Source organism: Ureibacillus endophyticus (assembly GCF_024159215.1).
Classification (GTDB): domain Bacteria; phylum Bacillota; class Bacilli; order Bacillales_A; family Planococcaceae; genus Ureibacillus; species Ureibacillus endophyticus.
The window spans coordinates 75,001-130,000 of the sequence record NZ_JAMYWW010000001.1; the positions used below are offsets into that span (position 1 = coordinate 75,001).

At 36.2% G+C, this 55,000-nt stretch carries 55 protein-coding genes and 2 rRNA genes (1 of these 57 cut by a window edge); 53 read left to right on the top strand and 4 right to left on the bottom strand.

All coding sequences use genetic code 11. The features are described from left to right. Nucleotides 1-210 precede the first annotated feature (210 nt). From NKR20_RS00350 to rsmI, 14 genes are all read left to right on the top strand, one after another. A 23S ribosomal RNA gene (locus NKR20_RS00350) occupies nt 211-3,128 on the top strand. Between the two features lie 132 nt (nt 3,129-3,260). After that, nucleotides 3,261-3,376: ribosomal RNA gene (gene rrf, locus NKR20_RS00355) — 5S ribosomal RNA — on the top strand. A 233-nt stretch (nt 3,377-3,609) separates the two neighbouring features. Next, nucleotides 3,610-4,818 carry an ISL3 family transposase gene (locus tag NKR20_RS00360; protein ID WP_253422723.1) on the top strand — a complete coding sequence of 403 codons (1,209 nt, stop codon included), beginning with the start codon at nt 3,610-3,612 and terminating at the stop codon, nt 4,816-4,818. 103 nt (nt 4,819-4,921) lie between these two features. Further along, on the top strand, nt 4,922-5,629 hold the full coding sequence (locus NKR20_RS00365) for an HAD-IA family hydrolase (protein WP_301285870.1): 708 nt from the start codon (nt 4,922-4,924) through the stop codon (nt 5,627-5,629). A 108-nt stretch (nt 5,630-5,737) separates the two neighbouring features. Further along, complete coding sequence (locus NKR20_RS00370; protein WP_121215676.1) at nt 5,738-7,165, top strand: aminotransferase class I/II-fold pyridoxal phosphate-dependent enzyme; 1,428 nt, start codon at nt 5,738-5,740, stop codon at nt 7,163-7,165. Between the two features lie 14 nt (nt 7,166-7,179). Further along, nucleotides 7,180-7,815 carry a dTMP kinase gene (gene tmk / locus NKR20_RS00375; protein ID WP_121215677.1) on the top strand — a complete coding sequence of 212 codons (636 nt, stop codon included), beginning with the start codon at nt 7,180-7,182 and terminating at the stop codon, nt 7,813-7,815. 125 nt (nt 7,816-7,940) lie between these two features. Then, nucleotides 7,941-8,270 carry a cyclic-di-AMP receptor gene (locus tag NKR20_RS00380; protein ID WP_121215678.1) on the top strand — a complete coding sequence of 110 codons (330 nt, stop codon included), beginning with the start codon at nt 7,941-7,943 and terminating at the stop codon, nt 8,268-8,270. A 16-nt stretch (nt 8,271-8,286) separates the two neighbouring features. After that, on the top strand, nt 8,287-8,727 hold the full coding sequence (locus tag NKR20_RS00385) for a YaaR family protein (protein ID WP_121215679.1): 441 nt from the start codon (nt 8,287-8,289) through the stop codon (nt 8,725-8,727). An 88-nt stretch (nt 8,728-8,815) separates the two neighbouring features. Further along, nucleotides 8,816-9,820 (top strand): DNA polymerase III subunit delta', encoded by a 1,005-nt coding sequence (holB, locus tag NKR20_RS00390; RefSeq protein WP_253422725.1) that lies wholly within the window; start codon nt 8,816-8,818, stop codon nt 9,818-9,820. Further along, the gene (locus NKR20_RS00395; protein WP_121215681.1) at nt 9,813-10,628 is read left to right on the top strand and encodes a PSP1 domain-containing protein; all 816 of its coding nucleotides are present in this window, start codon (nt 9,813-9,815) and stop codon (nt 10,626-10,628) included. Before holB ends, NKR20_RS00395 begins: the two co-directional genes overlap by 8 nt. A gap of 28 nt (nt 10,629-10,656) precedes the next feature. Continuing rightward, a complete protein-coding gene (gene yabA, locus NKR20_RS00400; protein ID WP_121215682.1) occupies nt 10,657-11,022 on the top strand; it encodes a DNA replication initiation control protein YabA in 366 nt (121 codons plus the stop codon). A gap of 59 nt (nt 11,023-11,081) precedes the next feature. Further along, nucleotides 11,082-11,831 carry a tRNA1(Val) (adenine(37)-N6)-methyltransferase gene (locus tag NKR20_RS00405; RefSeq protein WP_253422727.1) on the top strand — a complete coding sequence of 250 codons (750 nt, stop codon included), beginning with the start codon at nt 11,082-11,084 and terminating at the stop codon, nt 11,829-11,831. Then, a complete protein-coding gene (locus NKR20_RS00410; protein WP_253422729.1) occupies nt 11,815-12,090 on the top strand; it encodes a GIY-YIG nuclease family protein in 276 nt (91 codons plus the stop codon). Before NKR20_RS00405 ends, NKR20_RS00410 begins: the two co-directional genes overlap by 17 nt. Next, complete coding sequence (gene rsmI / locus NKR20_RS00415; protein ID WP_253422732.1) at nt 12,071-12,946, top strand: 16S rRNA (cytidine(1402)-2'-O)-methyltransferase; 876 nt, start codon at nt 12,071-12,073, stop codon at nt 12,944-12,946. The genes NKR20_RS00410 and rsmI overlap by 20 nt, the downstream gene beginning before the upstream one ends. Nucleotides 12,947-13,018: 72 nt before the next feature. Here the strand turns inward: rsmI and NKR20_RS00420 are convergent, their stop codons facing one another. Then, nucleotides 13,019-13,297, bottom strand: a complete 279-nt coding sequence (locus tag NKR20_RS00420; protein ID WP_121215686.1) for an AbrB/MazE/SpoVT family DNA-binding domain-containing protein — start codon at nt 13,295-13,297, stop codon at nt 13,019-13,021. Between the two features lie 367 nt (nt 13,298-13,664). Between NKR20_RS00420 and metG the strand changes: the two genes are divergently transcribed. From metG to spoVT, 18 genes are all read left to right on the top strand, one after another. Then, nucleotides 13,665-15,629, top strand: a complete 1,965-nt coding sequence (metG, locus tag NKR20_RS00425) for a methionine--tRNA ligase (protein WP_253422735.1) — start codon at nt 13,665-13,667, stop codon at nt 15,627-15,629. 245 nt (nt 15,630-15,874) lie between these two features. After that, nucleotides 15,875-16,645 (top strand): TatD family hydrolase, encoded by a 771-nt coding sequence (locus NKR20_RS00430; protein ID WP_253422739.1) that lies wholly within the window; start codon nt 15,875-15,877, stop codon nt 16,643-16,645. A gap of 134 nt (nt 16,646-16,779) precedes the next feature. Then, nucleotides 16,780-17,985, top strand: coding sequence for a G5 and 3D domain-containing protein (locus tag NKR20_RS00435; protein ID WP_121215689.1), 1,206 nt, complete (start codon nt 16,780-16,782; stop codon nt 17,983-17,985). Nucleotides 17,986-18,670: 685 nt separating this feature from the next. Further along, nucleotides 18,671-19,237 (top strand): ribonuclease M5, encoded by a 567-nt coding sequence (gene rnmV / locus NKR20_RS00440; RefSeq protein WP_121215690.1) that lies wholly within the window; start codon nt 18,671-18,673, stop codon nt 19,235-19,237. Then, complete coding sequence (gene rsmA / locus NKR20_RS00445) at nt 19,230-20,117, top strand: 16S rRNA (adenine(1518)-N(6)/adenine(1519)-N(6))-dimethyltransferase RsmA (RefSeq protein ID WP_121215691.1); 888 nt, start codon at nt 19,230-19,232, stop codon at nt 20,115-20,117. The genes rnmV and rsmA overlap by 8 nt, the downstream gene beginning before the upstream one ends. A gap of 149 nt (nt 20,118-20,266) precedes the next feature. After that, the gene (gene veg, locus NKR20_RS00450; RefSeq protein WP_097075271.1) at nt 20,267-20,527 is read left to right on the top strand and encodes a biofilm formation stimulator Veg; all 261 of its coding nucleotides are present in this window, start codon (nt 20,267-20,269) and stop codon (nt 20,525-20,527) included. Nucleotides 20,528-20,638: 111 nt separating this feature from the next. Further along, nucleotides 20,639-20,833 (top strand): small, acid-soluble spore protein, alpha/beta type, encoded by a 195-nt coding sequence (locus NKR20_RS00455; RefSeq protein ID WP_097075272.1) that lies wholly within the window; start codon nt 20,639-20,641, stop codon nt 20,831-20,833. A gap of 180 nt (nt 20,834-21,013) precedes the next feature. Next, the gene (gene ispE, locus NKR20_RS00460; RefSeq protein WP_253422741.1) at nt 21,014-21,880 is read left to right on the top strand and encodes a 4-(cytidine 5'-diphospho)-2-C-methyl-D-erythritol kinase; all 867 of its coding nucleotides are present in this window, start codon (nt 21,014-21,016) and stop codon (nt 21,878-21,880) included. A gap of 90 nt (nt 21,881-21,970) precedes the next feature. After that, nucleotides 21,971-22,798, top strand: coding sequence for a pur operon repressor (gene purR, locus NKR20_RS00465; protein WP_121215693.1), 828 nt, complete (start codon nt 21,971-21,973; stop codon nt 22,796-22,798). Then, nucleotides 22,799-23,173, top strand: a complete 375-nt coding sequence (locus NKR20_RS00470; protein WP_253422743.1) for a RidA family protein — start codon at nt 22,799-22,801, stop codon at nt 23,171-23,173. A 346-nt stretch (nt 23,174-23,519) separates the two neighbouring features. Next, a complete protein-coding gene (gene spoVG, locus NKR20_RS00475) occupies nt 23,520-23,810 on the top strand; it encodes a septation regulator SpoVG (protein ID WP_121216018.1) in 291 nt (96 codons plus the stop codon). Between the two features lie 201 nt (nt 23,811-24,011). Continuing rightward, nucleotides 24,012-25,376 (top strand): bifunctional UDP-N-acetylglucosamine diphosphorylase/glucosamine-1-phosphate N-acetyltransferase GlmU, encoded by a 1,365-nt coding sequence (glmU, locus tag NKR20_RS00480; protein WP_121216019.1) that lies wholly within the window; start codon nt 24,012-24,014, stop codon nt 25,374-25,376. Between the two features lie 32 nt (nt 25,377-25,408). Then, nucleotides 25,409-26,365 carry a ribose-phosphate diphosphokinase gene (locus NKR20_RS00485; RefSeq protein WP_121216020.1) on the top strand — a complete coding sequence of 319 codons (957 nt, stop codon included), beginning with the start codon at nt 25,409-25,411 and terminating at the stop codon, nt 26,363-26,365. Nucleotides 26,366-26,535: 170 nt separating this feature from the next. Beyond that, nucleotides 26,536-27,165 carry a 50S ribosomal protein L25/general stress protein Ctc gene (locus tag NKR20_RS00490; RefSeq protein ID WP_121215344.1) on the top strand — a complete coding sequence of 210 codons (630 nt, stop codon included), beginning with the start codon at nt 26,536-26,538 and terminating at the stop codon, nt 27,163-27,165. Between the two features lie 188 nt (nt 27,166-27,353). Continuing rightward, nucleotides 27,354-27,917, top strand: a complete 564-nt coding sequence (pth, locus tag NKR20_RS00495) for an aminoacyl-tRNA hydrolase (RefSeq protein ID WP_253422745.1) — start codon at nt 27,354-27,356, stop codon at nt 27,915-27,917. 92 nt (nt 27,918-28,009) lie between these two features. Then, nucleotides 28,010-28,237 carry an anti-sigma-F factor Fin gene (locus NKR20_RS00500; RefSeq protein WP_121215342.1) on the top strand — a complete coding sequence of 76 codons (228 nt, stop codon included), beginning with the start codon at nt 28,010-28,012 and terminating at the stop codon, nt 28,235-28,237. A gap of 208 nt (nt 28,238-28,445) precedes the next feature. Then, complete coding sequence (gene mfd / locus NKR20_RS00505; RefSeq protein WP_253422747.1) at nt 28,446-31,967, top strand: transcription-repair coupling factor; 3,522 nt, start codon at nt 28,446-28,448, stop codon at nt 31,965-31,967. Between the two features lie 161 nt (nt 31,968-32,128). Continuing rightward, nucleotides 32,129-32,665, top strand: a complete 537-nt coding sequence (gene spoVT / locus NKR20_RS00510) for a stage V sporulation protein T (RefSeq protein ID WP_121215340.1) — start codon at nt 32,129-32,131, stop codon at nt 32,663-32,665. Between the two features lie 98 nt (nt 32,666-32,763). Here the strand turns inward: spoVT and NKR20_RS00515 are convergent, their stop codons facing one another. Continuing rightward, on the bottom strand, nt 32,764-33,399 hold the full coding sequence (locus tag NKR20_RS00515; RefSeq protein ID WP_253422749.1) for a LysE family translocator: 636 nt from the start codon (nt 33,397-33,399) through the stop codon (nt 32,764-32,766). 158 nt (nt 33,400-33,557) lie between these two features. Between NKR20_RS00515 and NKR20_RS00520 the strand changes: the two genes are divergently transcribed. From NKR20_RS00520 to NKR20_RS00545, 7 genes are all read left to right on the top strand, one after another. Next, a complete protein-coding gene (locus NKR20_RS00520; protein WP_253422752.1) occupies nt 33,558-35,159 on the top strand; it encodes a putative polysaccharide biosynthesis protein in 1,602 nt (533 codons plus the stop codon). 9 nt (nt 35,160-35,168) lie between these two features. Beyond that, nucleotides 35,169-36,635: a bifunctional methyltransferase/pyrophosphohydrolase YabN gene (gene yabN / locus NKR20_RS00525; protein WP_253422755.1), complete on the top strand. Its 1,467-nt coding sequence runs from the start codon at nt 35,169-35,171 to the stop codon at nt 36,633-36,635. A 3-nt stretch (nt 36,636-36,638) separates the two neighbouring features. Beyond that, entirely contained in the window at nt 36,639-36,929 is a 291-nt protein-coding gene (locus tag NKR20_RS00530) for an RNA-binding S4 domain-containing protein (RefSeq protein WP_121215336.1), read from the top strand. A gap of 179 nt (nt 36,930-37,108) precedes the next feature. After that, nucleotides 37,109-37,408, top strand: a complete 300-nt coding sequence (gene yabP / locus NKR20_RS00535) for a sporulation protein YabP (protein ID WP_097075289.1) — start codon at nt 37,109-37,111, stop codon at nt 37,406-37,408. Further along, complete coding sequence (gene yabQ / locus NKR20_RS19505) at nt 37,405-37,902, top strand: spore cortex biosynthesis protein YabQ (protein ID WP_121215335.1); 498 nt, start codon at nt 37,405-37,407, stop codon at nt 37,900-37,902. Before yabP ends, yabQ begins: the two co-directional genes overlap by 4 nt. A gap of 49 nt (nt 37,903-37,951) precedes the next feature. Further along, on the top strand, nt 37,952-38,362 hold the full coding sequence (locus tag NKR20_RS00540; RefSeq protein WP_253422758.1) for an FtsB family cell division protein: 411 nt from the start codon (nt 37,952-37,954) through the stop codon (nt 38,360-38,362). 179 nt (nt 38,363-38,541) lie between these two features. Beyond that, the gene (locus NKR20_RS00545) at nt 38,542-38,970 is read left to right on the top strand and encodes a S1 domain-containing RNA-binding protein (protein ID WP_121215333.1); all 429 of its coding nucleotides are present in this window, start codon (nt 38,542-38,544) and stop codon (nt 38,968-38,970) included. A gap of 146 nt (nt 38,971-39,116) precedes the next feature. Here the strand turns inward: NKR20_RS00545 and NKR20_RS00550 are convergent, their stop codons facing one another. Beyond that, nucleotides 39,117-39,299, bottom strand: a complete 183-nt coding sequence (locus NKR20_RS00550) for a hypothetical protein (protein ID WP_121215332.1) — start codon at nt 39,297-39,299, stop codon at nt 39,117-39,119. Nucleotides 39,300-39,635: 336 nt separating this feature from the next. Between NKR20_RS00550 and NKR20_RS00555 the strand changes: the two genes are divergently transcribed. The 13 genes from NKR20_RS00555 (at nt 39,636) to dusB (ending at nt 54,220) form a co-directional block, all read left to right on the top strand. Continuing rightward, nucleotides 39,636-42,032: a SpoIIE family protein phosphatase gene (locus tag NKR20_RS00555; RefSeq protein WP_253422762.1), complete on the top strand. Its 2,397-nt coding sequence runs from the start codon at nt 39,636-39,638 to the stop codon at nt 42,030-42,032. Between the two features lie 28 nt (nt 42,033-42,060). Next, nucleotides 42,061-43,470, top strand: a complete 1,410-nt coding sequence (gene tilS, locus NKR20_RS00560; RefSeq protein WP_253422765.1) for a tRNA lysidine(34) synthetase TilS — start codon at nt 42,061-42,063, stop codon at nt 43,468-43,470. 141 nt (nt 43,471-43,611) lie between these two features. Beyond that, nucleotides 43,612-44,154: a hypoxanthine phosphoribosyltransferase gene (gene hpt, locus NKR20_RS00565; RefSeq protein WP_121215329.1), complete on the top strand. Its 543-nt coding sequence runs from the start codon at nt 43,612-43,614 to the stop codon at nt 44,152-44,154. A gap of 128 nt (nt 44,155-44,282) precedes the next feature. Then, a complete protein-coding gene (gene ftsH / locus NKR20_RS00570) occupies nt 44,283-46,340 on the top strand; it encodes an ATP-dependent zinc metalloprotease FtsH (RefSeq protein ID WP_253422768.1) in 2,058 nt (685 codons plus the stop codon). Between the two features lie 405 nt (nt 46,341-46,745). After that, entirely contained in the window at nt 46,746-47,513 is a 768-nt protein-coding gene (locus tag NKR20_RS00575; RefSeq protein ID WP_121215327.1) for a type III pantothenate kinase, read from the top strand. Between the two features lie 19 nt (nt 47,514-47,532). After that, the gene (hslO, locus tag NKR20_RS00580) at nt 47,533-48,414 is read left to right on the top strand and encodes an Hsp33 family molecular chaperone HslO (RefSeq protein WP_121215326.1); all 882 of its coding nucleotides are present in this window, start codon (nt 47,533-47,535) and stop codon (nt 48,412-48,414) included. Further along, nucleotides 48,398-49,348 carry a peptidyl-prolyl cis-trans isomerase gene (locus NKR20_RS00585; protein ID WP_121215325.1) on the top strand — a complete coding sequence of 317 codons (951 nt, stop codon included), beginning with the start codon at nt 48,398-48,400 and terminating at the stop codon, nt 49,346-49,348. The genes hslO and NKR20_RS00585 overlap by 17 nt, the downstream gene beginning before the upstream one ends. A gap of 126 nt (nt 49,349-49,474) precedes the next feature. Next, nucleotides 49,475-50,410, top strand: a complete 936-nt coding sequence (gene cysK / locus NKR20_RS00590) for a cysteine synthase A (protein ID WP_121215324.1) — start codon at nt 49,475-49,477, stop codon at nt 50,408-50,410. 149 nt (nt 50,411-50,559) lie between these two features. After that, nucleotides 50,560-51,408 carry an aminotransferase class IV gene (locus NKR20_RS00595; protein ID WP_253422771.1) on the top strand — a complete coding sequence of 283 codons (849 nt, stop codon included), beginning with the start codon at nt 50,560-50,562 and terminating at the stop codon, nt 51,406-51,408. Nucleotides 51,409-51,411: 3 nt separating this feature from the next. Continuing rightward, the gene (gene folP, locus NKR20_RS00600; protein WP_253422774.1) at nt 51,412-52,275 is read left to right on the top strand and encodes a dihydropteroate synthase; all 864 of its coding nucleotides are present in this window, start codon (nt 51,412-51,414) and stop codon (nt 52,273-52,275) included. Between the two features lie 12 nt (nt 52,276-52,287). Further along, the gene (gene folB, locus NKR20_RS00605) at nt 52,288-52,659 is read left to right on the top strand and encodes a dihydroneopterin aldolase (RefSeq protein WP_121215321.1); all 372 of its coding nucleotides are present in this window, start codon (nt 52,288-52,290) and stop codon (nt 52,657-52,659) included. Further along, complete coding sequence (folK, locus tag NKR20_RS00610; RefSeq protein ID WP_253422777.1) at nt 52,652-53,167, top strand: 2-amino-4-hydroxy-6-hydroxymethyldihydropteridine diphosphokinase; 516 nt, start codon at nt 52,652-52,654, stop codon at nt 53,165-53,167. The genes folB and folK overlap by 8 nt, the downstream gene beginning before the upstream one ends. 42 nt (nt 53,168-53,209) lie before the next feature. Next, nucleotides 53,210-54,220 carry a tRNA dihydrouridine synthase DusB gene (dusB, locus tag NKR20_RS00615; protein ID WP_253422780.1) on the top strand — a complete coding sequence of 337 codons (1,011 nt, stop codon included), beginning with the start codon at nt 53,210-53,212 and terminating at the stop codon, nt 54,218-54,220. Nucleotides 54,221-54,267: 47 nt separating this feature from the next. Here the strand turns inward: dusB and NKR20_RS00620 are convergent, their stop codons facing one another. Further along, nucleotides 54,268-54,744: a DinB family protein gene (locus tag NKR20_RS00620; protein ID WP_253422783.1), complete on the bottom strand. Its 477-nt coding sequence runs from the start codon at nt 54,742-54,744 to the stop codon at nt 54,268-54,270. A gap of 213 nt (nt 54,745-54,957) precedes the next feature. Here NKR20_RS00620 and lysS point away from each other — a divergent pair, with 213 nt between their 5' ends. After that, nucleotides 54,958-55,000 carry the 5' portion of a lysine--tRNA ligase gene (gene lysS / locus NKR20_RS00625; protein ID WP_341942662.1) on the top strand. 1,457 nt of this gene lie beyond the right edge of the window, so the window shows 43 of its 1,500 coding nt (coding positions 1-43); the start codon lies at nt 54,958-54,960; the stop codon falls past the right edge of the window.

Sequence of the window (55,000 nt, forward strand, 5' to 3'; positions counted from 1 at the left end):
CTGGAAGTCTTGAGTAGAAATGCTTGCATTTCGCACGAAAGACTGAAGTAGACGTGTCAGCTGGTGTTTGGAGCTAGACATTAATAGAACTTTCTTTATATTGTTCTTTGAAAACTGGATAAAACGACATTGATAGCAACAAACAAAATTCAAGTAATTTATTGTAAGTTCTTAAAATCTTCTCTGTTTGAGAAGTGTAACTAACTTTTAGGTTAAGTTATTAAGGGCGCACGGTGAATGCCTTGGCACTAGGAGCCGATGAAGGACGGTACTAACACCGATATGCTTCGGGGAGCTGTAAGTAAGCTTTGATCCGGAGATTTCCGAATGGGGGAACCCACTGCTCGTAATGGAGCAGTATCTTGACGTGAATTCATAGCGTCATGATGGCACACCCAGGGAACTGAAACATCTAAGTACCTGGAGGAAGAGAAAGAAAATATTCGATTCCCTGAGTAGCGGCGAGCGAAACGGGAATAGCCCAAACCAAGAGGCTTGCCTCTTGGGGTTGTAGGACACTCTATATGGAGTTACAAAAGAATGGATTAGGCGAAGCGATTTGGAAAGATCCGCCATAGAAGGTAAAAGCCCTGTAATCGAAAGTCCATTCTCTCTTGAGTGTATCCTGAGTACGGCGGAACACGTGAAATTCCGTCGGAATCCGGGAGGACCATCTCCCAAGGCTAAATACTCCCTAGTGACCGATAGTGAACCAGTACCGTGAGGGAAAGGTGAAAAGCACCCCGGGAGGGGAGTGAAATAGAACCTGAAACCGTGTGCCTACAAGTAGTTAGAGCCCGTTAATGGGTGATAGCGTGCCTTTTGTAGAATGAACCGGCGAGTTACGATTACGTGCAAGGTTAAGTTGAGAAGACGGAGCCGCAGCGAAAGCGAGTCTGAATAGGGCGAAAGAGTACGTGGTCGTAGACCCGAAACCAGGTGATCTACCCATGTCCAGGGTGAAGGTGAGGTAACACTCACTGGAGGCCCGAACCCACGCACGTTGAAAAGTGCGGGGATGAGGTGTGGGTAGCGGAGAAATTCCAATCGAACTTGGAGATAGCTGGTTCTCTCCGAAATAGCTTTAGGGCTAGCCTCGTGATGAGAATACTGGAGGTAGAGCACTGTTTGGACTAGGGGGGCATCTCGCTTTACCGAATTCAGACAAACTCCGAATGCCAGATATTTATACACGGGAGTCAGACTGCGAGTGATAAGATCCGTAGTCAAAAGGGAAACAGCCCAGACCACCAGCTAAGGTCCCAAAGTAATCGTTAAGTGGAAAAGGATGTGGCGTTGCTTAGACAACCAGGATGTTGGCTTAGAAGCAGCCATCATTTAAAGAGTGCGTAATAGCTCACTGGTCGAGTGACGCTGCGCCGAAAATGTATCGGGGCTAAACGATTCACCGAAGCTGTGGATGTGCATCTAAGATGCACGTGGTAGGAGAGCGTTCTAAGGGCGTTGAAGTCAGACCGGAAGGACTGGTGGAGCGCTTAGAAGTGAGAATGCCGGTATGAGTAGCGAAAGATGGGTGAGAATCCCATCCACCGTATGACTAAGGTTTCCTGAGGAAGGCTCGTCCGCTCAGGGTTAGTCGGGACCTAAGTCGAGGCCGACAGGCGTAGACGATGGACAACAGGTTGATATTCCTGTACCACCTCCCCGCCGTTTGAGTAATGGGGGGACGCAGTAGGATAGGGTAAGCGTGCGATTGGTTGTGCACGCCCAAGCAGTAAGGCGTGGAAGTAGGCAAATCCGCTTCCTGTAACGTTGAGCTGTAATGGGGAGCTCTTTAAGAGCGAAGTACCTGATTTCACACTGCCAAGAAAAGCCTCTAGCGAGGCGGGAGGTGCCCGTACCGCAAACCGACACAGGTAGTCGAGGAGAGAATCCTAAGGTGTGCGAGAGAACTCTCGTTAAGGAACTCGGCAAAATGACCCCGTAACTTCGGGAGAAGGGGTGCTCTCGAAAGAGAGCCGCAGTGAATAGGCCCAGGCGACTGTTTAGCAAAAACACAGGTCTCTGCAAAACCGTAAGGTGACGTATAGGGGCTGACGCCTGCCCGGTGCTGGAAGGTTAAGAGGAGGGGTTAGCGTAAGCGAAGCTCTGAATTGAAGCCCCAGTAAACGGCGGCCGTAACTATAACGGTCCTAAGGTAGCGAAATTCCTTGTCGGGTAAGTTCCGACCCGCACGAAAGGCGTAACGATCTGGGCACTGTCTCAACGAGAGACTCGGTGAAATTATAGTACCTGTGAAGATGCAGGTTACCCGCGACAGGACGGAAAGACCCCGTGGAGCTTTACTGTAGCCTGATATTGAATTTTGGCACAACTTGTACAGGATAGGTAGGAGCCAGAGAACTCGGAGCGCCAGCTTCGAGGGAGGCGTCGGTGGGATACTACCCTGGTTGTGTTGAAATTCTAACCCGTACCCCTTATCGGGGTAGGAGACAGTGTCAGGTGGACAGTTTGACTGGGGCGGTCGCCTCCTAAAAGGTAACGGAGGCGCCCAAAGGTTCCCTCAGAATGGTTGGAAATCATTCGTAGAGTGTAAAGGCACAAGGGAGCTTGACTGCGAGACCTACAAGTCGAGCAGGGTCGAAAGACGGGCTTAGTGATCCGGTGGTTCCGCATGGAAGGGCCATCGCTCAACGGATAAAAGCTACCCCGGGGATAACAGGCTTATCTCCCCCAAGAGTCCACATCGACGGGGAGGTTTGGCACCTCGATGTCGGCTCATCGCATCCTGGGGCTGTAGTCGGTCCCAAGGGTTGGGCTGTTCGCCCATTAAAGCGGTACGCGAGCTGGGTTCAGAACGTCGTGAGACAGTTCGGTCCCTATCCGTCGTGGGCGTAGGAAATTTGAGAGGAGCTGTCCTTAGTACGAGAGGACCGGGATGGACATACCGCTGGTGTACCAGTTGTCTTGCCAAAGGCATCGCTGGGTAGCTATGTATGGACGGGATAAGTGCTGAAAGCATCTAAGCATGAAGCCCCCCTCAAGATGAGATTTCCCATTACGTAAGTAAGTAAGATCCCTCAAAGACGATGAGGTAGATAGGTTCGAGGTGGAAGTGTGGCGACACATGGAGCTGACGAATACTAATCGATCGAGGACTTAACCACTAACTTGAATGGTCGTTAGTCAATGTCTTTATCCAGTTTTGAGAGAACAAGCTCTCTACAATGAAATAGGAACTTCGCCTAAGAGCGCAACATCCATGTTGCAACGGCGAAGCCAGTACATCCTTGTACAAGTCTAGTGATGATGGCAAAGAGGTCACACCCGTTCCCATACCGAACACGGAAGTTAAGCTCTTTAGCGCCGATGGTAGTTGGGGGCTTCCCCCTGTGAGAGTAGGACGTTGCTAGGCAAATAAAAACCACCACTATTATTTAGTGGTGGTTTTTTGTATTTGGAAAAAGTTAATCAATTTTTATAGAATACTAGTAAGTTTTCTATAGTGAAATTTATAGTTTGAAAAATTGGTTCTATAATATTTGTTGGGGTTTTACTACAATTTTTGACAATAAAAAAGCACGTAACCACCGATTTCGATATACTTGAATTGACGAGAAACAAGTTATGAAAGGTGATACGTGCAATATGAATTTTAACATGAATATACCAGGATTAAAAGATGTAACAATTCATAAGATGGAGGAGATTGGAGACCGTGTGGCTTTATACGTGTCGCTTCCGAAGAAAGAACATCAATGTCCAGTTTGTAAGAGAATGACCTCTAAAATTCATGATTATCGAGTTCAAAAAATTAAGCATTTAAAATGGTTTGAAAGATTAACTATCCTTTTTTATAAACGCCGTCGTTATGTATGCGAATGTGGAAAACGCTTCTCAGAAAAATCCCCTTTCGTGGATAAATATCAACGTTACTCAAAAGAATGGAACCAAGTTGTTGGAATTCGTTCAGTAAAAGCAAAGACATTTAAGGAAACTGCAGAAGTCCTTGGAACATCTAGTTCAACTGTAATTCGTCGCTTTAAAAATGTTGTAAAAGAACAGTTAAAAGAGGGAGTACATTTACCGAAATGTATTGCAATCGATGAATATAAGGGAGATACCGATGCAGGGACCTATCAACTAATTATTGCGAACGCTGAAACACACGAACCGATTGATATTTTACCAAATCGACGCAAAGAAACGATTAAGGATTATTTAATGAAATATGGAGCAGCTGTAGAAGTAGTGGTAATGGATATGAATCCAAGTTTTAAGGCAGCTGTTAGAAAAGCATTAAATCGCCCCATTATCGTAGCAGATCGATTCCATTTTTCTCGTTATATTTATTGGGCACTAGATGAAGTACGTCGTAAAGTGCAGAAAGAATGGCATCCTTATGATCGTAAAAAGTGTAAGAAAATGCGCCATGTCTTATATAAACGGTTTGATAAGTTAACAGAGAAGAATCGCTGGTATTTAAGACGCTATACAGGGATGTCTAGTGAATTGAGAAAAGCCTATGAACTTAAGGAAGCCTATTGTAAATGGTTTGATTGGGCAAAAACAACTGATGATATAACAGAAGTTAAAAAGAGATTAGAAGCTTTTTACCGTAAGGTAGAAGAAGCAAAGATTCCAGCATTCATAAAAGCGATTCAAACTTTTAAGAATTGGCAAGTAGAGATCTTGAATAGCTTTAGTTTTAGGTATTCAAATGGATTTCTAGAAGGCATTAATAATAAATCGAAGGTAATGAAACGAAATGCTTATGGTTTTAGAAGTTTTAAGCATTTTAAAGCAAAGATTTTATTAAATGATTTATATAAAGAAATCGGGGTTCATTTAGGTTAACAAGGGTGACGTGCAAGAACACATCACCCCAACATTTGACTAAGAACCGAAAAATTAATATATATTAGAACCTAATGCTGTTTTTCAGCGTTATGAATAGTATATGTATGAAGGATTCCATAACATTATCAAAGCATTAAAAAAGCTGGGGAATAAAGAGGGGAAATTATTTAATGGGGAGAGGGAATTTGTGAAGTATGTGATATTTGATTTTGATGGAACACTTGTTGACTCAAAGTTAGCAATATTAGAGGCCTGGAATACGATTGCAGAAAAGTATCGGTTTAAAAAGGTGGACGAAAGTGAAATTGATGAGATAAAAAAGCTTACGATGAATGAACGAAGTAAACGTTTTGACTTTCCTTTATACAAATTACCGATTGTAATGCCACTGTTTTACCAAACATATAAAAAGTCTCTAGAAGAAGTAGAACTTTTTAAGGGAATAAAAGATTTATTTGAACAATTGAACGTTAATGGATATAACATTGCCATAATTTCTTCAAATGCAAAGGAAAATATTGAAGCGTTATTAAAAAGACAGCAGATAAATAATGTTTCTGAAATTCTTTGTTCTAGTCGAGTTTTTGGAAAGGATAAAATTATTCAGCGATTTTTAAAAAATCATCAATTAAAATCTACTGATGTCATTTATGTAGGTGATGAAGATCGAGATATTGTTGCATGTAAGAAAGTTGGAATAAAGATAATTTGGGTTGAATGGGGATACGATGCTTTTGAAGTAGTCAAAAATAGCAAACCAGATTATACAGTATCCGAACCGAAAGAGATTTTAAATATAATTAAATAAAATACGAAGGGGTATCGAAATTTCGATATGCCTTTTTTTATACCATTGGATTAGCATGTCACACAAAGCTATAATAGTAATTATGAAAACAAAAAATGGAGTGAGTCGATGAAAAGGGAGCAACCTTTAGTTGAAGCTCTACAAAGGTTTGTAGAAAAGAAACCCCAATCTATGCATGTACCGGGGCATAAGAACGGACTATTATCAACATTACCTGAGGAATTGAAAGCAGCACTGACATACGATTTAACAGAGCTTACTGGATTAGATGATTTTCATCATCCTGAGGAAGCAATCTTATTGGCAGAACAATTGCTTGCAAAAACTTATGATTCCGACAGAAGTTTCTTTTTAGTAAATGGTTCTACAGTAGGGAACTTAGCAATGATTTATGCGACATGTAAACGTAATGACAGAATCATCGTACAAAGAAATGCCCATAAATCAATTTTCCATGCATTAGAGTTAGTAGGAGCAAAAGCAATATTTATTGCCCCTGAATGGGATGAAAATACCAAAACTGCAGGGGGGGTGCCTACCGAAACATTAAAAGAAGCGTTACATCTTTACCCTGATGTCAAAGCTGTAGTATTAACATACCCAACATACTATGGAGTTACTTCAAAAGAACTTCAAATGCAAATCAATATATGTCATGAAAAAGGGGTGCCAGTATTGATTGATGAAGCCCATGGAGCACATTTAATTGGAAGCGAATTATTTCCTCCTTCTGCTTTAAGTTTAGGTGCAGACATTGTTGTACAATCTGCTCACAAAACGTTACCAGCTATGACAATGGCTTCATTCATGCATGTTAAATCAAATCTTATAGATGTACAAAAAGTAAATCGATATTTAAGAATGCTACAATCAAGTAGTCCATCTTATTTATTACTGGCTTCTTTAGACGATGCTCGGGAATACATAGGTAGTTATTTAGAACACGATGCGGTTTATTTAATGGATAAAAGAAATCAATGGATTGACGCTTTACGATCACTTCATCCATTAGAAGTAGTGGAAGTAGATGATCCGTTAAAACTACTTTTACGCATGCCTGGATATACTGGTTTTGAATTGAAAAACGCCTTGGAAACTCAAGGATTATATGTGGAACTTGCTGATGTTTATCAAGTGTTAGTCATTTTACCATTATTAAAACAAGGACAAGTCTTTCCTTTCGCAGAGGCACGTATTCGGATAAAAGAAGCGTTGGCAGAATTGAAGAAAGAAGAAGGATTAGGTCATACATTAACAGATATTCCAACAACAGATTGGTTAACTGTAACAGTACCTGAATATTCCTATGATGAAGTGGAACAACTTGAAAAAGAATGGATTCCATATATGAGAGCGTTTGGACGAATTGCAGCTAGCATGTTAATACCTTATCCACCTGGTGTACCGTTACTAGTACCGGGAGAAAAAATAACCGTTGCAAAATTAAGTCAGCTAGAGGAGTTACTTGCGGTAGGTGCAGATTTCCAAGGTGAACACCGACTAAAAGAAAAACTCATATATGTAATAAAGTCATAGTCGGAGGAATAAAAATGAAAAACAATTTATTTATCACATTTGAGGGTCCAGAAGGTGCGGGAAAAACCACTGTTATTAATAAAATCATAGCACGATTACAACAGCAAAATATTGATGTGTTAGGAACGAGAGAACCTGGTGGTATTGAAATTGCTGAAAAAATACGAGAAATTATTTTAAATCCAGCTCATACAGCTATCGATGAACGAACAGAAGCCTTATTATATGCTGCAGCTAGAAGTCAGCATTTTTTTGAAAAGGTCGAGCCTGCATTAAAGGAAGGAAAACATGTTTTATGTGATCGCTTTATCGATTCATCATTAGCCTATCAAGGGTATGCCCGTGGAATTGGTATCGATGAAGTATTATCCATTAATGAATTTGCTATTGGAAAGCGGATGCCCGATTTAACTTTTTATTTTGATATAAATCCTGCGGTTGGACTAGCTCGAATTCATGCACATAATGAACGTGAAGTGAATAGACTTGATAACGAAAGCTTATTATTTCATGAAAAAGTAAGAAAAGGTTATTATGAAGTAATAAAAAGGTATCCAAATAGAATTAAAGTAGTAAATGCAGAACAACCAGTAGAGAAAGTGATAGATGAAGTATGGGAGATTTTATATGAGTTGGTAGTTCGAAAGTAAATGAAGTAGGCTATAAATGTATGTTATAATAGAAACACCAATTCAACAGTTAGTAAACGTAAGTTTATTTAGTAGGATAAAATTTATATGCTACTAAATTAATTAAATATAGGGAGTGAGTGCAGATGAAGTTAGTTGTTGCAGTCGTTCAGGATCAGGATAGTAATCGTTTGTCTAACGCTTTAACGAAAAATAATTTCCGTGCAACTAAGTTAGCAAGTACTGGTGGTTTCCTTCGTTCAGGGAATACAACGTTTATCGTAGGAACTGAGGATTCTAAAATACCTCAATTACTTGATATTATTAAGGATAACTGCCGTTCCCGTGAACAAATGGTTTCACCTGTATCACCACTAGGAGGTAATGCTGACTCTTACATCCCATACCCTATAGAAGTTGAAGTTGGAGGAGCTACCGTTTTTGTATTACCAATTGAACAGTTCCACCATTTTTAGTGGAGGCGAAAGGTAATTGAAGATAAATCAAGATCTACGAGTTGGATTAAAAACGAACCACAAGGAGTTAAAACAACCAAACCAATCACAAAATCGATTTGGCGAAATACTTGTTAAACAGGGTTCGAAATTACAAACAGAGCAATTAACAAGGTTGCTTGGTGATATTTCTGCAGCAGGAGACCGAGTTGCAAGGTCCAGAAATTTAAGAGAACTTGCTCGTTTTAAAATGCTCATTAAACGATTTTTGCAAGAAGCTGTCGAATATGGATTGGATATGAAACAATCTCATACTTGGAATCGCTTCGGTGAAGGGCGTCGCTTGAAAATTGTTGAAACAATTGATGAGCATTTAGTAGAACTTGCACAAGAGATCTTAAACGAGGAAAAAGATACAATTGAATTATTAGATCGAATTGGTGAAATTAAAGGATTACTCATTAACTTATATATGTAAACCCGTGTCTATAAAAAGCATAAGACACGGGGTTTTTTCTAAAAGCGGTTCGCTTTTTTTAAATTTGTTTAAGAAAAAGGTGAAGTAAGTGGAAGGAAATATAGATGAGCTTAAGGTTTTACAGCCTGTAGTGATGAAACAACTTCAAACAATTTATGAAAAAAATCGAACTGCCCATGCTTATATTTTCGATGGAGCAAAAGGAACTGGAAAACAACAAATTGCAACATTCTTCATAAAACTTCTTTTGTGTCTTAACCCGTCGAAAAATGTTCCATGTGAAACATGTCGAAATTGTAAAAGAATTGTTTCGGGAAATCATCCGAATGTGAAACAGCTAGAACCAGATGGGCAATTCATTAAAATTGACCAAATTCGTGACCTTATTTCTGCTATGACTAAAACGAGTATAGAAGAAGGACGAAAAATTTACGTGATTCATCATGCTAATCGCCTAAACACTTCTTCTGCAAATACGTTACTAAAATTTTTAGAAGAACCTGAGGGGGACGTAACGGCAATTTTACTGACGGAAAACTATCAGGCCATCTTACCTACCATTCAGTCCCGTTGCCAGCATGTGAAATTTTATAATATCCCACGAGGAATTTTGTTGAAGCAATTGCAAGAACAAGGTATAACATTATCGATGGCATCTACTGTTAGTATGCTAACAAATAATCTTGAAACAGCAATTTCTTTAGCAAATGACGAGCAGTTTGCACATGCTCGAAAAACAGTGTTAAAATTAGTAGAGATAGTCAGAAAAAATGTTCATGAAGCATTATTGGTAATCTATGAAGAATGGCTATCTTCATTCAAGGAAAAGAATGAAATCGAGCAAGCGTTAGATTTACTACTGTTTGCTTATCGTGATATTGTAGCTATAAAAGCTAATCCGGAAGCCAGTTGTACATATCCAGACATGTTACAAAGTTGGAGAGAGCATGCACTAAATACGACATATGAACGATTATCGCATCAAATGCAATCCGTATTAGAAGCAAGGCAAAATCTACAACGTAACATGAATCGCACGCTTATGATGGAGCAGTTGATGCTTAATCTGCAGGAGGGGTATACATTTGTATAATGTAGTCGGAGTCCGTTTTAAAAAAGCGGGTAAAATATATTATTTCGATCCTGGTCAATTTCTACTTGAGAAGGGACAATATGTCATAGTAGAAACAGCAAGAGGGGTCGAATATGGAAAGATTGTCGTTCCGATGAAACAAGTAGGAGAAAATGATGTTGTTTTACCTTTAAAACAAGTATTACGCCCTGCTGATGAACGTGATCGAATCCAAGTTGAGGAAAACTCACAGGAATCACAACGAGCTTATGAATTAGCGAATGCAAAAATTAGTGAGCACAACTTAGATATGAAGCTTGTGGATGTTGAATATACATTCGACCGAAATAAAATCATTTTTTATTTCACTGCTGAAGGTCGTGTCGATTTTCGTGAGCTAGTAAAAGATTTAGCTTCGATTTTCCGTACCCGAATTGAATTACGTCAAATTGGTGTTCGTGATGAAGCAAAGCTGCTAGGGGGAATTGGTCCTTGTGGTCGAATGCTGTGCTGTTCAACTTTTCTAGGGGACTTTGATCCAGTTTCAATCAAAATGGCAAAGGATCAAAACTTATCATTAAATCCTACGAAAATTTCCGGACTTTGTGGTCGATTAATGTGTTGTTTAAAATACGAAAATGACGATTATGAAACGGCAAAAGAAGGAATGCCAGATATCGGGGATGGTACAATGACACCAGACGGAATTGGTAAAGTTGTAGGCATTAATGTATTGGAACGACTAATCCAAGTCTATTTACAAGAACAAGAACGCACGGTTGAATATACATTAGATGAAATCCTTGAATACGAGAAAAATTTGATATAGAGAAAACGCAAGTGGGGTGGGATCTTTCGTGAAGGACCGAAATTTCTTAGATACTGTTATGGAATTCGAACAACAGCTCGAATTGCTACAGCAACAATATAACGATTTAAAAAAGTATGTTGCACATATGGTTGAAGAACATCAGGCAATTCAGACGGAAAACCTTCACCTACGTCGACGTTTAGAGGAACTAATGGGGGAAGAAGAGAATCCTACCCAAGATGAGACTACTAACACAGGGAAGGTTAGTTTATTAGATATTGGAGAAGGCTACGATAACCTTGCACGTCTTTACCAAGAAGGTTTCCATGTGTGTCATGTACACTTTGGAAGTTCACGTAAAGGGGAAGATTGCTTGTTTTGCCTTTCTTTTTTAAATAAACAAAATGGTTAACATTAAGACTGATGCCACAAAGGTGGTTTTCAGTCTTTTGTTTTGAGGGAGGATTATGGATGGAACAATGGTTAAAAGATGATGAGAGGCTTGATTACTTATTAGCAGAAGATTTGCGAATCATTCAAAGTCCCTCCGTTTTTTCATTTTCATTAGATGCAGTACTGTTATCAAGATTTGTTAGTGTACCAAAAAATAAAGGGAAAATTGTTGATTTATGTTCTGGTAACGGAGTAATTCCGCTATTTCTTAGTGCGCGTACAAAAGGGGAGATAATAGGAGTTGAATTGCAAGAGCGACTTTATGATATGGCTGTCAGAAGTGTACGATACAATGGACTAGAAGAACAAATCACAATGATTCAAGGAGACGTAAAGGAAATTCCAGCCACACTCGGAATTGAAAAATATGATGTTGTCACGTGTAACCCTCCCTACTTTTTAGCCCATGAAATGAGTGATAAAAACTTAAGTGAGCATTATGCAATTGCACGCCATGAGTTACACTTAACATTAGATCAGGCCATCGAGTCTGCAAGTAGACTATTAAAACAAGGTGGTAAAGCTGCCTTTGTTCATCGTCCAGGGAGATTATTAGATATTGTCACATCTATGCGAAAACATCGACTAGAGCCAAAACGACTTCGCTTGGTTTACCCGAAACTAGGGAAAGAAGCGAATACTTTATTAATAGAAGGAATCAAAGATGGAAAACCAGATTTAAAGGTGTTGCCTCCATTATTTGTATATGATGACAACAATGAATATACAAAAGAAGTGAGTGAAATATTGTATGGAGAGCAACAATAAACATATATTTTATGTTCTTGAATGTAAAGATAACACTCTATATGCTGGCTACACAAATAATTTAGATAAACGGGTCGCTACTCATAATGCAGGAAAAGGGGCTAAATATACTAAAGCCCGTAGACCAGTTAAATGTATTTATTATGAAACTTATGAAACAAAGCAAGAAGCAATGAGAGCTGAATATGCATTTAAACAACTAAAGCGAAGTGAAAAATTAAAATATATCGGAGGAAATAATGAAATCACAAAAAAGTAGTCAACATGAATTAACTAGCTGCCTTTACTTAGTTGCCACACCAATTGGTAACCTAGAAGATATGACGGTTCGTGCTCTTCGAATCTTAAAAGAAGTGGATGTTATTGCAGCAGAAGATACACGTAATACAAAGAAGCTATGTAATTACTTTGAAATAGATACGCCCCTTGTTAGTTATCATGAGCATAACTTAGAGCATGGTGGGGAGAAAATTCTTAGTTTTCTTCGACAAGGAAAATCAGTTGCATTAGTTAGTGATGCAGGACTACCTTGTATATCAGATCCAGGAGCTGATATTGTCGTAAAAGCAATAGAAGAAGATTTTGCAGTCGTTCCAGTCCCTGGTGCAAATGCAGCTTTAACAGCACTTATTGCATCTGGCATTACACCACAACCTTTTTACTTTTTTGGCTTCTTGAATCGTAATAAAAAGGAAAGAAGACAACAACTAGAGAAATTAGCAAGAAGAGAAGAAACAATAATCTTCTATGAAGCGCCACACCGACTAAAGGAAACATTAAAAGATTTGGAACTTGTTTTAGGAAATCGAAAAATTACATTAGCTCGTGAATTAACAAAAAAGTTTGAGGAATTTTTGCGCGGTACAATTGAAGAAGCCAATGTATGGGCTAACGAAAATGAAATACGCGGGGAATTTTGCATTATTATAGAAGGAAACCCAAATGGGGAAGCTGAGAATGAAGAAGAAGCATATTGGACAAATCTCTCAGTAATTGAACATATCGATTATTTAATAGAAGAAAAGTCGATAAACTCTAAAGAAGCCATTAAAGAAGTTGCGAAAATTCGTGGACTAGCAAAACGTGATGTGTATCAACAATATCATCAAGAGTAAAAGAATGTTTTTAAAGTATTAAAAAAGGGGAAGTTATTTAAAAATTGCTTTAAATAACCTACCCTTATTTAATTATTTTTTAAAGTGTTGTTGGATTTCACGCATTAAAATTTCTGCGCCTTCTGGACTTAAAATTAATTTACCTCCAGCTAAGCGGAAGTTTTCATCTGAAACTTCTCCAGTTACTGCACAAGTCATATTTGGCATATATTTTTTAAGTATGATCTTATCATCATCAACGTAAATTTCTAACGCATCTTTTTCTGCAATACCAAGTGTACGACGTAGCTCAATAGGAATTACCACACGACCTAATTCATCGACTTTACGAACGATACCTGTTGATTTCATGACAATATTTGCCTCCTGTTTTTTAGTAGAATATAAATTAAATTTCATTTTCGTCAAATTTCGACACATAATACTTGTCTGAATAAGATGATACCAAGTAATGCCATAAACGTCAATTATTTAGCATTAATGACGTAAAATTGTTTTGAAAATCAGTGAAATAATTCAAAAATTTATTATAAATATGACAAAATATAGAGAATCTTATTATTGACAGTCACAATTAGATAAATAGTTGTAATAAAATAACATATATTCCCTAATGTTTATTCCTGATAAAATCCTGTAATAATATTCTTTCATTGAAACAAATTTCTTACTTCGTTACAATAAAAACTATACAGTTGACAATTGGAGGCCGTTTTGCGTGAGTGAAAAGAAAACATTTTATATAACAACCCCTATTTATTACCCAAGTGGAAAATTCCATATTGGAACAGCTTATACAACCGTGGCATCAGATACGATGGCGCGTTACAAACGTTTAAGAGGTTACGATGTACGCTTTTTAACTGGAATGGATGAGCACGGTCAAAAAATCCAAGAAAAAGCTGAAGAAGCTGGAAAACATCCACAACAATATGTTAATGAAATTGCAGATGCAGCTAAACAACTTTGGGCATTAATGGATATTTCTTATGATGATTTTATCCAAACTACTCAAGAACGTCACATAAAAAGTGTTGAGAAAATCTTCCAAAAGTTTTTAGATAATGGTGACATATATAAAGGAGAATATGAAGGCTGGTATTGTACACCTTGCGAATCCTTTTATACTGAAACCCAATTAGCTGACGGTAATTGTCCTGATTGCGGACGCCCAGTTCACAAAGTAAAAGAAGAATCGTACTTCTTTAATATGAAGAAGTATGCTGATCGTCTTCTTCAATACTATGAAGAAAATGTCGAATTTATAGAACCAGAGTCACGTAAGAATGAAATGATTAATAACTTCATTAAACCAGGATTAGAAGATCTTTCTGTTTCAAGAACATCCTTTAACTGGGGAATTAAAGTCCCAGGTGATCCAAAGCATGTCATTTACGTTTGGGTTGATGCATTATCGAACTATATTACTTCATTAGGCTATGGATCTGATAATGAAGAATTGTTTAATAAATATTGGCCTGCAGATGTTCATGTCGTTGGTAAGGATATCGTTCGTTTCCATACAATTTATTGGCCAATTTTCTTAATGGCATTAGATTTACCATTACCGAAGAAAGTATTCGCCCATGGATTCATTATGATGAAAGACGGGAAAATGTCGAAATCTAAAGGAAATGTTGTATACCCAGAAATGTTAATTGAACGTTATGGGTTAGATGCAACACGTTATTTCTTACTGCGCGAACTACCTTTTGGAGCAGATGGTGTATTTTCACCAGAATCTTTTGTGGAAAGAACGAACTTCGATTTAGCAAATGACCTTGGAAACTTATTAAATCGTACAGTGTCAATGATGAATAAATATTTTGACGGAATTATTCCGACTCAAAATCTTGAAGAAACAGAATTTGATGCTGGATTAAAAATTCATGCGAAACAAACTAAACTTGCTTATGAACAAAATATGGAGAAAATGCAGTTTAGCGTAGTTTTAGCTGATTTATGGTCTCTTGTATCCCGTACGAATAAATATATCGATGAAACTCAGCCATGGGTACTTGCTAAAGATGAGGAAAATAAATCAAAACTAGCAGCTGTAATGGCAAACTTGGCAGAAAGTTTACGTCATATTGCAGTTATGTTACAGCCATTTATGACAACAGCACCAAAACAAATTATTGAACAATTGGGATTAAATGAAAGTTTATTAGCGTGGGAAACAATTGAAACATTCGGAAATATTATTCCAAGGAATGTAAAAGTGGTAGAAAAAGGTGTACCGATTTTCCCACGTTTAGATGCAGAAGTAGAAGTATCATACATTCGTGAACAAATGCGTTCATCAGTTAAAACACCTCAAGAAGAAGAGAAAAAATCAGATGTACAAGCACCAGAAGTTCCGGAAATAACAATTGATGATTTTACTAAAATCGATTTAAGAGTAGGAACTGTCATTGCTTGTGAACAAGTACCTAAAGCGGATAAATTATTAAAACTACAAGTAGACTTAGGGTACGAACAACGCCAAGTAGTATCAGGCATTGCCCAACATTACAAACCTGATGAGTTAATAGGTCAGAAAGTAATCGTTGTTGCAAATTTAAAACCTGTAAAACTTCGCGGAGAACTTTCTCAAGGGATGATTTTAGCAGGATCTCATGATGGCATTTTAAAATTAGCTACAGTAAATGAGGAACTTGCAAATGGTGCAAAAGTGAAATAAAGTTTTTAACCTGTTGGACTTTTTGTTCAACAGGTTTTTAACGCTCAATTCTAAGACGAAAAAACTATTTTATTATAACTAAAATTAACATGGTATAAATTACTATGGGAAAAAACTACTAATTTCGACAAAAACAGATAAGTTCAATGTCACAAAACTTTATAGTATGTAATTTTTCTGTAATGTAGATGTTAACTATGAAATATTACTTTTCCATAAAATATTGACTAGGAGATTGAAAGCAAATGTTTATAGATACACATGTCCATTTAAACGCAGACCAATATGAAGAAGATCTACAGCAAGTAATTGATAGAGCATTAGCAGCAAAAGTAGAAAAAATGGTTGTTGTAGGGTTTGATCGTAAAACAATTGAAAAAGCAATGAATTTGGCAGAAACCTATGATTTTATTTATGCGGTTATCGGGTGGCATCCAGTTGATGCAATTGACTGTACAGAAGAAGATTTACAGTGGATTGAACAGCTTGCCGCTCATAAAAAAGTTGTTGCGATTGGCGAAACAGGCTTAGATTACTATTGGGATAAATCCCCGAAAGAAGTTCAACAAGAACTGTTTCGTAAACAAATTCATTTAGCGCAAAAATTGAACTTACCAATAGTAATTCATAACCGTGATGCAACGGGAGATGTAGTTAAAATCTTACGTGAAGAAAATGCAGCGTCTGTTGGCGGAGTAATGCATTGCTTCAGTGGAAGTGTTGAAACTGCCCGTGAATGTATTGCTATGAACTTTATGATCAGCCTTGGAGGACCAGTTACGTTTAAAAATGCTCGCTTACCGAAAGAGGTCGCAAAGGAAATTCCGTTAGAATACTTGATGATTGAAACGGATGCACCTTACCTTGCACCACATCCTTATCGTGGAAAGCGTAATGAACCGTCATATGTACCACTTGTTGCTGAGGAAATTGCTCGACAAAAAGAGCTTACTGTAGAGGAAGTTGCACAGGCTACTACTTCAAATGCTGTTAGATTTTTTAATATAAAAGAATAATTTCCCAAAACGTCTCCGAAACAGCGTAAAGAAAGGGTTACTGAAGGATGGACAATTTTGTAATAAATTAAATAGGTTGACAGGTTGTATGAAAGGTCCGTATAATCCAACGAGTGTCAAGGAGGCGTTTTTTCATGTCAAAAATATCCATGAAAAACTTGTTCTCAGATTCATTGAGGCGTAAGCAAACACTGGTTAGTGTATTGTCACTAGTCGTGTTTGTTTCAGTTATAGCATTTGTCATTTATCAAGGAACCAAATCTTCGGTAATTGTAAATGCAAATGGAGTAGAAGAAGAATTATTAACCCATGCAAAAACTGTTGAGGATCTTTTTGATGAAAAAGGTCTTGAGATATCAAAATATGATAAAGTAACACCCTCACTGAATTCAGAAATCGTCAGTGGAATGACGATTAACTGGGAACAGGCTAGAGAAGTAACAATTTCAGTTGACGGAAATCAGTCAAAAGTTTGGACAACTGAAAAAATTGCGAAGAACATTTTGGAAGAAGCAAATATCGAAGTTACAGAGCATGATATTGTATCAGTCGCTTTGGATACTGAAGTAGGCGAGACTAACAAAATCGATATTCAAAAGGCGTTTCAGTTAACGCTTGTCGATGGGAAAAATAAAAGACAAGTTTGGTCCACTTCGACTACGGTCGCTAACTTTTTAAAACAACAGGGAATTCAACTTAATGAATTTGATCGTGTTGAAAAGGATTTGGAAGATGTAATCACTCCAGATGATAAAGTCACAATAGTTCGTGTAGAAAAAGTTACCGATGTAGTGGAAGAATCTATAGATTTCGCAGTCGAAACGAAATCAGACTCTTCTTTACTTAAAGGGAAAGAAAAAGTAGTATCTCAAGGTGAGAAAGGTAAAGTTTCTCGTACTTATGAAGTAATTAAAGAAAATGGAAAAGTTGTAGAAAAAGTTTTAAAATCAGAAAAAGTCCTTAAAGAGCCAAAAACAAAAGTAGTAGCAGTTGGTTCAAAAGTGGTTACAGCAAAAGTTTCTCGTGGAAGCAGTGAACCCGCTTCAAGTGGAAAAGAGTTTTATGTAACAGCAACTGCTTATACTCCATACTGTGAAGGGTGTTCGGGTACATCTGCAGCTGGAATTAACTTAAGAAGTAATTCAAACTTAAAAGTGATTGCAGTAGATCCAAATGTCATCCCATTAGGAACAAAAGTATGGGTTGAAGGATATGGTAACGCAATAGCTGGTGATACTGGTGGCGCAATTAAAGGTAAAAAAATTGACATACTAGTACAATCAAAGTCTGAAGCGAACAAATGGGGACGTAAAAAAGTTCGTATTAAAATCTTAAAATAATGTGTAGAAAGAGCTTTCCTAATGAATTAGTTAGGGGAGCTCTTTTTCTTATTATTTGCACCCTGAAAAAAGATAAAAATATGTGGATAATATTTACAACGATTTAATAATAGTTGGAATCAGGAATCAGAAAAGTATATTAATACAAAATATTAGTAAGTATCTTTTAATAAGCCCCTCCAGTTGTAGTCAGAGCTAACGAGCGTTCTCCACCTTTCTGAATGTCTAGCTACAGGCGCTAGCTAGCTCTTTCGGACACTTCACCTTCCTCCTACGCGTATAAATACGCTTGTCGGAAGGTTCCGAAGTACATGGATGTACGAGTGCCGACAATGCCACACGATGTGGCATTTTGTCGGCCAGTGCCTTCAAGAGCTGAACGAGCGCCTTTCGCTTTTCTAATGTCTAGTTGCGAACGCTAGCTCTTCGTCAACTTCGGAACTGCCTGCAAGGACAAAAAGCGTCCTTTTGTCAGCCCCTCCAGTTGTGGTCAGAGCTAACGAGCGTTCTCCACCTTTCTGAATGTCTAGCTACAGGCGCTAGCTCTTTCGGACACTTCACCTTCCTCCTACGCGTATAAATACGCTAGTCGGAAGGTTCCAGTGCCTTCAAGAGCTGAACGAGCGCCTTTCGCTTTTCTATGTTAAAATATTCTTTAGTTTGTTTTTAGAGGAGAGTTTTATTTTTGGATATACAAGAAATTATCGTTGTTGAAGGGAAAGACGATACGACAGCAATTAAGCGTGCAGTTAATGCCGATACAATAGAAACGAATGGTTCAGCTATTTCTGAGGAAACACTTCGTCGCATTGCACATGCACAGGAAAAACGAGGCGTTATCGTTTTTACTGATCCAGATTATCCAGGTAGACGAATTCGAGCAATCATTGAACAACATGTACCCGGGGTAAAACATGCTTTTTTAGCGAAGGAAAAAACAATCGCAAAAAACGGTAAAGGTTTAGGAATTGAACATGCTTCGGATAACGATATACGAGAGGCATTAAAAAATGTCTATACACCCAATACTAATGCAACATATGAATCCGAGATTACGATGGATGATTTAATTTTAGCGCGGCTTATTGGGCATCCACAGGCGAAAAATCGTCGTAAGCAATTAGGTGAAATATTGAATATTGGTATGACAAATGGTAAACAATTGCATAAGAGGCTTGCAATGTTCCAAATCACTGCCAAACAATTTGGCAAAGCTGTAGCGTTAATTAATCAGGAGGAGCACAATGAATAAAGATATCGCAACGCCTATTCGAACAAAAGAGATCTTAAATAAATATGGGTTTTCCTTTAAAAAGAGCCTAGGACAAAACTTTTTAATTGATCCGAACATTTTGCGTAATATTGTAGGTCATGCCAATCTAACAAAGGAAAGTGGTGCTATAGAAGTAGGGCCAGGAATCGGGGCACTAACAGAACATTTAGCACGTGCTGCCAAAAAGGTAGTATCCTTTGAAATTGACCAACGCCTATTACCAGTATTAGAAGATACATTAAGCCCTTATGATAATGTAAAGATTGTACACTCAGATATTTTAAAAGCAGATGTAAAACAAGTAATTGAGGAGGAAATGCCAGGTATTCAAGATATTATGGTTGTTGCAAACCTCCCTTATTATGTAACTACACCAATCCTAATGAAGTTATTAAATGACCAACTTCCGATTAGAGGTTTTGTTGTCATGATGCAAAAAGAAGTTGCGGATCGCATTACTGCAAAACCTGGTACAAAAGAATACGGTTCACTATCCATTGCCATTCAATATTACGTAACAGCAGAAGTAGCAATGACAGTACCAAAAACTGTTTTTATGCCACAACCAAATGTCGACTCAGCAGTTATTCGCTTAATTCGTCATGAACAGCCACCAGTTAAAGTGATAAATGAAGAGTTTCTTTTTGAAGTAACACGAGCTTCCTTTGCGCAGAGAAGAAAGACTATTTTAAACAATTTACAATCGGGTTTACCATCTGGTAAAGAGAAGAAGAATCTAATCATTGAAGCTCTTGAAAGTGTAGGAGTTGAGCCTACGCGACGTGGGGAAACGTTGTCTATAGAAGAGTTTGGGAAATTAGCAGATGCACTTTATCCGCATTTTTGCAACGGACAATAATTTGAAAAATGTCGAAATAACTCGAAATATAAGGTATTTTTTTATTAAAAATAAGTTGACGACTATATTTGTCTGGTGATAAAATATTATAATTTATTGACAAAAAACCCGGCATAAGCTATACTAGGTAATAGTGAGGTGTATGCGAAATGCCAAAAACGTTAGCTGACATCAAAATGTCTCTTGATGGTCATTTAGGTAAACGTTTGCTATTGAAAGCAAACGGAGGACGCAAGAAAACGGTTGAGTGTGCAGGAGTACTTAGTGAAACATATCACGCAGTATTCGTTGTAGAACTTGATCAAGAAGACAACTCTTGTAAACGTGTTTCATATAGCTACACAGATGTATTAACAGAAGCAGTAGAGATTACTTTTTTAGATGATTCACAAGTTGCAATTATCAAATAGTGTTATCTTATGTTGTTATATTTTTTTAAAGCACTCATTTTTATGAGTGTTTTTTTATTTTTTTCACATACTACGAATGTCAACCTACTTATTTTATAAGGAGGAAACTGCATGGCCAGAAGAAAAGGAATCATGTCGAGTCGTCTGAAAGAAGAGATTGCAAAAGAACTCGGATTTTATGATGTAGTCGAACGTGAAGGCTGGGGCGGAATTAAGTCACGTGATGCAGGAAACATGGTAAAGCGAGCAATTGAAATGGCCGAACAAGGTCTAGCACAGCAAAACCAAAACAATATAAATAAGTAGTTGTTGACTTTTTGCCAATAGCTCCATGTAATGTGGAGACTATTGGCTTTTATTTTATGGTAAAATATCTGAAATGTTTAAAATAGTGGCGTATACAATTATAATTTATAGAAAATATCAATACTTGTAAGGGTACACTGAAGAACATAAAGGTAGATTCGAGTTGAGGAGGACAACGCAATGCTTTACGTAAAAGCACCTGCTAAAATAAATTTAACTTTAGATGTTTTATATAAACGACCAGACAACTATCATGAGGTAGAAATGATCATGACAACTGTTGATTTGGCAGATCGCATTGGTCTTGAAAATCGTAATGATGGAAATATTCATATCATTTCATCTAATGGTTTTATTCCAAGCGATAGTCGAAACCTTGCTTACCAAGCAGCACAACTATTAAAAGATACATATGGGATAAAAGAAGGGGTTACGATTACCATTGATAAAGAGATCCCTATCGCGGCTGGTCTTGCAGGAGGAAGTAGTGATGCAGCTGCTACTTTAAAAGGATTAAATGAATTATGGAATTTAAATTTATCTATTGATACATTAGCAGAACTAGGAGCTAAGGTCGGTTCAGATGTATCTTTCTGCGTGTATGGAGGCACTGCATTAGCTACAGGTCGAGGTGAAAAAATTCAAAATATACCTTCCCCTCCACCGTGCTGGATTGTTTTAGCGAAGCCAAAAATAGGCGTATCTACAGCTCAGGTGTACGGAGGATTGTCTATAGATGAGGTTGAACACCCAAATACGAAGCAAATGTTAAATGCGCTAGAAACTGGCGACTATGATTTAATGTGTGAATCTGTTGGAAATGTTCTCGAGTCGGTTACCTTTAAATTACATCCTGAAGTAGTTATGATTAAAGAACAAATGAAAAGATTTGGTGCAGATGCTGTCCTTATGAGTGGTAGTGGACCAACTGTATTTGGAATTGTTGATCATGAATCAAGAATTAGTCGCATTTATAACGGTTTACGAGGATTTTGTGACGAAGTTTTTGCTGTTCGTTTAATAGGTGAAAGAAATTCGCTTGCTTAAATGCGTACATTTGTGTTACTTTTTCTATAAAATATTCGTGTTTACATATGAACCTTTAATAGGATTAAATTATGTATAGGAGTGGGTCACATGAAATGGAAGCGAAGTGAGCGTCTCGTAGATATGACTTATTATTTACTTGAGCATCCACATCAACTAATCCCGCTCACCTTTTTTTCGGAAACTTACCAATCTGCGAAATCTTCCATTAGTGAAGATTTAACAATTGTGAAAGAAACATTTGAAGAAAAAGGAATCGGGTTGTTGATGACAGTACCTGGTGCAGCAGGAGGAGTAAAATATATTCCAAAGATGTCTGATGAAGAAGTTAGTGAAGTAATCCAAATTTTAATTACAGAGCTTAGCCAATCAGACCGCTTATTGCCGGGTGGATATTTATTTATGACTGATTTACTTGGAAATCCAGAACTTATGAATAGAGTCGGTAAAGTCTTTGCAGGTATTTTTGCTGACCAACAAATTGATGTTATTATGACTGTTGCAACAAAAGGTATTTCTATTGCGCATGCAATTGCTAGACATTTAAATGTTCCAGTTGTCGTTGTACGTCGGGATAGTAAAGTAACTGAAGGTTCAACAGTAAGTATTAACTATGTTTCTGGATCTTCTCGTCGCATTCAGACAATGGTACTCTCAAAGCGTAGCATGAAAAGCGGGCAACGTGTTCTTATTACCGATGACTTTATGAAAGTTGGCGGTACTATGAACGGTATGAAAAACTTACTAGAAGAATTTGATTGTGAACTTGCAGGAATCGCAGTTCTTGTAGAAGCGGAACATGCCGATGAAACGCTCGTAGATGACTATTATTCACTTGTAAAACTTCATGCAGTTAACGAAAAAGACCGTACGATTGCTTTAAGTGAAGGGAATTATTATTTAAAGGGGAGAAATTAAATGAAAACAGTATCAACTACAAACGCACCAGCAGCAATTGGTCCATATGCACAAGGAATTGTTGTAAATGGCATGTTCTACAGTTCAGGACAAATTCCTTTAACAGCTTCAGGCGAACTTGTTGAAGGCGATATTGTTGCACAAACAAACCAAGTATTTGAAAACCTTAAGGCTGTGCTAGCTGCAGCAGGGAGCTCTTTAGATAAAGTTGTTAAAACGACTGTATTTTTAGGGGACATGAATGATTTTGCTGCGATGAACGAAGCATATGCGAGTCATTTTGGCGATCATAAACCTGCTCGTTCTGCAGTTGAGGTAGCTCGATTACCAAAAGACGTAAAAGTCGAAATTGAAGTAATCGCAGTAGTTGAATAAGTAGTTCCATTTCACGCTAAAGAGATTGCACCATGCAATCTCTTTTTTTATATAGAAATCTACGATGGGACACCTGAAAGAAAAGAGAGTTGTTGAAGATGCTAGTTTATAATCTCACAAATTCAAGTAGAATGTACCTCTGAAAAGCATCAGCTAAAGTGGAATAAATCGTATAAATATACTTGAGTTTTGCTTCCACTAATATATATTCCAAAATTTAGTAGAAAAAAATTAAAATTAAAACTTCCTAATTTTCAGAAATATTTTATAATAAAAGAAGGACTTTTAAAATTTTTGTAGAATTATAATTTTTAAAAGGCATCCTAGATGAGAGGAGTTGAGATGAATGGAAGTTACTGACGTTAGATTGCGACGTGTTCAAACTGATGGACGTATGCGTGCTATTGCTTCCATCACACTAGATGATGAATTCGTCGTACATGATATTCGAGTGATTGATGGAAATAATGGATTATTCGTTGCTATGCCAAGTAAAAGAACGCCAGATGGAGAGTTCCGAGATATAGCACACCCAATTAACTCTGAAACAAGAAATAAACTTCAAGAAGTAGTTCTTGCTGCATATCATGCATCTAGTGAAGAAGATACTTTACAACTTGAAGAAGCGAATGCTTAATATGAAAATTAGTAGAGCCACTCAGTAATGAGTTGGCTCTTTTTATATTCACATAATATTAAATTTTTTTAATAGGATGAATAGACAGGCCAAATTATTCCAAAGGGGGATGTCATTGATTTGTCAAGCTTGAATACCTTGAAAAAACAGATGAATTACTATATAGTCTAAAGAGAATATGAGCAAAATGGAGGACTTAGAATGACTAACATTTTTGCAGTCATTTTGGCTGCAGGTCAAGGAACTCGCATGAAGTCCAAATTATATAAAGTGCTCCATCCAGTTTGCGGAAAGCCAATGGTTGAACATGTTGTGGATAATATCCAAACATTAGATGTTAATCGCATTGTTACAATCGTTGGACACGGAGCTGAAAAAGTTAAAGAACAACTTGGCGAAAAGTCGGAGTATGTTCTTCAAGCTGAACAACTGGGAACGGCACATGCAGTAAAACAAGCAGAGACGATTTTAGGTGAATTAGAAGGAACAACACTTGTTGTTTGTGGTGATACACCTTTAATTCGAACTGAAACATTTAAAGCATTATTTGAACATCATCAAGCACAAAATGCAAAAGCTACTATTTTAACAGCAGTTGCTGATAATCCGACTGGTTATGGCCGCATAATAAGAGGTAATAATGGTCAGGTTGAACAAATTGTAGAACAAAAAGATGCTTCACCAGAACAGCAATTGGTGACAGAAATTAATACAGGTACTTATTGCTTTGACAATAAAGCCTTATTCGATGCATTAAAACTTGTAAAAAATGAAAATGCTCAAGGCGAATACTACTTACCTGATGTGATCGAAATCATGCAAAAACAAGGCGAAATTGTTTCGGCTTATCAATGTGAAGATTTTGAAGAAACATTAGGTGTAAATGATCGTGTAGCATTGTCACAAGCAGAAAGTATCATGCGTAATCGCATTAACGAGAAGCATATGCGTAACGGGGTAACAATTGTAAACCCTTTAACTACGCACATAAGTGTTAATGCTATTATTGGCAGAGATACAGTTATTCAACCTGGTACAATCATTGAAGGAAATTCAATTATTGGTGAAGATTGTGTTATCGGTCCAAATAGTCATATCGTAAATTGCCAAATTGGTGATCGTTCAACAGTACAAAATTCTGTTGCCACTAATAGTATAGTTGGTGAAGATACATCGGTTGGTCCATTTGCACATTTACGTCCAGATGCACAACTTGGTAATAACGTAAAAATTGGGAACTTTGTAGAAGTGAAGAAGAGTACTTTAGGTAATCATTCAAAAGTTTCTCACTTAAGTTATATCGGTGATGCTGAAGTAGGAAGTAATGTAAATATTGGTTGTGGTTCAATTACAGTGAATTATGATGGTAAAAATAAATTCAAAACAGTAATTGAAGATAATGTTTTTGTAGGATGTAACTCAAACTTAGTTGCACCAGTAAAAATTGGTGCAGGGTCATTTATTGCTGCTGGATCAACAATTACAAAAGAAGTTCCAGAAGATGCACTTGCAATTGCACGTGCAAGACAAGAAAATAAACTAGACTACGCTAAGAAACTAAAATAAAATAAATTTGTAAAAACTTTTAGGAGGCCATCATGCCGTATCATTACGCTGATTCAAAATTAAAAATCTTTTCATTAAACTCTAATTACCCACTAGCTCAAGAAATCGCAGAAATTATGGGAGTAGAGCTTGGAAAATCATCTGTTAAACATTTTAGTGACGGTGAAATTCAAATTAGCATTGAAGAAAGTATTCGTGGTTGTGACGTATTTATCGTTCAATCAACTTCTGCTCCGGTAAATGAACACTTAATGGAATTATTAATTATGGTTGATGCTGTAAAACGTGCATCTGCTCGTACAGTTAACGTTGTAATCCCTTATTACGGATATGCACGTCAAGACCGTAAAGCTAAGGCACGTGAACCAATTACGGCAAAACTTGTTGCAAACCTTTTAGAAACGGCTGGTGCTACACGTGTAATCGTTTTAGATTTACACGCTCCACAAATTCAAGGCTTCTTTGATATTTTAATTGATCATTTAATGGCTGTTCCTTTATTATCTGAGTACTTCAACAATAAACTAGTTGGAGAAGATATTGTTGTAGTTTCACCAGACCACGGTGGAGTAACTCGTGCACGTAAAATGGCAGAACGTTTAAAAGCACCGATAGCAATTATTGACAAACGTCGTCCAAAGCCAAATGTTGCTGAGGTTATGAATATCGTTGGTAACGTTGAAGGAAAAGTATGTATTTTAATTGACGATATTATTGATACAGCTGGTACTATTACAATTGGTGCTAACGCATTAATGGAAGCAGGCGCTAAAGATGTATATGCTTGCTGTTCACATCCAGTATTATCTGGTCCAGCAATTGAGCGTATTGAAAACTCTGCTATTAAAGAATTAGTTGTAACGAATACAATTCAGTTATCAGAAGAGAAGTTATCTCCGAAAATTAAACAACTTTCTGTAGCGAACTTAATGGCTGATGCAATTTCTCGCGTATATGAAAACAAATCAGTAAGTACATTATTTGATTAATATTATAAATAAGAGGCAAAGTTGGTGTAACATCAACTTTGCCTTTTTTATTTTAAACTCCAAGAAATAATAACGAAGACATTTGACAATTTTTCTCACAACTTTCGTTTAGTATCAAGTCAATAAACCCATACTAATCAATGTCATCATTTTTTGGAGGGAGTAAAATAATGGATATTGTATTACAAGCTGAAAGAAGACAACCGGGACCACGTTCAACATTAACGAAACTACGAAAACAAGGTAAATTACCAGCCGTTATATATGGCTATAATGTTGATGCGATTCCTGTTATTTTAGATTACAAGGAGACAGCAAAAGCGGTTCAAAGATATGGACGTTCTAGCATATTTAAAATTGATATTGAAGGTAAACAAGTAAATGCGGTAATTAATGAAGTACAAAGATGTGCACTAAAAGGTACTGTAAAGCATGCTGACTTTTTATCGATTAACATGGCTGAAGATATAGAAGTTGCAGTTCCTGTTTCCATAGTAGGTGAAGCAATTGGTGTGCGTGAAGGTGGAGTACTGACAGAACCTGTACGAGAAGTTACAATTAAAGTAAAACCAACAGCAATACCTGAATCAATCGAAATTGATGTATCGAACTTAGGTATTGGAGACTCATTATCAATCGCAGATGTCCGTGATAGTATCTCATATACTGTTCTAAATGCAGATGAAGATATTTTAGCAACGGTTACACCTCCAGTAGTGGTCAATGATGATACTGCAGGTCAAGGTGATGATGGAAATCAAGACATCAAAGCAACAGAGGCACCTGAATCACAAGCTTAAATATGGGGTATTTATCGAAAAGGGGCATTATTTGAATGCCCCTTTAAATAATTTTTAAGTACATATCAAGTAATTTTCATTTCATCGATAATTAAAGCTACCACTTCTTATATGTTAAGTTTTCCTTTTTTCTCTCTCCATATGTTAAAATAAGCACTAATTAGATAAATTTTAAAGGATGAGAAGAAATGAAATTGATCATTGGATTAGGTAATCCAGGGAAACAATACGAATATACTCGCCATAATATTGGTTTTGAATGTATAGATGCTTTATCAAAGAAGTGGGATGCACCATTAAACCAAATGAAATTTAATGGAATGTATGCAACTGTACATCGACCAGAAGGCAAAGTGATATTGCTTAAACCACTCACATATATGAATTTATCTGGTGAATGTGTACGTCCATTGATGGATTATTTTGATATAGATATTGAAGATATCATTGTTATTTATGATGACTTAGATTTAGAAACAGGTAAGCTTCGATTACGTCAAAAGGGAAGCGCGGGCGGACATAATGGCATTAAGTCGTTAATTCAACATTTAGGAACACAAGAATTTAACCGTATCCGTGTTGGAATTAGTCGACCACCAGCAGGAATGAAAGTGCCGGATTATGTATTAGCGAAGTTTACAAAAGATGAAAGTCCTATCATTGAACAAGCAATTGATAAAACCGTTGCAGCTATAGAATCATCATTATCTAAAAAGTTTATAGAAGTCATGAATGAGTTTAATGCAAACTAGAAGCACTCGTAGTTATGTGCATAAATTAGGAAAAACAGGTCAATACTTTGAGTAGGTAAAGCTTTTTTACACACTTAAAGGAGGAAGTTATAATGCCTGTTCGTTATCGTTGCCGCCATTGTGAAACAGAGATTGGTACATTACCGTTTGATGCAGATGAAACAATTCGAAAATTGCATTTATTCGAAGTTGGGGAAGTCGACGATTATATTGAAAAAGATGAGCACGGTCAGACAACAGTGCATTGTATCTGTGAGCAGTGTGAAGATTCATTAAGACAATTTCCTGATTATTATGCACTAAAAAACTGGCTTCAGTAACGTAAACCCAAATCTAAAGGATTCTAGCCAATGTAGACATGGTAAGGAAGATGCTTTGGTTCTCTAAAAGGAATCAAAGCTTCTTCTAATTTTTATTATTAAGATAATCATTGGTTTTTAAGATTGATTAATAAATTCTCATGATCTTTCATATGTAACTTTATAAGTTCTTTACATAGTTCCGTTTTACTGGAAGGGGGTTTTATGAATGGAAGTTTTACACCAATTATTCTCGCAAGATAAACATATAAATACTTTCATACAACAAATCGGTGAAAAAGCCTATGATTCTCAGCTAATTACAGGGTTAACGGGAAGTGCGAGGCCTGTTTTAATTAGCACTATATTCAAACAGTTTAAAAAATCTCTATATGTATTATCTCCCAATCTTTTACAGGCTCAAAAATTAGTAGATGATTTATCAGCATTAGTAGGAGAAGAGGTCGTACATTACTATCCCGCTGAGGAGTTTATTGCGGCTGACATGACGATAGCATCTCCGGAGTTGAGAGCTAGTCGAATCGCTACATTGAACAATTTAACAAAAAAAGAACTTGGGATTTTTGTTATTCCAATCGCAGGTATGCGTAAAGTGATGACGCCTGTTGAACAGTGGAATCAATATTATTTAGAAGCTAAAGTGGATGCGGATATCGAAATTGAAGAATGGTTAGTTCAATTAGTGACAATGGGTTATACAAGAAGTCAAATGGTCACAACACCAGGTGAGTTTGCATTGCGTGGAGGGATACTAGACATTTATCCACCGTATGCAGAGTCACCTATTCGTATTGAATTATTTGATACAGTTGTCGACTCTATACGTACATTTTCTGCTGATGATCAACGTTCAATAGAAAAATTAAATCATGTTCAAATCTTACCTGCGACCGAATTATTATTAACAGAAAAGCAACGTGTGGAGTTAGCAGAACGTCTAGAAACAGCGTTAAGTAGAACGTTGAAAAAAGTTAAAAAGCAGGAAGTTCAAGAAGCGCTTTATCAAAATATCCAGTACGATATTGAAATGTTAAAGCAAGGAAACATTCCAAACCATGTAACGAAATATGGATCACTCTTATATGACGAATTAACATTTTTAGGGGATTACTTCGCAAAAGACGGAATTGTCCTTTTTGATGAATTAGGCCGTATTCAAGAAGTAATGGATGCTTGGGAAAAGGAAGAAGAAGAATGGTTTATTTCTTTAATAGAGGAAGGAAAGATGGTTCATGATGTAAAAGCCTCCTTTTCTTTTAAAGAAGTATTATCCATGATTGATCAACAAAAACTGTACTTTGCACTATTTGCTAGAACATTCTCAGGTATTACCTTTAACAAGACAACGAATTTTTCATGTAAGCCAATGCAGCAGTTCCATGGACAAATCTCTTTATTACAAAATGAAATTGAACGTTGGAACCAAGAGAAGTTTACAGTGCTCTTTGTTGCAGATGGAAAAGAACGTATAAAGAAAATGCAAAGTACGTTAGAAGAATATGACATTCATAGTTTACTAGGTTCTCCCCAAGAAGCAGGGGTTTATTTAGTAGATGGTGTATTATCTAGTGGTTTTGAATTACCTCTTCAACGAATAGCTGTTGTCACAGATGACGAGCTATTTAAACAACAACCGAAAAGAAAACCACGACGAAATGAAAAAATGTCTAATGCTGAACGCATTAAAAGTTATACAGAGATAAAACCTGGAGACTATGTCGTTCATATTCACCACGGGATAGGGAAATATATTGGCATTGAGACATTAGAAGTTAATGGTACACATAAAGATTATCTTCATATTCGCTATCGTGCAGATGATAAGCTGTACGTTTCCGTTGATCAAATTGATTTAATTCAAAAATATGTGGCGTCTGAAGGAAAAGAGCCAAAGCTTCATAAACTTGGTGGAGCAGAATGGAAAAAGGCAAAAGCGAAAGTTTCATCTGCTGTTAATGACATTGCGGATGATTTAATTAAGCTTTATGCAAAACGTGAAGCGGAAAAAGGATATGCCTTTTCACCGGATACAGACGAACAACGTAATTTTGAAAATTCCTTCCCTTATGAAGAGACAGAAGATCAGCTCCGTTCCATTATGGAAGTAAAACGAGATATGGAACGTGAACGACCAATGGACCGCCTTGTTTGTGGTGATGTTGGTTATGGAAAAACAGAAGTAGCAATCCGGGCTGCGTTTAAAGCCATTATGGATGGGAAACAGGTAGCCTTTCTTGTTCCAACAACCATTCTCGCTCAACAACATTATGAGTCGATACAAGAACGATTTGAGGATTATGCAATAAATGTAGGTTTACTTAGTCGTTTCAGATCGAAAAAACAACAAACTGAAACAATAAAAGGCTTAAAAGAAGGTACAGTTGATATTGTAATAGGAACACATCGTATTTTATCAAAGGATGTTGTATTCAAAGATTTAGGTTTGTTAATTGTCGATGAGGAACAGCGATTTGGCGTAACTCATAAAGAAAAGATTAAACAGTTAAAAACAAATGTAGATGTGTTAACGCTTACGGCTACTCCAATTCCGCGAACGTTACACATGTCTATGGTAGGTGTACGTGACTTATCAGTTATTGAAACACCACCACAAAACCGTTTCCCAGTACAAACCTATGTTATGGAACACAATGGTGCACTTATTCGTGAAGCTATTGAACGAGAAATGGCTAGAGGTGGGCAAACATTTTATCTGTACAATCGTGTCGAGGATATGACACGAAAAGTAGAAGAAATTCAAATGCTTGTTCCTGAAGCACGTGTTGGCTATGCCCACGGTAAAATGACGGAAACACAGTTAGAATCTATCATTTTAAGCTTTTTAGACGGTGAATATGATGTATTAGTCACTACAACAATTATCGAAACAGGTGTTGACATGCCTAACGTCAATACGTTAATTGTTCATGATGCAGATCGTATGGGCTTATCTCAATTGTATCAATTGCGCGGACGAGTTGGACGTTCTAATCGTATTGCTTATGCTTATTTCATGTATCAACGAGATAAAGTACTAACAGATGTTGCAGAACAAAGACTACAAGCTATTAAAGAATTTACGGAATTAGGTTCAGGTTTTAAAATTGCGATGCGAGATTTATCTATTCGTGGTGCCGGAAACTTACTTGGTGCACAACAACATGGATTTATTGATTCTGTTGGATTTGACTTATATTCACAAATGTTAGAAGAAGCGATAGCGGAACGTCAAACAGGTGTGAAAAAAGAAGAAAAACCTGAAGTTGAAATTATATTACACACAGATGCTTATATTCCAGATAAATATATCCCAGATGGTTATCAAAAAATTCAAATGTACAAGCGGATAAAATCGATGGATCGTATAGAAGATTATTCAGAAATTATTGATGAACTTCATGACCGTTTCGGAGATTTACCAGATGAAACAGAAAAATTATTACGTATTGCTCGAATAAAAGTTTGGGCTACGGAAGCAGGCGTTTCATCAATAAAAGAGAAACAAAAAGTAATCTCCATCAACTTAACAGAAGAAGGTACAGCTAATGTGGATGGCAGTACAATTGTGGCTGAATCAATGAAATTTGACCGTGCTGTTGGTTTTACAATGGACGGAAATAAATTAACGCTCACAATTGATATGAAAAAATGCGGGAAAAATGATCCATTTGATGTACTAGAAGAAATGATGAAAATTGTGGCAAGTGCAAAAAAGGAAAAAATAGCGTAAAAAAAATAAGGGTCGCCAAAGGAAATACTTTACGATAGAAAATATTTGCTTATTTTCAACTATAATTTAATCCTCTTCATACACTTTTTGCATACATTGACTAAATATTATCCATACTATCAATGTGAATCAAAAATTGATGACGAAAGAGAGGCAACTAGATGAAAGCAACAGGAATTGTCCGTCGTATTGATGATTTAGGTCGTGTAGTTATTCCTAAAGAAATTCGTAGAACAATGCGAATTCGTGAAGGTGACCCTTTAGAAATTTATACTGATAGAGAAGGGGAAGTTATCTTAAAAAAATATTCCCCAATCAATGACCTTAGTGAATTCGCAAAAGAGTATGTCGAGTCACTATATGAAACAGTAGGAACTCCTGCATTAATTAGTGACAGAGATGAAATGATTGCAGTTGCAGGTTTATCGAAAAAAGAGTATACAAACCGACGTCTTTCTGTATTTGCAGAAGACTTTATGAAACAACGTTCGGTTGTTACGGAGAAAACTGAAACGACAATTGAATTAGTTCCTGGCCAGTTTGAGCAGGTAAAATCATATTGTGTAGCCCCAATTATTTCAAATGGTGATGCAATTGGAGCCGTTTATTTAATTTCAAAAGTTCACTTTATTACAGAAGTTGAATCAAAAGCAGCTGAAACTGCAGCGAACTTCTTAGCGAAACAAATGGAAAACTAATAAATAAAAGCGTCTCTAACAAGGAGGCGTTTTTTTATGGCGAAAAAACCGCGCAAACCAATCATACAAGATTAGCTCACACGGCAAAGAAAATAGTTTCATGCAGAAGGTTTTGTTTGTAGTAGTTTGATTCCCATTGTAATAAAAACGATTCCAGTTAATTTATTAAGAATCGTTGAGACTTTAGCATTACCTCTTAACTTTGTAGTTGTCATGGAAGTGAAATAAGCGGTAATTAAACACCATATTCCCCCTGTTAAAGTAAAGGTAAGTCCTAAAAGCATAAAAGGAATAGGTGAGAAAATTTCAGAACTTGTTTGAATAAATTGCGGTAGGAAAGCTAAAAAGAATAGGGCAACTTTAGGATTTGTTACGTTTGTAATCATCCCTTGTAAAAATATCTTCTTATTGCTTTGTTTAGGTAATGATTGCTGTTCCGTTGTGTTATTTTTTGAAAGTAGCATCTTAATTCCTAAGTAAGCTAAATAGATTGCACCTATAATTTTAATTAAATTAAATAGTAAAGCAGATTGCATTAGAATTACCGAAAGTCCAAATGCGGCAAGAAATGTATGAATGACTACTCCTGCTGTAATACCAAGGGCAGAATAAATACCTGCTGTTCTTCCTTGGGAAATACTTCGACTTACAATGTACATTGTATCGGTCCCAGGAGTTAAATTTAGTAATATGGCTGCAACTAAAAATACTTCAAAGTTTATAATCCCCAACATCCTCATACCCCTCCTTTTACTTATTTTAGTCTTCTTATAAGATAAAACTCAATACGATAAACGGTTTTTATATTAGGTTGTAAAGATTGTATGACTTAAGCAGCTTATTTAATTCTTTGGTATACTATTCGTAGTTTTAGGAAGAAAGAGGAACTTAAATGGGAAATAACTTTGGAATGAAGGGGTATATGAAAGGTGCATTGTTATTAACCATTGCCGCATTAATTGTGAAAGCGTTAAGCGCGGTATACCGTGTACCTTTTCAAAATTTAGTTGGCGATCAAGGCTTTTATATTTACCAACAAGTGTATCCCTTCATTTCTTTTTTTGTTGTCTGGACATCAGGGGGATTTGCAGTAGCTATTTCCAAAATGTTAGCTGATGCAGAATCTAGTAGCCACGTAATGGAAAGGAAAAGTACTATTACGCGAACGGTATATATGTATTTAACGTTCTTATCGTTAGTTTTCTTCTGCATATTGTTTTTTGGCGCGGATTCCTTAGCAACCATGATGGGAGATAAACAGTTAACACCACTCCTTAAAACAGGCGCCTTTGTAACATTATTTATGCCAATTCTCGCTCTTATGAAAGGATACTTTCAAGCAAAAGGTGATATGGCCCCTGTAGCATATGCTCAAGTGTTTGAACAATTTACTCGTGTTTGTGTCATTTTAGCGGGTGCCTATATTATCATGGCAACATCAACATCACTTTATGCTGCAGGAAATGTTGCAGTATTTGGAACTGTAATCGGGGAAATTGCAGGGATGTTATTATTAATATATTTCTTTAAAAATCGACTTAAATTCCCAAAGTCAAAAATAAAGTTAGCGAAGTGGCCGATTATAAAAGAAGTAACCATACTAAGTTTAAGTGTTAGTATGAGCAGCTTACTTTTACTTTGCTTTCAATTAATTGATTCTTTTAGCGTATTTTCAATATTATTGGAAAATGGAATGGAAAGATTGCAAGCAATGGAGACAAAAGGAATATATGATAGAGGCCAGCCCCTTGTACAAATGGGAATAACAATCGCTTCGTCATTATCTTTAGCAATTGTTCCACTAGTTGCGTATCAATCTAAAAAAGTAAATGGAAGGGGCCCAATTCCTTTTATTCAATTAACTTATCGAGTTTCATTATTATTAGGTGTTGCCGCTTCCCTTGGATTAATGATTGTAATGCCGTATGTCAATGAAATGCTTTTCGAGACAAATGCTTTAACAGATGTGTTAATCGTTTTTGTTTTGAAAATTATTCCTTTTTCAATTATTTTAACATTCACAGCGATTCTCCAAGGAATGAATCGATTAAAGGTACCGGGAATCATTTTAATAGGAGCGCTACTATTGAAATATATAGGGAATCAAGTGCTCATTACAAAGATAGGTGTACTAGGAGCAGCTATTGCAAGTAATATTGGATTATTCTTAAGTGCTGGTTTGCTAATCTTTTATTTGAAAAAAATTACGCAAGCAAAACTAGCGAGAAAGGACTTTTACATAAAATTATTTCTTGCAAGCGCAATGATGACTCTAACGGTGTTTGTTATGGATAAACTATTACAAATCTCTACAGTTTTTTTATCAGGTAGAATACAAGCGCTTGTAATTGGTGGATGTTTAATATTTTTAGGGGCAATTGTCTTTTTAACAGTTGTTGCAAAAACAAAAATGTTAGCAGAAAAAGAGTGGTTTATGTTGCCGTTTGGGCGAAAAATGGCAGCTTATCAAATATGGTTAAATAAGAAAAAGTAGGTGACATTTATGCATCAATTAACGGTTATTGGTCTTGGAGCTGGAGATTTAAATCAGCTACAAATGGGTGTATATAAAAAATTAAAAAACGCACGTAAATTATACGTTCGAACAATTGATCATCCTGTTATTAAAGAATTACAACAGGAGGGAATCGTTTTTGAAAGTTTTGATGAAATTTATGAAAAACATGAGTCATTCCAACCTGTCTATGAAGAAATTTGCGATAAATTAGTCGAAGCTTCTCGACATGAACCAATTATGTATGCTGTACCAGGACATCCTCTAGTTGCAGAACAAACGGTACAATTGCTAATTACAGCTATGAATGAAGGGAAAGTGGATTTAAAAATAGAAGGTGGCCAAAGTTTTTTAGATCCGATTTTTGGAGCGTTAAAAATTGACCCAATTGATGGATTTCAATTACTAGATGGAACTAGTTTTTCGATTCATGATGTAAATATGCGCGGGCATGTTTTAATCGCTCAAGTATATGATGCTTTTAGTGCTTCTGAAGTGAAATTAACTTTAATGGAAAAGTATCGCGATGATTATCCTGTAACGATTGTAACAGCGGCTGGGTCATCTTTAGAGAAATTAACAACTGTACCTTTACATGAACTTGATCAAGCAGTTGAAATTAATAACTTAACAACAATTTATGTGCCACCAGTACAAGGTGACTTGGATGCACTAAGAGATTGGGTAACATTTAGAAAAATTATCGCCACTTTACGTGGTCCGAATGGTTGCCCTTGGGATCAAAAACAAACGCATGAAAGTTTGAAAAAATATTTACTTGAAGAAGCTCATGAATTTATAGCGGCAATTGATGTGGAAGATGACTATGGAATGGTAGAAGAACTTGGTGATGTTTTATTACAAGTATTTTTACATGCTCAAATTGGTGAAGATGAAGGGTACTTCAATCTAGAAGAAGTATTGGCATCAATTAGTGAAAAAATGATTCGCCGCCATCCTCATGTATTTGGTGACGTTAGTGTTGATAATGCAGAAGAAGTTGTTGCAAATTGGGAGGACATTAAACGTGCAGAAAAAGGAGAACAAACAGAATCGCTTTTAAAAGGTGAATATCGTGCAAGTTCTTCTTTACAAACTTCTTATAACTATCAGAAAAAGGCTGCATCAGTTGGTTTTGATTGGCCGGATCCAGAAGGTGCATGGGATAAATTTGCTGAAGAGTGGCAGGAATTTAGAGAAGAAATCACGAAGGGGACTAGCAAGGCTCGTTTAGATGAGTTTGGAGATGTGTTATTTACTCTTGTGAATATTGCACGTTTCTATAAAATTTCACCAGAAGAAGCGATGATCCACGCTAATGAGAAGTTTGCTCGTAGATTTAACTATGTGGAGCAAAAAGTGAAGGAAAGTGGAAAACCATTTTCAGAATTTACATTAGAACAACTGGATTCTTTTTGGAATGAAGCAAAAGCTATAGAGAAAAAGGGGAAATGATAAATGCGTTTAGATAAGTTTTTAAAAGTATCACGCCTTATTAAAAGACGTACATTAGCAAAAGAAGTAGCTGATCAAGGGCGTATTACAATAAATGGGAAAGTTGCAAAAGCTAGTAGTGCGGTTAAAGTAGGAGATGAACTAGCAATCCGTTTCGGCCAAAAGATCGTAACAGCACGAATAGAAGATTTAAAAGAAAATGTTCGTAAAGAAGAGGCAAATAAAATGTTTACCATCCTTAAAGAAGAGAAGTTAGAAAAAATTGAACCACAATTTATAGATGATGAGGAATAGAGTAATTGGACTTTTAAGAAAGTATAAATTTTCATAGTTTTAACAAAGTCTATAGAATCAACTGTGAGAAGAAAAAATATTAAAATTCTAGGGCATGACAGCAAAATTGTTGTCATGCTTCTTTCATTTCCCGCATAAAGTGAACAGAACAAACACAATAACAATGAAGGAGGAACGATATGACACTACATCAAGAAAGTAATCGTTACACAATTACATCTGGGGACCATCTTGTGACAGTGCGCAATCGAAAAAGAATGGACATGACTTCTGTTAAGGAGATTGAGCGATTTGACCAAGAAGAATTCTACGTTCGAACAGCACAAGGTCATTTGCTAATCCGCGGAGAGGAGTTACGTATTGTTCATTTAGACGTCGATAAAGGTTTACTAACGTTGGAAGGAAATGTTAAGGCACTTCAATACGATGACGAAGATAATGGATTATCAAAAGGCTTCCTCCATAAATTATTTGGATGACCATTAATGAACAAGTTGTAAGTATTTTAATTATGATCATAAGTGGCTTATTCGTAGGTGCGATAGTAGATAGTACACGCTATCTACTTAGCACCTTAAGCCCTGGGTCATTTATAAGAAAAATAGGATATGGAGTAGAGCTGGTCGTTTGGGTACTCTTAGGGGCCCTAACGTTTTATATTTTATTCATTGTAAAGGGTGGAGAATGGCGTTTAGTTGATCCATTATCGCAAATTCTTGGTATTTTTTTATATGAATCTGTCTTTCAACGATACTTCCGATTTATTGGACGAGTGTTCGTCTTATTAACAATTAGGCCTATTTTAGCAATCATTAAGTTTATATATTCCGTAATTATAGGTACGATTAGGCTGCTTCTTCGTATTATTGCGATTTTATTCACACCTTTTTACAAATTATATATTATAATTAAAAAGAAGTATTTAATAAAAATATATACCAAATTTAGAAGGATTATCTTTAAAAAACGTTGAAATGTTACTATAATAAGGTTTGTTATAAATGTAGATGGAGGTGACGGATGTGGCTAAGCGTCAGAATCAGATTGGGACACAACAAAATAATGTTCGAACGCTTGAAAATGACTATGTCCGATCATCTGAACATAAAGCGAATTATTCAAAACAGAAGAAAATTAGGTTCCGTAGAAGGATGTTTGTATTTAGTATCGTAGCTTCTGTAATTTTAATTTTTTTAATTAAAACAAACATTAATCAAAATGAGAAATTAGCTCAAAAGGAACAGCAAAAAGAAGAAGTTTTAGCCCAATTAGAAGAAGTAAAAGAGAAGCAAGAACTTTTAAATTTACAAATTGCTAAGCTTGAAGACGATGAATATATCGCTAAGCTAGCTCGTAAAGAGTTTTTCTTATCAGAAGATGGGGAAATAATTTTTACAATTCCTGATGACGATAAGTCAAAAGAGAATAAATAAAATTTCGTATTATTATTTTGGGAAAAGTGTTTTTAGACCGATAGAAAAAGAGTTGTCTTGTTGACACTCTTTTTTTGTTGGCTATAATAAAAGAATAACGTGCATTTTTTAACGTTACACAAAATTTTTTAATACTGGCATTAATAGCCGCTTAAATTTTAAGGAGGAGCATTTTTTTTATGTCAATTGAAGTAGGCAGCAAAGTACAAGGTAAAGTAACAGGAATCACAAATTTTGGAGCATTCGTTGAGCTGCCAGATGGCAAAACGGGTCTAGTTCACATTAGTGAAGTCGCTGATAACTATGTGAAAGATATCAACGAACATCTTAAAGTTGGCGATGTCGTTGAAGTTAAAGTGATGAATGTTGAAGCGGATGGTAAAATCGGTTTATCTATCCGAAAAGCAAAGCCTCAGCCAGAAAAACCTGAACGTCCACATCGTCCACGTCGCGATAACAATCGTTCTAATGACAGAAATGATCGACAAACGAAAGAAAATTTCGAACAAAAAATGGCACGATTCTTAAAAGATAGTGACGAACGTCTTGCAACTTTAAAACGTGCGACTGAATCAAAACGCGGTGGCCGTGGAGCTAGAAGAGGGTAGTTTGCTGTCTGTTTTAATCGTAGAAAAAGTGTACAAATAGATCGAAGACTGATTGTGTTTTAAACAACACAATCAGTCTTTTTTTGTCCATAAAGGGTTAGGACGAAAAGGTACTTTTTCCTTTAAAGTTCCCCATGATTTTTCAATTATTTACTTTTTTCTCGTAACATTGCTTTACCTAAGCCTACCATACAGATACAACAAATAACTAAGCCTAGTATTAACATGATGATTTGAATGATAGGGGAGATATCTAGTATGATACCCAATACGATAAGAATCGAGCCTATCGAACATAACAATGCTAGAATACGTATATTTTCTAACACAAAAAATCCTCCAATATGAAATGTCATTTAGTCAGTATTTCAAAAGGTTTGATAATAAGTAAAGGTATATAGAGCAAGATGAACGCAATAAATCATAAATTCCATTGTAAACGAATTTCCCATGGTATACACACAACATTAAAGCCTCAAATCAATTTGCTGGGGAGTACGATGATATTCTAAACCCTCAATAAATTCCGACATAAATTCTCTCTATGTAATCTTACCAAAAAATACGTCGAAAAGTTTTTTTATACTATTTCACTACTAGACAAATTTTACAATCAACCTTTTGTATAATTACTCAAAATGCATATAGCAAAGGGGATGATATAAATGGCAAATATCGAAATGTTGGAGGAAAAGACACATATACGAGGGTTCACGGCGCGCTTTTCTATTAAAAAGGTTAGCTTTTTTATACATTTCTTCTTTTTTCTCCTAGCGTTGTTTCTATCAAGAGCAGTAATGTTTGAGGCGGCGGTTCCGTTTTTACTTCCTCTTTGGGCGGTTGTTAAACAACGTTATGAAAATAAGAAATGGTCCGTTTTATTAGGGGGGATAATTGGGGCACTAACCTTAAGTTTAGGACAGGTATGTATTCTAGGATTACAAATTATTTTGTATGAGCTGATAACCAGGTTCCGTTATTTAAAAATGCCGACTGCAATAGCTGTTGCTACAGCAATACTCTTTGGACAATTTATTTGGCAAGGAATTGCTCATTTAGGACTGCCGCCATTTATAGTTCAACTGTATATCTACTATGAGGTTATTCTAGCATTTTTCATGACAATATTTGTACGACTCTTTTTTGTTCAACCACATCGCTTTTGGACAACTGGATGGAGCTATGAACGAGTAGGTGCAGGTCTTGTTATATTGGCAATGGTGTTAACTGGAGTACAATCGGTTGTAATATCTTATTTTGGTCTATTTCCTTTTATGCTACATTTAGCAATTTGTATTGCAGCTGTTGCGGGCGGTGTTCCCATTGCTGCGATGGTTGCAACAATTGTAGGTGCATTAGTTGGAGTAGCGAAACTATCGTTTACTGGAATGATTTCCGTTTATGCAATGACAGGGGTAGTTGCTGGACTTTTTAGTAAGTTAGGAAGATTCGGCGTTGTGATTGCTAGTTTTGTACCAAGTATTTTCTTTTTCTTTTATGATGCATCGCTACCAATTGATACAGTTTACTTTGTTTCAATACTTGTAGCAGGTCTTGTATTTTTTATTTTACCTCAAAAAATGTTTACGTTTTTACACGATATGATACATCCTAAGCGCGATGAAGTATTGCTTCAAAGACAACAGTGGCTTACTGAACATACGACAGAAAAAATTGAAACCTTTCAAAATTTCACTTTGTTTATGAAGGAGTTGGTATTTGATCGTTTCACTTCAACGGAAAGTGTTAGTGAATTACGGAAAATAGAACCTAGCGCTACTTGCATGAGTTGTTTTCGCTTTGACCACTGTTGGGGAGAAAGAAATAACAATATGGATGAACTGATTCATCATTGGTTTGTTGCGAAGTCAAATTCTAGGGACGGTGAACAAAACATAATAGAAGATCGGATTAAATTAAAATGTATAAAACCAACAAGGTTGTTAGAGGAACTAGATTATCAACTATACCATGATAGAATGAACGGTCAATTTTATCATGGTAAGAAAATGATTGCTCTTCAGTTAAGAGATTTAAGTAACCACCTAAATAGATTAATGGAAGATATGAAGGAGGAGACATTATCGTTTAAAACGATAGAAGAGGAATTAGAATATGAATTTAAACGTGCTCATGTTCAATGTTTTCAAATTGATGTGATTAATAACACAATGGGTGAGCGTGTTATTATCTGTTCATTAGCCAATAAAAATGATTCATATGATGATCAATATTTACTTTGTGAGCGCATCATATTGCCAATTTTGTATGATGTATTTTCTGAGCCATTTCAAGTGGAGAAAATCTCTACTCAAAAATCGCCGTTTTCCCATGTTCAAGTTCGTTTTCGTTCAGCAGTTCGCTATGAAATAGAGTATGATATATACAGTAGAGCAAAAAATTCAGCTTGGGTGTCAGGGGATAGTCATGCTGTATTTCATATTCATCCTGGTTTAGTGGCTGTTATGTTATCTGATGGAATGGGACAAAATAGAGAAGCTCAGAGAGAAAGCAGAAGATTAGTACGCTTAATGAGAGAATGTCTATCATATAATATGAATCCTGAAACTGCCATGCATACTCTTCACTATGTAATGTCTCTAAACCGAGAAGTAGATATGTATGCAACGATTGATTTTGCTTTAGTTGATTTACAACATGGTGCTTTATGGTCTTGGAAGGCAGGTAGTATGTCGACATATATTTTACGTGGTGAACGTCTACTAAAAGTGGATGGAGCGGCTGCGCCTGTTGGATTTATGCCAGTGTTCTCTGTTGAAACGGAGAAAGTAAATCTATTAGCTGAAGATTACGTAGTGATGGTATCAGATGGAGTATTTTCAGGGAAATTTGATTGGGAAGAACAGGAACAATATTTTATTAGCTTGTTAAAATCCAGAATAGAAGAAGATATGCCAATTGAAGTCATTCTTTATGATGTTATGGAACAGTTTAGTAATATGTATGACGTTGATGACGATTGTACGGTCATTTTGTTAAATGTATCTCATGTTGTACCAAAATGGGCGGTATTTAGTCCACCAAACGCAAAGATCTCTTAAAGTAAGTTAATAAAAGCGAGGTGAGAAGATGGTTTCTTTTGAAACGAAAGTAAAAAACTATATAATCGAACAACAACTTATTGCTAGTGGAGACCGTCTTCTCATTGCTTGTTCTGGTGGCATTGATTCAATGGGATTATTGCATTTTTTCATTAAGTTTCAACATATTTTTAAAATACAATTATTTGTAGCGCATGTTGACCATATGCTTAGAGGACAAACTTCCGCAGAAGATCGTGTTTTTGTAGAAGAGTTTTGTAATGAACAAGGAATACCTACATTTAGTACCTCAATTCCAATTCCCCAATATCTTCATGAAGAAGGTGGAAACTCACAAGCAATTTGTCGAAGAGAAAGGTACGCCTTTTTCGAAAAAATAATGAAAGAACATCGTATAAATAAATTAGTAACAGCTCATCATGCAGATGATCAATTGGAATCCTTGCTTATGGCGCTAACAAAATCTGGATCCGTTAACGGAATGAAAGGGATGTATGCGCAACGTAAATTTTCCTCAGGTATATTAATTCGTCCATTTTTAGCAGTGACAAAGGATGAGATTCAAAAATATTTAAAAGAGCAGGAAGGTAACTTTAGAGAAGACGCAAGCAATGAGAAAGATGACTATACCAGAAACCGTTATAGACATCATGTAGTCCCACTTTTAAAAAAGGAAAATCCGAATGTTTCGAGCAATGCGGTATTCCTTGCAGAAAATTTACAACAAGATGATGACTTATTAAATCGTCTTGCATTAGAGAGGTTTCCCCAAGTAGTAAAATTACAAAAAGAAAATACGTTTGTACTGAAAATTCCTTTATTTCAAAATGAACCAGTTGCTTTACAAAGAAGAATGATTTTAATACTATTAAACTATCTTTACAGCAATTACAATAATGCCCAAAGTAATACAATAATTATATCTATTCTGAATTTAATTAAAAAAACGAATGGTAGTGCTTTAATTTATTTACCTGAAGGCTTTATTGCAATGCGTAAATATGATGAAGTTGTTTTTGAACAGAGTAACAAAAGCGCGGAAAATACGGTGCTTGAGCAAGAGGTTACATTCAATGAATGGACGCATACTTTAAGGTTTCGATTGTACATAGGAGAAGCCTCTATTGAACAGTTAGGAATGAAAAACATTTCTAAGTTATATTATTTTAATTCCAAGGACTTTTCTCCCCCATTTCGAATCAGACCAAGAAGAGATGGAGATCGAATTTCATTAAAAGGAATGGATTCCCCAAAACGCATATCCAGAATACTTATCGATGAAAAAATTCCTTTGCATGAAAGAGATACTTGGCCTATTTTAGTCGATGCAAACGATGACATTATGGCTATAATAGGAGTGCGAGTTAATAAGTCATTTTCTAAAACCATGCGTCCAACCGATGACTCAATCTTATATTTCCAACCTGAAAATTCTTAAAGCACGATTTTATATCATTTACTTGTAATTAAAACGATTAAACTTTGAATTAGATGAACAAATTTTATTAAGAATAACTAAAAATTGATTATAATGACTAAGAAGCGTCATTTGTTGTAACAACTCAAGGAGGAACCTATTATGATTCAAAATGATATTGAAAAAATTATGATTACAGAAGAACAAATCCAAGAAAGAGTAGCTGAACTTGGAGCACAATTAACTGAAGAGTATAAAGATCAATTTCCACTTGCAATTGGAGTATTAAAAGGCGCTATGCCATTTATGACAGATCTAATGAAGCGTTTTGAATCATACATTGAAGTCGACTTTATGGATGTATCGAGTTATGGAAATGCGACAGTTTCATCAGGTGAGGTAAAAATTTTAAAAGACTTAAATACTAGTGTTGAAGGTCGCGATGTCATTATAATCGAAGATATTATTGATAGCGGATTAACTTTAAGTTATTTAGTAGATTTATTCAAATACCGCAAAGCAAAAACAATTAAAATTGTTACACTTTTAGATAAACCATCTGGACGAAAAGTAGATTTAAAAGCAGATGTTGTTGGTTTTGAAGTGCCAGATGGATTTGTAGTTGGTTATGGATTAGACTACGCAGAAAAATATCGTAACTTACCATACATCGGTATTTTGAAGAAGGAAGTATATTCATTTTAGAATTCTGTAAACATTTCGACAAATATTGTTTACAACACATTTTACCGGTGCTTTTTGTTTTATGATTAATTCATGATATGTTAAGATTTTACTTATAGTGTTTCTGTTATGTTGTGAGGAGGCTGGGGATGAATCGAATATTTCGATACACCATATTTTATTTATTAATCTTTCTAGTAATAATAGGTATTTTCGGTACATTTAATGGAGGTAACGCACCTTCAGAAGAATTGACTTATCATGAGTTTTTAGAAGCATTAGAAGCTGGAAAAGTTGAATATGCAAATATTCAGCCGGATGCACAAGTCTATGTGGTAGAAGGTGCATTAGCGGGATATGAACAAGGTCAAACTTTCCTAGTTAATATTCCTCGTGACAATCCGGCTTTAATGGAAAAGATTACGAATGCTGTTAACGGTAATCCGGACATTAAATTTCTAAAAGCACCTGAAACGAGTGGTTGGGTACAGTTCTTTACAGGGATTATACCATTCATCATTATTATCATTTTATTCTTCTTCCTATTGAGTCAATCTCAGGGTGGAGGCAATAAAGTGATGAACTTCGGTAAAAGTAAGGCGAAGTTATACGACTCTGAAAAGAAAAAAGTTCGTTTCGTAGACGTAGCCGGTGCCGACGAAGAAAAGCAAGAACTTGTAGAAGTAGTTGACTTCTTAAAAGATCATCGTAAATTTACAGAAATGGGTGCACGTATTCCTAAAGGTATTTTACTAGTAGGGCCTCCGGGGACAGGTAAAACATTACTTGCACGAGCTGTTGCTGGTGAAGCAGGAGTACCATTCTTCTCAATCTCTGGTTCTGACTTCGTAGAGATGTTCGTAGGGGTTGGGGCAAGCCGCGTACGTGATTTATTTGAAAACGCGAAGAAAAATGCACCATGTATTATCTTTATTGATGAAATTGATGCGGTTGGTCGTCAACGTGGAGCAGGTCTTGGTGGGGGCCACGATGAACGTGAGCAAACACTAAACCAATTACTTGTTGAAATGGATGGTTTCGGCGTAAATGAAGGTATTATCATTATCGCTGCAACAAACCGCCCAGATATTTTAGACCCAGCATTACTTCGTCCAGGACGTTTCGACCGTCAAATTACGGTTGGTCGCCCAGATGTAAAAGGCCGTGAAGCAATCTTAAAAGTACACGCACGTAATAAACCATTACGTGATGATGTGGACTTAAAAGCAATTGCTCAACGTACACCAGGTTTCTCCGGGGCTGATCTTGAAAACTTACTTAATGAGGCGGCTTTAGTAGCTACTCGTCGTAATAAACGAAAAATTGACATGACGGATATTGATGAAGCAACAGACCGAGTAATTGCAGGTCCAGCTAAATCAAGTCGTGTAATTTCAGAAAAAGAACGTAAAATTGTTGCTTTCCACGAAGCCGGTCACGTAGTTGTAGGATTAACGTTAGACCAAGCTGAAAAAGTGCACAAAGTTACAATCGTGCCACGTGGTCAAGCTGGTGGTTATGCAGTAATGCTTCCAAAAGAAGACCGTTACTTTATGACAAAACCAGAATTATTAGACAAAATTGCAGGACTTCTTGGTGGTCGTGTTGCAGAAGATATCACATTTGGTGAAGTATCAACTGGGGCACACAACGACTTCCAACGTGCTACAGGAATTGCACGCTCAATGGTTACAGAATACGGGATGAGCGATAAGTTAGGACCGATGCAATTTGGTTCAAGCCAAGGAGGTAATGTATTCCTTGGACGTGACTTTAACTCGGAACAAAACTATTCTGATTCAATTGCATACGAAATTGATAAAGAAATGCAATCAATTATCGTAGAACAATATGAGCGAACAAAACAAATTCTTACTGAAAAACGTGATTTATTAACTTTAATTGCAGAAACATTACTTGAAGTAGAAACTTTAGATGCTCAACAAATTGAGCACTTAAGAGATCATGGTAAACTTCCAGATCGTGTAGACTATTCAAAAGTAGATGATGAGCGTATCGTTATTGAGTCTACAAATGAGACTGCAAAAAAGAATGAATCAGAGGATGTTGTTGTTGAAATTTCTGGCTCTACAAGTCTAGAAAATCAAATCGTTGGTCAAACTCCTGACCCAACAACAAACGACCTACCAAAAGAAAACCGTACACCTGAAAATCGTGACGGTATTCAAGAAGACCGAAATAAATAGATATTATTTTGCTGAATGAGTATGCTAATGCCATCTCATTCAGTTTTTTTATTTATTCGCCTAAAGTAATTTATGGTGAAGTTATAATTCAGAAAACATAGATTAATCTGAAATGAAACTTGATTAAGACGAACCAATTAAGTAGCAGAGTTGAAAGTACTTCTGAATTCTAGTTGCGTTAAACGTTTAGCTTAATAAACATTGTCGAAATGCGATTGTTTAAAGGAAAGTTTTGCAGTAGACGGGGTTATAATTCAGAAAACATAGATAAATCATTCGACGCACAATTTTGAAATTTTGTTCTGATGAATCAACGAGTTGGAAGCGTTAGACATACTACTGTATTATAATTCCGTTAATATGGTATTATTTTTTACAAATGGTTTTTGAAATGGGTGTGAATAAATGATCCTTGTCCTTAATGTTGGTAATTCTAATATTACAATTGGTATTTATAAAAAAGAGAAACTGGCCTTTAACTTTAGTATCGAAACAAATAGACGTAAAACAGATGATGAATATGCGATGCAATTCAAAATGTTGTTCTCCCATGTAGGAATCTGTTTTGAAGATATTAAGGGCATTATTATCTCATCTGTAGTTCCACCTATTATGTATGTATTAGAAGAAATGTGCCGAAAATACTTTCATGTCAAACCGCTTATAGTCGGACCGGGAGTGAAAAACGGTTTAAATATAAAATATGACAATCCTAGAGAAGTAGGTGCAGATCGCATAGTAAATGCGGTTGCAGCTGTAGATGAATATGGTGGAAGACCGTTGATTGTAATCGATTTTGGTACAGCTAATACGTATTGCTATCTTAATGCAAAAGGGGATTATTTAGGAGGCGCAATTGCTCCGGGGATTACCATTTCAACAGAGGCACTTTTTTCAAGAACGGCAAAATTGCCACGTATTGAAATTAACCGTCCTACAACCATCATTGGGAAAAATACCATTTCTGCAATGCAAGCAGGTGTCGTTTATGGTTTTGTAGGTCAAGTGGAAGGCATTGTTAGTCGGATGAAACAAACTTCTAATGAAGATGCTGTTGTTATTGCAACTGGAAACTTAGCACATTTAATTGCTAACGAAACAAAAATGATAGATATAGTTGATCCGTTGCTCACTTTAAAAGGGTTATATATCATTTTTAAAAGAAATCAATAAAGAAATGAGGATAAACAACATGAGAGATTACTTAGTAAGAGGTTTAGGGTTTAATGGTAATGTTCGTGCATTTGCTGCACGCACTACGAACACGGTGGGAGAAGCTCAACGACGCCATAATACATGGCCAACTGCAACTGCAGCATTAGGTCGTTCTATGACGGCGAGTGTAATGATGGGTGCCATGTTAAAAGGTGAAGATAAAATAACAGTAAAAATTGAAGGAAATGGTCCAATTGGTCCAATGTTAATTGATGCGAATGCAAAGGGTGAGGTTCGAGGCTATGTAACAAACCCACAAGTACATTTTGATTTAAACTCAGTAGGAAAATTAGATGTACGCCGAGCAGTTGGAACAGAGGGTACGATCACAGTAGTAAAAGATTTAGGTATGCGTGACATGTTCTCAGGTCAAACACCAATTGTTTCCGGGGAAATTGCAGAAGATTTCACTTATTATTTTGCAGTTTCAGAACAAGTTCCATCATCTGTTGGTTTAGGTGTTTTAGTAAATCCAGATAATACAGTATTAGCTGCAGGTGGATTTATTCTTCAATTGATGCCAGGTTGTGATGAAGAGACAATTACAGAAATCGAACAACACCTTTCTACAATTGAACCTGTTTCTAAAATGATTGAAAAGGGATTAACTCCTGAACAAATACTAGAAGTAGTACTAGGGAAAGAAAATGTTCAAATTTTAGATTCAATGGATGTGGAATTTAAATGTCAATGTTCTAAAGAGCGTTTTGGTGCAGCGATTATTAGTTTAGGGGCTCAAGAAATTCAAGAAATGATTGATGAAGATGGACAAGCAGAGGCACAATGTCATTTTTGCTTAGAAAAATATCATTTCGACAAGCAAGAGCTCGAAGGTTTTATTGATGAAATCAAACAATAAATATCAAACACAATCGCACACAAAAACGCCTCTTTCTCAGAGAAGATTAAAAACAAAGCCTGTTTTAACTTTATTAGCGATTCTTTTTGCAGGAAACATATTTTGGTTTGTCTTATGGTTATGGCCAAATGATAAAGATAACGGTGGCGATGAAATAGTCGCTACCGTTGATGATCAAAAGATTACGAAACAGCAGTGGATGGCTGAAATGGAAACCCGTTATGGGAAAGAAACGCTCCAAAGCTTAGTTAATGAATCAGTTATGGAAAAGGCTGCGGAAGAATACAAAATTAAAGTTTCAGATGAAGAGGTTGATTTAGAAATAGCCTTAATTCGTACTGCTCAAGATACAACCGATACGACAACTCAACAATTAACAGAAAAGCAACTACGGCAAAAAGTGCGCTCACAACTAATTTTAGAGAAAGTGTTGACTAAAGATATCATCATAGATCCCGAGGAAATCGTTAAATACTATGAGGAAAATCAATCTCTTTATAATATTCCTACTACATATAAAACAAGCATTATCATTGTCGAGTCAAAGGAAGATGCAAATAGTGTACTGAAGGAACTTAAAGACGGCTCTGATTTTTCTGTTTTAGCTAGGGAACGTTCCCTTGATACAACTTCTGCAAGTCTCGGTGGAGGTATCGGCTATATAACAACTGAACAAGAAAATATAGATAAAAGCATTCAAAGCGCCGTACAAAAATTAAAAGAGAACGAGATTAGTGATGCATTTGTCATGAATGATGGACGTTATGGAATAGTAAAAGTTGAAGAAATTAACGAAGGAAAATCCTTTACCTATGAAGATGTGAAAGGGCACATCCAACGTGCATTATCAATGGAACAATTACCTGCGTCAATTACTCCAGAAGCCTTTTGGAAAGAATTTAATGCGAGTTGGTTCTATGGTGAAGCATCTTAGGATTTACCCAGTAAAATTTTCTTAATATTTTGTTCATATGCATTGACTCAAGGCACAAATGTTGGTAATATACTAAATAGGTAAAACCTATAAATTTAGTAGGTATTTAAGAGAGGATGATAAAAAATGAGTAAATTAGTAAACTCAGTAACTGAATTAGTTGGCCGTACTCCAATCGTAAAACTTAATCATGCAACTTCTGAAAATGAAGGTACAGTTTGGGTGAAAGTAGAATTCTTCAACCCAGGTAGCTCTGTAAAAGACCGTATTGCCCTTGCAATGATTGAAGCGGCAGAAAAAGAAGGAACATTAAAACCAGGTGGTACAATTATTGAGCCTACTTCTGGTAACACAGGTATTGGTTTAGCTATGATTGCTGCTGCTAAAGGCTACCGTGCAATTTTAGTAATGCCAGAAACAATGAGTATCGAACGTCGTAAATTACTTCGTGCTTATGGTGCAGAATTAGTATTAACACCTGGTCCAGAAGGTATGAAAGGTGCCATTGCAAAAGCTAAAAGTTTAGCAGAAGAAAATGGTTACTTCTTACCACAACAATTCGAAAACCAAGCAAACGCTGAAATTCACCGTAAAACAACTGGTCCTGAAATCGTTGAAGCATTTGAAAGTGCTGGTCTTAAATTAGATGGATTTGTTGCAGGTATCGGAACAGGTGGTACAATCACAGGTGCTGGTGAAGTTTTACGTGAAAAATTCCCTGAAATCGAAATCATCGCTGTAGAACCAAAAGATTCTCCAGTACTTTCTGGTGGTAACCCAGGTTCTCATAAAATCCAAGGTATTGGTGCAGGTTTCGTACCAGGCGTATTAAATACAGAAATCTATAACTCAGTATTTACAGTTGAAAATGAAACTGCTTTTGAAGTAGCTCGTAAAGTAGGTAAAGAAGAAGGGATTTTAGTAGGTATCTCTTCTGGAGCTGCAATCCACGCAGCAATCGAAACTGCAAAACGTCTTGGAAAAGGTTCTAACGTTTTAGCGATTGTTCCATCAAACGGTGAACGTTACCTATCTACTGCTTTATACAACTTCGAAGACTAATTTAAAAATTAATACATCGACATTACCGTATTGGTGATGTCGATTTTTTTTACGTCCAATTGGAGATGTTAAGTAGATTAATGCGCTTTCCTATTAAAATTGATATTCTATTTTTAACTACACATTTTCTAATAGGAAGGGGTTAACGAATGCTCTGTTGGTTTAATGGTAATTTTATAGATGAGAAGGAATTATTCATTTCACCTTTTGACCATGGATATTTACATGGAATCGGTTTTTATGAACGATTTCGTACATACAATGGTCAAGTGCTATTACTTGAAGAGCGTTTTAATCGATTGTGCAATGCATTAAATAATTTTCGAATACCTATGCCTTATACAATAAGAGATATTCAAAATGTAATAAAAGAATTGTGGCTAGCTGCTTCTAGAGAAGATAGTATATTTCGAGTGAATATTTCAGCTGGAGAGACAGATGATACTTTAGCACCTAAATATAAAAATCCCAATGTAATCATTTATAGAATACCTCTTATTGAAAGAACGCGTGGGTTAGAAAAGGATGCTATGTGGTTAAAGACAACTCGTAATTCCCCCGAACACTCGGTACGCTATATATCTCATAATTTTGGAAATAATATATTAGCAAGTTTTGAAGTGCAAAACCTTGAAACAACAGAAGGACTTTTACTTAATTCAAAGGGACATATTGCAGAAGGTATTACCTCTAATATTTTCTGGTCAAGAGATGATATACTTTATACACCTTCTCTTACAACAGGTATCATTCCGGGTATTACAAGACAATGGGTAATACATACTGCAAAACGATTAGGCTATCGTGTTATAGAGGATATCTTTTTCCAACATGAGCTACTACATGCTTACGAATGCTTTGTTACAAATTCAATTGAAGAGTTAGTCCCTATATCGAATATTGGTAGAACGAGATTTTTAGGTGAAGAAGGCCCTATTTATAAAAGGCTTCATCAAGCTTATATAGAGGAAATTATACAACTAATGAAAAGAGGCTAAGAGATGTTAACGAAGTACTCTACACCACTAGTCATTAACAATATTGAACTAGATTATAGAAAAGAAACAATAGTAATGGGGATTTTAAATGTAACGCCCGATTCTTTTTCGGACGGAGGAAAATTCAACTCTGTTAATGCAGCTGTTGCCCATGCGAAGGAAATGGTTGCAAATGGTGCAAAGATTATTGATATTGGCGGAGAATCTACTCGACCAGGTTATACACGTATTTCGGATGAAGAAGAGATTGATCGCGTTGTACCGGTGATTAAAGCTATTTTAAACGAAGTACCTGTTATCATTTCAATCGATACTTACAAGTCAGCTGTTGCCCGTGCAGCTATTGAAGCAGGTGCGCATATGATTAACGATATTTGGGGAGCAAAAGCAGATCCTGAAATTGCGAAGGTAGCTGCAGATTACAATGTACCTATTATCCTAATGCACAATCGAAATGATGAAGACTATACAAATTACTTTGAAAACTATATGCAAGATCTACAAGAAAGCATTCAAATTGTAAAGAATGCTGGAGTACCTGATCAGCACATTATTCTAGATCCAGGAATTGGTTTTGTGAAAAACTTAAAACAAAGTATTGAAACAATGCAGCGTTTAGATGAGCTAGTTGATATAGGTTATCCTGTATTACTTGCCACTTCTCGTAAACGCATGATTGGGACGATATTGAACTTACCATTAGATGAACGAGTAGAAGGAACTGCAGCAACATGCGCTTATGGTGTGATGAAGGGGTGCCATATCGTACGTGTTCATGACGTAAAAGAGGTTGCTCGAACAGTAAGAATGATTGATGCACTAATGGGCAAGTTTACAATTAATGAGGAACTACCTTCAAGACATTAAAAGGAGTACAACATGGACTATATACATTTAAGAGATATGCAATTTTTTGGTTATCATGGAGTTTTAAAGGAAGAGACTGTTCTCGGGCAAAGATTCCGTGCTTCTGTTTCGTTAGCGGTAGATATACAAAAAGCAGGACAAACGGATGACCTTCAAGATACCGTTAGTTATGTGGGTGTCTATGATATTTGCAAAGAAATTATAGAAGGAAAACCCTATAAATTAATAGAGGCCGTAGCTGAGTCCATTGCAACGCGTATATTATCAGATTACGAAGGACAAGTATTTGGTTGTCGTGTTGAAGTGATAAAGCCGGATCCACCGATTGCGGGTCATTATAAAGAAGTTGCAGTAGAAATAGTAAGAGGGCGTTTCCATGAATAAAATTTATTTATCACTTGGCACGAATATTGGAGACAGAGAGTACAATTTAAAACTAGCAGTAAAAATGCTTTATGAAATGGATGGTATCAGTGTAAAAAAAGTATCATCTATTTATGAAACGGCACCAGTAGGATATGTAGACCAACCTTCATTTTTAAATATTGTTGTCTTAGTTGAGAGCGACAAATCGGCATTTGAAATGTTAGAGATATGCCAAACTGTAGAAAATGATTTAGGGAGAGTTCGGGAAATTAGATGGGGTCCTAGAATTATAGACCTTGACATTTTGTTGTTTAATCAAGACAATATTGAAGCGGAGAATTTAATCGTTCCGCATGCAAGAATGTTTGAAAGAGCATTTGTCTTAGTTCCACTTTTAGAAATTGCTGATGAACCTTTAGAAGGGTTTTTAGCTCAAGCTCAAAAGGTATTAACACTTTTAGACATCGATCAAGAGGGTGTAAAGAAGTGGAAAGCTACTACAAGTGTAGAACAATTTATCTATTAAGAGAAATGTTGATATAGAATTCCTTTTGAAGGAGGAGAATACATGACTACAACGGAAAAGCCGTTTCAAATAGGTAATATCGTCATGGATAACCGTGTCGTATTAGCACCTATGGCTGGTGTATGTAACTCTGCATTCCGTCTAACTGTTAAAGAGTTCGGAGCAGGTTTAGTATATGCTGAAATGATTAGCGATAAAGGCTTAGTCATGCGTAACCAAAAAACGCTTGATATGCTGTATATCGATGAGCGAGAAAATCCACTTTCATTACAAATCTTTGGTGGAGATAAAGAAACGTTAGTTGAAGCTGCCAAATATGTAGATAAAAACACGAACGCAGATATTATTGACATCAACATGGGTTGCCCAGTAAACAAAATTATTAAATGTGAAGCGGGTGCAAAGTGGCTTCTAGACCCAAATAAAATTTATGAAATGGTTGCAGCAGTAGTAGATGCAGTAGATAAACCAGTTAGTGTAAAGATGCGTATCGGTTGGGATGAGGAACATATTTTTGCAGTAGAAAATGCTAAGGCTGCTGAACGTGCAGGAGCTTCTGCGATTGCGATGCATGGTCGCACACGGGTTCAAATGTACGAAGGTAAAGCAAATTGGGAAGTCTTAAAAGAGGTAAAGAAACATATCTCGATTCCGTTCATTGGAAATGGTGATGTTGAAACACCACAAGATGCAAAACGAATGATCGATGAAATAGGTGTTGATGCAGTAATGATTGGACGAGCTGCTTTAGGAAACCCATGGATGATCTATCGTACGGTTCAATATTTAGAAACAGGGGAATTAAAACCTGAGCCATCAGTACGTGAAAAAATGGATGTATGCTTACTCCACTTTGAACGATTAATGCAATTAAAGGGTGAAGGTGTTGCTGTTCGTGAAATGCGAAAACATGCATCTTGGTATTTAAAAGGGATTCGCGGAAACGGATTAGTTCGTAACGCTATCAACCAAGTTGAAACGGCAAAGGATTTACGTGCAATACTTAATAGTGTTGCAGACCAACTAGAAGAACAACAAGTTGAAGCAATTTAACAATACAAAAGGCATTCTTCAAACAACGAAGGATGCCTTTAATTTTTTTATCTTGAAGCTTCTTTTGTAGGTCCCATAACTCCTGGAACGGGTAATCCTGCTTGTCGTAACAATACTTGCATTTGTGCGCGGTGATGTGTTTGATGGTCAACCATCATTCGTAATACAGCACCAATCGGAGTTTCATTACCCAGCATATTCACTTTATTTACTAAAGTTTCATCTTTAAAATTTTCTTCAACCACTTTACGAACGTTTTTTTTCATAGTTTGATAAGTAGATTTAATTTCTTCAATAGTTGTTGGGATGTTCTTTGGATTTAAATCCATATTTAATGAAAGCCCTGTTTGTCCAAGGAAAAACACAGGTGCAGTCGTTAAATGCCAACTTAGCCATTCCAGTGTACTATGGTCCTCAACTATTGCTTGGTGTTTCTTTTCATCAGAAATTGCTTCAATAATCGATAATGTTCCAGAACTATTATGTTCCCACTCATGTATGAAATCTTCTACTTTACGGTACATAATCTACCTCTCCTCTCTTCTACCAATATGGAAATGGTAGCATATTTTTAGTACAAAGTAGGCATAATTGATTCAGGTTTAAGATTTTCAGAATTATAAAACTTTTACAAAACAGTTGAATTTCAAACGAAACAGATGAAGAGATGGCGAAAATTGTGTACAATGGGTACATTATGGACAAAAATTGAGCTACATACTCGGAAAATTTAAGGAGTGAAAATCGTGTCAAACATTGAAGAATTAAACGACCAACTTT

Bases quoted from the DNA above. Each gene is read 5' to 3' on its own strand.
- NKR20_RS00500 (WP_121215342.1), top strand. From the start codon at position 28,010: ATGCCTGTTCGTTATCGTTGCCGCCATTGTGAAACAGAGATTGGTACA.
- purR (WP_121215693.1), top strand. From the start codon at position 21,971: ATGAAATGGAAGCGAAGTGAGCGTCTCGTAGATATGACTTATTATTTA.
- NKR20_RS00455 (WP_097075272.1), top strand. From the start codon at position 20,639: ATGGCCAGAAGAAAAGGAATCATGTCGAGTCGTCTGAAAGAAGAGATT.
- folK (WP_253422777.1), top strand. From the start codon at position 52,652: ATGAATAAAATTTATTTATCACTTGGCACGAATATTGGAGACAGAGAG.
- ftsH (WP_253422768.1), top strand. From the start codon at position 44,283: ATGAATCGAATATTTCGATACACCATATTTTATTTATTAATCTTTCTA.
- NKR20_RS00620 (WP_253422783.1), bottom strand. From the start codon at position 54,744: ATGTACCGTAAAGTAGAAGATTTCATACATGAGTGGGAACATAATAGT.
- NKR20_RS00555 (WP_253422762.1), top strand. From the start codon at position 39,636: ATGGCAAATATCGAAATGTTGGAGGAAAAGACACATATACGAGGGTTC.
- yabP (WP_097075289.1), top strand. From the start codon at position 37,109: ATGACACTACATCAAGAAAGTAATCGTTACACAATTACATCTGGGGAC.
- NKR20_RS00485 (WP_121216020.1), top strand. From the start codon at position 25,409: ATGCCGTATCATTACGCTGATTCAAAATTAAAAATCTTTTCATTAAAC.
- hpt (WP_121215329.1), top strand. From the start codon at position 43,612: ATGATTCAAAATGATATTGAAAAAATTATGATTACAGAAGAACAAATC.
- mfd (WP_253422747.1), top strand. From the start codon at position 28,446: ATGGAAGTTTTACACCAATTATTCTCGCAAGATAAACATATAAATACT.
- folP (WP_253422774.1), top strand. From the start codon at position 51,412: ATGTTAACGAAGTACTCTACACCACTAGTCATTAACAATATTGAACTA.
- NKR20_RS00430 (WP_253422739.1), top strand. From the start codon at position 15,875: ATGTTTATAGATACACATGTCCATTTAAACGCAGACCAATATGAAGAA.
- NKR20_RS00530 (WP_121215336.1), top strand. From the start codon at position 36,639: ATGCGTTTAGATAAGTTTTTAAAAGTATCACGCCTTATTAAAAGACGT.
- NKR20_RS00360 (WP_253422723.1), top strand. From the start codon at position 3,610: ATGAATTTTAACATGAATATACCAGGATTAAAAGATGTAACAATTCAT.
- rsmI (WP_253422732.1), top strand. From the start codon at position 12,071: ATGAAATCACAAAAAAGTAGTCAACATGAATTAACTAGCTGCCTTTAC.
- NKR20_RS00545 (WP_121215333.1), top strand. From the start codon at position 38,542: ATGTCAATTGAAGTAGGCAGCAAAGTACAAGGTAAAGTAACAGGAATC.
- dusB (WP_253422780.1), top strand. From the start codon at position 53,210: ATGACTACAACGGAAAAGCCGTTTCAAATAGGTAATATCGTCATGGAT.
- yabN (WP_253422755.1), top strand. From the start codon at position 35,169: ATGCATCAATTAACGGTTATTGGTCTTGGAGCTGGAGATTTAAATCAG.
- NKR20_RS00515 (WP_253422749.1), bottom strand. From the start codon at position 33,399: ATGTTGGGGATTATAAACTTTGAAGTATTTTTAGTTGCAGCCATATTA.
- ispE (WP_253422741.1), top strand. From the start codon at position 21,014: ATGCTTTACGTAAAAGCACCTGCTAAAATAAATTTAACTTTAGATGTT.
- NKR20_RS00595 (WP_253422771.1), top strand. From the start codon at position 50,560: ATGCTCTGTTGGTTTAATGGTAATTTTATAGATGAGAAGGAATTATTC.
- NKR20_RS00405 (WP_253422727.1), top strand. From the start codon at position 11,082: ATGGAACAATGGTTAAAAGATGATGAGAGGCTTGATTACTTATTAGCA.
- rsmA (WP_121215691.1), top strand. From the start codon at position 19,230: ATGAATAAAGATATCGCAACGCCTATTCGAACAAAAGAGATCTTAAAT.
- NKR20_RS00410 (WP_253422729.1), top strand. From the start codon at position 11,815: ATGGAGAGCAACAATAAACATATATTTTATGTTCTTGAATGTAAAGAT.
- NKR20_RS00520 (WP_253422752.1), top strand. From the start codon at position 33,558: ATGGGAAATAACTTTGGAATGAAGGGGTATATGAAAGGTGCATTGTTA.
- yabQ (WP_121215335.1), top strand. From the start codon at position 37,405: ATGACCATTAATGAACAAGTTGTAAGTATTTTAATTATGATCATAAGT.
- cysK (WP_121215324.1), top strand. From the start codon at position 49,475: ATGAGTAAATTAGTAAACTCAGTAACTGAATTAGTTGGCCGTACTCCA.
- glmU (WP_121216019.1), top strand. From the start codon at position 24,012: ATGACTAACATTTTTGCAGTCATTTTGGCTGCAGGTCAAGGAACTCGC.
- hslO (WP_121215326.1), top strand. From the start codon at position 47,533: ATGAGAGATTACTTAGTAAGAGGTTTAGGGTTTAATGGTAATGTTCGT.
- spoVG (WP_121216018.1), top strand. From the start codon at position 23,520: ATGGAAGTTACTGACGTTAGATTGCGACGTGTTCAAACTGATGGACGT.
- pth (WP_253422745.1), top strand. From the start codon at position 27,354: ATGAAATTGATCATTGGATTAGGTAATCCAGGGAAACAATACGAATAT.
- NKR20_RS00435 (WP_121215689.1), top strand. From the start codon at position 16,780: ATGTCAAAAATATCCATGAAAAACTTGTTCTCAGATTCATTGAGGCGT.
- NKR20_RS00490 (WP_121215344.1), top strand. From the start codon at position 26,536: ATGGATATTGTATTACAAGCTGAAAGAAGACAACCGGGACCACGTTCA.
- folB (WP_121215321.1), top strand. From the start codon at position 52,288: ATGGACTATATACATTTAAGAGATATGCAATTTTTTGGTTATCATGGA.
- NKR20_RS00585 (WP_121215325.1), top strand. From the start codon at position 48,398: ATGAAATCAAACAATAAATATCAAACACAATCGCACACAAAAACGCCT.
- NKR20_RS00470 (WP_253422743.1), top strand. From the start codon at position 22,799: ATGAAAACAGTATCAACTACAAACGCACCAGCAGCAATTGGTCCATAT.
- NKR20_RS00380 (WP_121215678.1), top strand. From the start codon at position 7,941: ATGAAGTTAGTTGTTGCAGTCGTTCAGGATCAGGATAGTAATCGTTTG.
- spoVT (WP_121215340.1), top strand. From the start codon at position 32,129: ATGAAAGCAACAGGAATTGTCCGTCGTATTGATGATTTAGGTCGTGTA.
- NKR20_RS00575 (WP_121215327.1), top strand. From the start codon at position 46,746: ATGATCCTTGTCCTTAATGTTGGTAATTCTAATATTACAATTGGTATT.
- NKR20_RS00370 (WP_121215676.1), top strand. From the start codon at position 5,738: ATGAAAAGGGAGCAACCTTTAGTTGAAGCTCTACAAAGGTTTGTAGAA.
- NKR20_RS00420 (WP_121215686.1), bottom strand. From the start codon at position 13,297: ATGAAATCAACAGGTATCGTTCGTAAAGTCGATGAATTAGGTCGTGTG.
- NKR20_RS00365 (WP_301285870.1), top strand. From the start codon at position 4,922: ATGTATGAAGGATTCCATAACATTATCAAAGCATTAAAAAAGCTGGGG.
- tmk (WP_121215677.1), top strand. From the start codon at position 7,180: ATGAAAAACAATTTATTTATCACATTTGAGGGTCCAGAAGGTGCGGGA.
- veg (WP_097075271.1), top strand. From the start codon at position 20,267: ATGCCAAAAACGTTAGCTGACATCAAAATGTCTCTTGATGGTCATTTA.
- tilS (WP_253422765.1), top strand. From the start codon at position 42,061: ATGGTTTCTTTTGAAACGAAAGTAAAAAACTATATAATCGAACAACAA.